At 73.7% G+C, this 56,796-nt stretch carries 52 protein-coding genes and 5 tRNA genes (1 of these 57 cut by a window edge); 22 read left to right on the plus strand and 35 right to left on the minus strand.

Annotated features, from left to right (window positions below; translation table 11 throughout):
* The 3 genes in view from BMY88_RS12535 to BMY88_RS12545 are tightly spaced (at most 5 nt apart) and all read right to left on the minus strand, a layout consistent with a single transcriptional unit that may run on beyond the window.
* A protein-coding gene (locus tag BMY88_RS12535; protein ID WP_170861097.1) for an aldo/keto reductase crosses the window boundary here: on the minus strand, positions 1-961 show its 5' portion. Its footprint begins 20 nt before the window's first position; only the first 961 of its 981 coding nucleotides appear in the window; it begins with the start codon at positions 959-961; its stop codon lies off the left edge, out of view.
* Positions 962-966: 5 nt separating this feature from the next.
* Entirely contained in the window at positions 967-2,235 is a 1,269-nt protein-coding gene (hisS, locus tag BMY88_RS12540) for a histidine--tRNA ligase (RefSeq protein WP_091943640.1), read from the minus strand.
* Positions 2,232-2,930, minus strand: coding sequence for an MBL fold metallo-hydrolase (locus BMY88_RS12545; protein WP_091943642.1), 699 nt, complete (start codon positions 2,928-2,930; stop codon positions 2,232-2,234). The genes hisS and BMY88_RS12545 overlap by 4 nt, the downstream gene beginning before the upstream one ends.
* Positions 2,931-3,067: 137 nt before the next feature.
* Here BMY88_RS12545 and BMY88_RS12550 point away from each other — a divergent pair, with 137 nt between their 5' ends.
* The 5 genes from BMY88_RS12550 (at position 3,068) to BMY88_RS12570 (ending at position 7,640) form a co-directional block, all read left to right on the plus strand.
* On the plus strand, positions 3,068-3,886 hold the full coding sequence (locus tag BMY88_RS12550; protein ID WP_091943644.1) for an LLM class flavin-dependent oxidoreductase: 819 nt from the start codon (positions 3,068-3,070) through the stop codon (positions 3,884-3,886).
* A 141-nt stretch (positions 3,887-4,027) separates the two neighbouring features.
* A complete protein-coding gene (locus BMY88_RS12555; RefSeq protein WP_091943645.1) occupies positions 4,028-4,849 on the plus strand; it encodes a peptidylprolyl isomerase in 822 nt (273 codons plus the stop codon).
* On the plus strand, positions 4,846-5,580 hold the full coding sequence (locus BMY88_RS12560; protein WP_091943647.1) for a peptidylprolyl isomerase: 735 nt from the start codon (positions 4,846-4,848) through the stop codon (positions 5,578-5,580). Before BMY88_RS12555 ends, BMY88_RS12560 begins: the two co-directional genes overlap by 4 nt.
* Entirely contained in the window at positions 5,577-6,155 is a 579-nt protein-coding gene (locus BMY88_RS12565) for a thioredoxin-like domain-containing protein (RefSeq protein WP_244524644.1), read from the plus strand. Before BMY88_RS12560 ends, BMY88_RS12565 begins: the two co-directional genes overlap by 4 nt.
* Before the next feature lie 246 nt (positions 6,156-6,401).
* A complete protein-coding gene (locus BMY88_RS12570) occupies positions 6,402-7,640 on the plus strand; it encodes an IS110 family RNA-guided transposase (RefSeq protein WP_091943649.1) in 1,239 nt (412 codons plus the stop codon).
* Positions 7,641-7,788: 148 nt separating this feature from the next.
* Here the strand turns inward: BMY88_RS12570 and BMY88_RS12575 are convergent, their stop codons facing one another.
* From BMY88_RS12575 to BMY88_RS12665, 19 genes are all read right to left on the minus strand, one after another.
* Positions 7,789-10,254: a RelA/SpoT family protein gene (locus BMY88_RS12575; protein WP_170861087.1), complete on the minus strand. Its 2,466-nt coding sequence runs from the start codon at positions 10,252-10,254 to the stop codon at positions 7,789-7,791.
* 112 nt (positions 10,255-10,366) lie between these two features.
* On the minus strand, positions 10,367-10,966 hold the full coding sequence (locus BMY88_RS12580) for an adenine phosphoribosyltransferase (protein WP_091943651.1): 600 nt from the start codon (positions 10,964-10,966) through the stop codon (positions 10,367-10,369).
* Complete coding sequence (gene secF / locus BMY88_RS12585; protein WP_091943653.1) at positions 10,963-12,336, minus strand: protein translocase subunit SecF; 1,374 nt, start codon at positions 12,334-12,336, stop codon at positions 10,963-10,965. Before secF ends, BMY88_RS12580 begins: the two co-directional genes overlap by 4 nt.
* The gene (gene secD, locus BMY88_RS12590) at positions 12,333-14,018 is read right to left on the minus strand and encodes a protein translocase subunit SecD (RefSeq protein ID WP_091943655.1); all 1,686 of its coding nucleotides are present in this window, start codon (positions 14,016-14,018) and stop codon (positions 12,333-12,335) included. The genes secF and secD overlap by 4 nt, the downstream gene beginning before the upstream one ends.
* A gap of 13 nt (positions 14,019-14,031) precedes the next feature.
* Complete coding sequence (gene yajC / locus BMY88_RS12595) at positions 14,032-14,382, minus strand: preprotein translocase subunit YajC (RefSeq protein WP_091943656.1); 351 nt, start codon at positions 14,380-14,382, stop codon at positions 14,032-14,034.
* A gap of 153 nt (positions 14,383-14,535) precedes the next feature.
* Positions 14,536-15,660, minus strand: a complete 1,125-nt coding sequence (gene ruvB, locus BMY88_RS12600) for a Holliday junction branch migration DNA helicase RuvB (protein WP_091943658.1) — start codon at positions 15,658-15,660, stop codon at positions 14,536-14,538.
* A 19-nt stretch (positions 15,661-15,679) separates the two neighbouring features.
* Positions 15,680-16,321 (minus strand): Holliday junction branch migration protein RuvA, encoded by a 642-nt coding sequence (ruvA, locus tag BMY88_RS12605; RefSeq protein WP_091943661.1) that lies wholly within the window; start codon positions 16,319-16,321, stop codon positions 15,680-15,682.
* 31 nt (positions 16,322-16,352) lie between these two features.
* Positions 16,353-16,922 carry a crossover junction endodeoxyribonuclease RuvC gene (ruvC, locus tag BMY88_RS12610; protein WP_091943663.1) on the minus strand — a complete coding sequence of 190 codons (570 nt, stop codon included), beginning with the start codon at positions 16,920-16,922 and terminating at the stop codon, positions 16,353-16,355.
* Positions 16,923-17,008: 86 nt separating this feature from the next.
* Complete coding sequence (locus tag BMY88_RS12615; protein ID WP_091943665.1) at positions 17,009-17,761, minus strand: YebC/PmpR family DNA-binding transcriptional regulator; 753 nt, start codon at positions 17,759-17,761, stop codon at positions 17,009-17,011.
* Entirely contained in the window at positions 17,758-18,414 is a 657-nt protein-coding gene (gene pdxT / locus BMY88_RS12620) for a pyridoxal 5'-phosphate synthase glutaminase subunit PdxT (RefSeq protein WP_091943667.1), read from the minus strand. The genes BMY88_RS12615 and pdxT overlap by 4 nt, the downstream gene beginning before the upstream one ends.
* A gap of 8 nt (positions 18,415-18,422) precedes the next feature.
* Positions 18,423-19,331, minus strand: a complete 909-nt coding sequence (pdxS, locus tag BMY88_RS12625; RefSeq protein WP_211435622.1) for a pyridoxal 5'-phosphate synthase lyase subunit PdxS — start codon at positions 19,329-19,331, stop codon at positions 18,423-18,425.
* Positions 19,332-19,393: 62 nt separating this feature from the next.
* Complete coding sequence (locus BMY88_RS12630) at positions 19,394-19,930, minus strand: LemA family protein (RefSeq protein ID WP_091943671.1); 537 nt, start codon at positions 19,928-19,930, stop codon at positions 19,394-19,396.
* Between the two features lie 11 nt (positions 19,931-19,941).
* The gene (locus BMY88_RS12635; protein ID WP_091943673.1) at positions 19,942-21,156 is read right to left on the minus strand and encodes a glycosyltransferase family 4 protein; all 1,215 of its coding nucleotides are present in this window, start codon (positions 21,154-21,156) and stop codon (positions 19,942-19,944) included.
* A 13-nt stretch (positions 21,157-21,169) separates the two neighbouring features.
* Positions 21,170-22,159, minus strand: a complete 990-nt coding sequence (locus BMY88_RS12640; protein ID WP_091943674.1) for a phosphatidylinositol mannoside acyltransferase — start codon at positions 22,157-22,159, stop codon at positions 21,170-21,172.
* Complete coding sequence (gene pgsA / locus BMY88_RS12645) at positions 22,156-22,788, minus strand: phosphatidylinositol phosphate synthase (RefSeq protein ID WP_091943676.1); 633 nt, start codon at positions 22,786-22,788, stop codon at positions 22,156-22,158. Before pgsA ends, BMY88_RS12640 begins: the two co-directional genes overlap by 4 nt.
* Positions 22,789-23,370: an HIT family protein gene (locus BMY88_RS12650; RefSeq protein WP_280138718.1), complete on the minus strand. Its 582-nt coding sequence runs from the start codon at positions 23,368-23,370 to the stop codon at positions 22,789-22,791.
* Positions 23,367-25,406, minus strand: coding sequence for a threonine--tRNA ligase (thrS, locus tag BMY88_RS12655; RefSeq protein WP_091943680.1), 2,040 nt, complete (start codon positions 25,404-25,406; stop codon positions 23,367-23,369). Before thrS ends, BMY88_RS12650 begins: the two co-directional genes overlap by 4 nt.
* Before the next feature lie 129 nt (positions 25,407-25,535).
* Positions 25,536-26,117, minus strand: a complete 582-nt coding sequence (locus BMY88_RS12660) for an MOSC N-terminal beta barrel domain-containing protein (protein WP_244524645.1) — start codon at positions 26,115-26,117, stop codon at positions 25,536-25,538.
* A gap of 32 nt (positions 26,118-26,149) precedes the next feature.
* Positions 26,150-26,569: an acyl-CoA thioesterase gene (locus BMY88_RS12665; RefSeq protein WP_091943682.1), complete on the minus strand. Its 420-nt coding sequence runs from the start codon at positions 26,567-26,569 to the stop codon at positions 26,150-26,152.
* Between the two features lie 145 nt (positions 26,570-26,714).
* Between BMY88_RS12665 and BMY88_RS12670 the strand changes: the two genes are divergently transcribed.
* Entirely contained in the window at positions 26,715-27,266 is a 552-nt protein-coding gene (locus BMY88_RS12670; RefSeq protein ID WP_091943684.1) for a dihydrofolate reductase family protein, read from the plus strand.
* Between the two features lie 25 nt (positions 27,267-27,291).
* A complete protein-coding gene (locus tag BMY88_RS12675; RefSeq protein WP_091943687.1) occupies positions 27,292-27,849 on the plus strand; it encodes a dihydrofolate reductase family protein in 558 nt (185 codons plus the stop codon).
* Positions 27,850-27,922: 73 nt separating this feature from the next.
* Here BMY88_RS12675 and BMY88_RS12680 read toward each other — a convergent pair.
* The 4 genes from BMY88_RS12680 to BMY88_RS12695 all read right to left on the minus strand — a co-directional run bounded on the left by BMY88_RS12680 (position 27,923) and on the right by BMY88_RS12695 (position 30,133).
* Positions 27,923-27,994 (minus strand) — tRNA-Val (locus BMY88_RS12680).
* Positions 27,995-28,020: 26 nt separating this feature from the next.
* Entirely contained in the window at positions 28,021-28,530 is a 510-nt protein-coding gene (locus tag BMY88_RS12685) for a PGPGW domain-containing protein (RefSeq protein WP_244524646.1), read from the minus strand.
* Between the two features lie 26 nt (positions 28,531-28,556).
* Positions 28,557-29,489 (minus strand): anti-sigma factor, encoded by a 933-nt coding sequence (locus tag BMY88_RS12690; protein ID WP_091943689.1) that lies wholly within the window; start codon positions 29,487-29,489, stop codon positions 28,557-28,559.
* Entirely contained in the window at positions 29,486-30,133 is a 648-nt protein-coding gene (locus BMY88_RS12695; protein ID WP_244524647.1) for a sigma-70 family RNA polymerase sigma factor, read from the minus strand. Before BMY88_RS12695 ends, BMY88_RS12690 begins: the two co-directional genes overlap by 4 nt.
* A 170-nt stretch (positions 30,134-30,303) precedes the next feature.
* Here BMY88_RS12695 and BMY88_RS12700 point away from each other — a divergent pair, with 170 nt between their 5' ends.
* The 4 genes from BMY88_RS12700 (at position 30,304) to BMY88_RS12715 (ending at position 31,083) form a co-directional block, all read left to right on the plus strand.
* On the plus strand, positions 30,304-30,711 hold the full coding sequence (locus BMY88_RS12700; protein WP_244524648.1) for an SsgA family sporulation/cell division regulator: 408 nt from the start codon (positions 30,304-30,306) through the stop codon (positions 30,709-30,711).
* Between the two features lie 60 nt (positions 30,712-30,771).
* Positions 30,772-30,844, plus strand: a tRNA-Gly gene (locus BMY88_RS12705).
* Between the two features lie 43 nt (positions 30,845-30,887).
* A tRNA-Cys gene (locus BMY88_RS12710) sits at positions 30,888-30,958 on the plus strand.
* Between the two features lie 50 nt (positions 30,959-31,008).
* Positions 31,009-31,083: transfer RNA gene (locus BMY88_RS12715), tRNA-Val, on the plus strand.
* A 52-nt stretch (positions 31,084-31,135) separates the two neighbouring features.
* Here the strand turns inward: BMY88_RS12715 and coaE are convergent.
* Positions 31,136-31,765 carry a dephospho-CoA kinase gene (gene coaE, locus BMY88_RS12720; RefSeq protein WP_091943695.1) on the minus strand — a complete coding sequence of 210 codons (630 nt, stop codon included), beginning with the start codon at positions 31,763-31,765 and terminating at the stop codon, positions 31,136-31,138.
* A gap of 147 nt (positions 31,766-31,912) precedes the next feature.
* Between coaE and BMY88_RS12725 the strand changes: the two genes are divergently transcribed.
* Positions 31,913-32,176, plus strand: a complete 264-nt coding sequence (locus BMY88_RS12725) for a hypothetical protein (protein WP_091943697.1) — start codon at positions 31,913-31,915, stop codon at positions 32,174-32,176.
* A 187-nt stretch (positions 32,177-32,363) separates the two neighbouring features.
* Here the strand turns inward: BMY88_RS12725 and rpsA are convergent, their stop codons facing one another.
* Entirely contained in the window at positions 32,364-33,842 is a 1,479-nt protein-coding gene (rpsA, locus tag BMY88_RS12730) for a 30S ribosomal protein S1 (protein ID WP_091943699.1), read from the minus strand.
* 229 nt (positions 33,843-34,071) lie between these two features.
* Between rpsA and BMY88_RS12735 the strand changes: the two genes are divergently transcribed.
* From BMY88_RS12735 to BMY88_RS12745, 3 genes are all read left to right on the plus strand, one after another.
* Complete coding sequence (locus BMY88_RS12735; RefSeq protein ID WP_244524649.1) at positions 34,072-34,908, plus strand: class I SAM-dependent methyltransferase; 837 nt, start codon at positions 34,072-34,074, stop codon at positions 34,906-34,908.
* Between the two features lie 95 nt (positions 34,909-35,003).
* Complete coding sequence (locus tag BMY88_RS12740) at positions 35,004-35,462, plus strand: DUF6325 family protein (RefSeq protein WP_091943704.1); 459 nt, start codon at positions 35,004-35,006, stop codon at positions 35,460-35,462.
* Positions 35,463-35,472: 10 nt separating this feature from the next.
* The gene (locus BMY88_RS12745; RefSeq protein WP_091943706.1) at positions 35,473-35,775 is read left to right on the plus strand and encodes an SHOCT domain-containing protein; all 303 of its coding nucleotides are present in this window, start codon (positions 35,473-35,475) and stop codon (positions 35,773-35,775) included.
* Positions 35,776-35,955: 180 nt separating this feature from the next.
* Here the strand turns inward: BMY88_RS12745 and polA are convergent, their stop codons facing one another.
* Positions 35,956-38,694: a DNA polymerase I gene (gene polA, locus BMY88_RS12750; RefSeq protein WP_091943708.1), complete on the minus strand. Its 2,739-nt coding sequence runs from the start codon at positions 38,692-38,694 to the stop codon at positions 35,956-35,958.
* A 132-nt stretch (positions 38,695-38,826) separates the two neighbouring features.
* Here polA and BMY88_RS12755 point away from each other — a divergent pair, with 132 nt between their 5' ends.
* The 5 genes from BMY88_RS12755 to BMY88_RS12775 all read left to right on the plus strand — a co-directional run bounded on the left by BMY88_RS12755 (position 38,827) and on the right by BMY88_RS12775 (position 43,629).
* Positions 38,827-39,234 carry a PaaI family thioesterase gene (locus BMY88_RS12755; RefSeq protein WP_244524650.1) on the plus strand — a complete coding sequence of 136 codons (408 nt, stop codon included), beginning with the start codon at positions 38,827-38,829 and terminating at the stop codon, positions 39,232-39,234.
* A 270-nt stretch (positions 39,235-39,504) separates the two neighbouring features.
* Complete coding sequence (locus BMY88_RS12760; RefSeq protein ID WP_244524651.1) at positions 39,505-40,740, plus strand: branched-chain amino acid ABC transporter permease; 1,236 nt, start codon at positions 39,505-39,507, stop codon at positions 40,738-40,740.
* Positions 40,741-40,743: 3 nt separating this feature from the next.
* Positions 40,744-41,742, plus strand: a complete 999-nt coding sequence (locus BMY88_RS12765; RefSeq protein ID WP_091943712.1) for a branched-chain amino acid ABC transporter permease — start codon at positions 40,744-40,746, stop codon at positions 41,740-41,742.
* Complete coding sequence (locus tag BMY88_RS12770) at positions 41,732-42,760, plus strand: ABC transporter ATP-binding protein (protein ID WP_170861088.1); 1,029 nt, start codon at positions 41,732-41,734, stop codon at positions 42,758-42,760. Before BMY88_RS12765 ends, BMY88_RS12770 begins: the two co-directional genes overlap by 11 nt.
* Entirely contained in the window at positions 42,757-43,629 is an 873-nt protein-coding gene (locus BMY88_RS12775) for an ABC transporter ATP-binding protein (protein ID WP_211435623.1), read from the plus strand. The genes BMY88_RS12770 and BMY88_RS12775 overlap by 4 nt, the downstream gene beginning before the upstream one ends.
* A gap of 240 nt (positions 43,630-43,869) precedes the next feature.
* Here BMY88_RS12775 and BMY88_RS12780 read toward each other — a convergent pair whose 3' ends face one another.
* Together BMY88_RS12780 and BMY88_RS12785 are read right to left on the minus strand one after the other, a co-directional pair.
* Complete coding sequence (locus tag BMY88_RS12780; protein WP_428978318.1) at positions 43,870-45,174, minus strand: ABC transporter substrate-binding protein; 1,305 nt, start codon at positions 45,172-45,174, stop codon at positions 43,870-43,872.
* A gap of 233 nt (positions 45,175-45,407) precedes the next feature.
* On the minus strand, positions 45,408-46,007 hold the full coding sequence (locus BMY88_RS12785; protein ID WP_170861089.1) for an ANTAR domain-containing response regulator: 600 nt from the start codon (positions 46,005-46,007) through the stop codon (positions 45,408-45,410).
* Between the two features lie 84 nt (positions 46,008-46,091).
* Here BMY88_RS12785 and BMY88_RS12790 point away from each other — a divergent pair.
* Positions 46,092-46,165: transfer RNA gene (locus BMY88_RS12790), tRNA-Leu, on the plus strand.
* 110 nt (positions 46,166-46,275) lie between these two features.
* Positions 46,276-48,081: a pyridoxal-dependent decarboxylase gene (locus tag BMY88_RS12795; RefSeq protein WP_244524652.1), complete on the plus strand. Its 1,806-nt coding sequence runs from the start codon at positions 46,276-46,278 to the stop codon at positions 48,079-48,081.
* Between the two features lie 74 nt (positions 48,082-48,155).
* Here BMY88_RS12795 and BMY88_RS12800 read toward each other — a convergent pair whose 3' ends face one another.
* The 4 genes from BMY88_RS12800 to gltB all read right to left on the minus strand — a co-directional run bounded on the left by BMY88_RS12800 (position 48,156) and on the right by gltB (position 56,792).
* Positions 48,156-49,037 carry an acyl-CoA thioesterase gene (locus BMY88_RS12800; RefSeq protein ID WP_091943720.1) on the minus strand — a complete coding sequence of 294 codons (882 nt, stop codon included), beginning with the start codon at positions 49,035-49,037 and terminating at the stop codon, positions 48,156-48,158.
* Positions 49,034-50,449: a pyruvate kinase gene (gene pyk / locus BMY88_RS12805; protein ID WP_091943722.1), complete on the minus strand. Its 1,416-nt coding sequence runs from the start codon at positions 50,447-50,449 to the stop codon at positions 49,034-49,036. Before pyk ends, BMY88_RS12800 begins: the two co-directional genes overlap by 4 nt.
* Before the next feature lie 128 nt (positions 50,450-50,577).
* Positions 50,578-52,068, minus strand: a complete 1,491-nt coding sequence (locus BMY88_RS12810; RefSeq protein ID WP_091943724.1) for a glutamate synthase subunit beta — start codon at positions 52,066-52,068, stop codon at positions 50,578-50,580.
* Positions 52,069-52,112: 44 nt separating this feature from the next.
* Positions 52,113-56,792, minus strand: coding sequence for a glutamate synthase large subunit (gene gltB / locus BMY88_RS12815; RefSeq protein ID WP_211435624.1), 4,680 nt, complete (start codon positions 56,790-56,792; stop codon positions 52,113-52,115).
* Positions 56,793-56,796 lie beyond the last annotated feature (4 nt).

The following is a 56,796-nucleotide window of genomic DNA, read 5'->3' on the forward strand; positions in this document are numbered from 1 at the left end:
GGGCGCGGATGCGCTCGTCGTACAGCCGCTCGAGGTCGGACAGCTCGGCGTCGGTCAGCGGCGGGAGCGCCGCGGCGTCCACGTTGCCCTGGACCTGCCCGATGCTGCTGGCGCCCGGGATGACCGACGTGACGCCGGGCTGCTGGATCGCCCAGCGCAGGGCGACCTGGCCGGGCACCCGGTCGCCGGCGATGTCGACGAACTCGCGGGCCGCGGCCACGCCGACGTCGAAGGGCACGCCGGCGAACGTCTCGCCCACGTCGAAGGCCGCGCCGTCGCGGTTGAAGTTCCGGTGGTCGTCGGGCGCGAACGTGGTGTGCTCGGTGAACCGGCCGGTCAGCAGGCCACTGGCCAGCGGCACCCGGGCCAGGACGCCGACGTCGGCAGCCTGCGCGGCGGGCAGCAGCTCCTCCAGCGGCTTGCGCCGGAAGACGTTGAGGATCACCTGGATCGTGGCGACGCCGGGGTGCTGCAGCGCGGTCAGCCCCTCGGCGACGGTCTCGACCGAGACCCCGTAGGCCGCGATCGAGCCGTCGGCCACGAACCCGTCGAGGGCGTCGTAGACCCGGTGGTCGGAGTAGACGGCGCTCGGCGGGCAGTGCAGCTGCACCAGGTCGAGGGTTTCGACGCCGAGGGTGCGCCGCGACCGGTCGATCCAGGCGCGCAGGTTCGCCGGGGTGTACTGCTCGGGCGTGAACGGATCGGCGCGGCGGCCGATCTTGGTGGCCACGAAGGGCCGCTCCGGGCGCAGCACCAGCGACCGGCGGATGCGCTCCTCGGAGCGGCCGTCGCCGTAGACGTCGGCGGTGTCGACCAGGGTCACCCCGGCGTCGAGGGCCGTCTGCAGGATGTCCTCGGCGGTCTCGTCGTCGACGTCGCCCCAGTCGCCGCCCAGCTGCCAGGTGCCCAGCCCCACGACGCCGACCTCGGCGCCGGTGCGACCCAGGGGCCGCCGCTCCATCGAGCTCACGCGCCCACCGTCGCACGGCGCAGCGCGTCGAACAGGTCGGCCACCGCGACCGCGGTCTTCTCGCGGGAGCGCAGGTCCTGCAGCTGCCCGACGCCCTCGGCGAGGTCCCGGTCGCCGATCACGACCGCGTGCGAAGCGCCGGAGCGCTCGGCGGCCTTCATCGCGCCCTTGAGCCCACGGTCGCCGTAGACGGTGTCGGCCGAGATGCCGGCCGCCCGCAACTGCCCGACCAGCCGGACGGCGAGCCGCTTGGCCTCGGCGCCCAGCGGGACCACGAACGCCTGCACGCCCGCGGCCGTGTCGACGTCGAGCCCCTCCGCCTGGACGGCGAGCAGCGTCCGGTCCACCCCGACGGCGTAGCCGATGCCCGAGACGTCCGGGCCGCCGAGCGCCGCCGACAGCCCGTCGTAGCGCCCGCCGCCGCCGATCGCCGACTGCGCGCCGAGGCCGGAGTGCACGAACTCGAAGGTGGTCTTCGTGTAGTAGTCCAGGCCGCGGACCAGCCGCGGCGCCTCGGTCCACGTCACGCCGAGGTCGGTGAGGTGCTGGCGGACGGCGTCGTAGTGCGCCCGCGTCGAGTCCGACAGGTGGTCGACCATCAGCGGCGCGTCGGCCAGCTGGGCCTGCACCTCGGGCCGCTTGTCGTCCAGCACCCGCAGCGGATTGATCACCGCCCGCCGGCGCGTCTCGTCGTCGAGATCCACCTTCTCCAGGAACGCGACGAGCAGCTCGCGGTACTGCGGCCGGCAGGTCGCGTCGCCGAGCGAGGTCAGCAGCAGCTCGAAGTCGGTGAGCCCGAGGTCGCGGAAGCCCTGCACGCCCAGCGCCACCACCTCGGCGTCCAGCGCCGGGTCGTCGACGCCGAGGGCCTCCATGTCGACCTGGGTGAAGTGCCGGTAGCGGCCGGCCTGCGGCCGCTCGTAGCGGAACGCCGAGCCGACGGTCCACAGCTTCACCGGCAGCGCCGCGTCGTACAGGCGGTGCTCGATGAACGCCCGCATCAGGCCGGCGGTGAGCTCCGGACGCAGCGTGAGCGAGCGGCCGCCGCGGTCGTCGAAGGTGTACATCTCCTTCGTCACGACGTCGGTGGACTCCCCCACCCCGCGGGAGAAGACCGCCGTCTCCTCGAACACCGGCGTCTCGACGTAGCCGTACCCCGCGCGCCGCAGCGGCGTCGTGAGGGTGTCGCGGACGGCGAGGAAGCGCGCGGAGTCCGGCGGCAGCGTGTCGAAGGTGCCCTTGGGTGCGGTCAGGCCGCCGCTCACAGCCCGCGCCCCTTGGGCGCCGGGCCCGTGCCCGACGACGCGGCCTCCGCCAGGTAGGGGTTGGTGGCGCGCTCGCGGCCGACGGTGGTGACCGGGCCGTGGCCGGGCAGCACGACGGTCGCGTCGTCCAGCGGCAGGACGACGTCGCGCAGCGAGGTCAGCATCGACTGCCAGGAGCCGCCGGGGAGGTCGACCCGGCCGACCGAGCCCGCGAAGAGCACGTCGCCGGCGAGCAGGCCGGGGGCCTCGCCGAGGTCGAGGGTGAAGACCACCGATCCCTCGGTGTGGCCGGGGGCGTGCCGGACGGTCAGCGTCACACCGGCCAGGTCCAGGACGGCGCCGTCGTCCAGCGGACGCACCTCCGACGGGTCGGGGAACCGGGCGCCGGCGACCAGCCGCGCCAGCTGCGGGCCGAACCAGCGGGCCGGGTCGGTGAGCATGCCGTTGTCGGCCGGGTGCAGGTAGGCGGGGATGTCGTACCCCTCGCAGACCGGGACGACGGAGAACGTGTGGTCGAGGTGGCCGTGGGTGAGCACGACCGCGACCGGCTTGAGGCCGTCCTCGGCCATGATCTGCGACAGCGGTTCGACGGCTTCCATGCCGGGATCGACGATCACGCACTCCTGCCCGCGCCCGGTGGCGACGGCGTAGCAGTTGGTGCCGAAGGCCCCGGCCGGGAACGAGCGGATGAGCACCCGTGCAGGTTACGCGGCGCGTGATCACCCGCCTCCCGGCCGCGGGACGGAACCAGGTCGTCCGCTCCGAACCTTTCGAGATCCATCGAAACGTCGCTAGCGTGCGCGCACCGAGTCCCGACTCCCGGAGGTCCGCGATGCGCCACGGCTTCTACGTCCCCAACTTCGGCTCCTTCGGCGACGTGCGGGTGCTCGCCGACCTGGCCGCGGACGCCGAGGACGCCGGCTGGGACGGCCTCTTCCTCTGGGACCACCTGCAGGTGGTGGAGCCCGCGGTGGACGTGTGGATGGCGATGACGGCGATGGCCCTGCGCACGGAGCGGCTCCGCATGGGCCCGCTGGTCACCCCCCTGCCACGCCGGCACATCGCGGAGCTCGCCCGGCAGGCGCTCACGCTGGACGAGCTGTCGGGCGGCCGGCTGGTCCTCGGCCTGGGCGCCGGCTACCCGCACCTCCCCGACTTCTCCGCCTTCGGCGACGACCGCGACCTGCGCACCCGTGCGGCCGTGCTGGACGAGGGGCTCGAGGTCCTGGACCGGCTGCTGCGCGGGGAGGCCGTCACGCACCACGGACCGCACTTCTCCGTCGACTGCCCCGCGTTCGCGACCTCGCCCGACCGGCCGCGCGTGCCCCTCTGGGTGGCGGCGTCCTGGCCGGCGCAGCGCCCGGTCCGGCGCGCCGCGCGCTGGGACGGCGTCGTCCCCGTCCAGCTGTTCGACCTGGAGATCGGCCAGGCGGACCTCGAGGGCCTCGTGTCGACGGTCCGGCAGATCCGCGGCGAGGACCGGCCCTTCGACGTGACCCGCTTCGGCCGGACCGCGGGACCGTCCGACACCGCGGCCGTCGAGGCGGCGGCCAAGGCGGGCGCGACCTGGTGGATCGAGTTCACCGCGATGGGCGAGGGCACGGTCGACGACGCCCGCGAGCGGCTCCGGCTCGGGCCGCCTCGCTGCTGACACAGAGCGCACGGCACGCCCGTGGGCGCTCGGCGCGGGGATCCCCAGGCGCGGCACCTAGACTCGCGCACCGACCAGCGGGGCGCCTCATCTGCAGACGCCGGCCCCGCAGCGCCCGCACGCCCCGAGGAGTGCCACCCCGTGCCGAGCAACAAGCAGCGCCGGCAGGCCGCCCAGCGCCACCTGCAGCGGCAGCTCGAGCGCCGCGCCGAGCTCGCCCGCAGGCGCCGCCGCAACCTGCTCACGATCGTGACCGTCGTCGCCGTCCTCCTGGTGGTCGGCGCGGTCTGGCTGGTCACCGGTCTCGGCGGGGACGACGACGACCCGACCGCCGCGGACCCAACCCCGTCCGCGGCCGACGACGGCCGCGTGGTCAACCCCGACGGCTCGGTGAGCTGCGACTTCGTCCCCGACGGCTCCGGCGTGGACGTGGGGCTCCCCGCCGACGCGCAGGCCGCGCCCGCGGAGGGCACGGCCACCCTCGCCGTCGCCACGACCGCCGGCGACATGACGTTCACCCTGGACCGGGCGAAGGCGCCGTGCGCGACGTCGAGCTTCGTCCACCTGGCCTCGGTCGGGTTCTTCGACGGCAGCCCGTGCCACCGCGAGGTCAACCAGCCCAGCTTCGGCGTCCTGCAGTGCGGCGACCCGACGGGCACCGGCCAGGGCGGACCGGGCTACCGCTTCGGCGAGGAGGTCACGCCCGAGACCACCTACCCGCGGGGCACGATCGCGATGGCCAACAGCGGAACCCCCGGCTCGACGGGCAGCCAGTTCTTCCTCTGCTTCGTCGACACCCAGCTGTCGCCGGACTACACGGCCGTCGGCACGGTCGACGAGGCCGGGCTGGCCGTCCTCGACCAGATCGCCGCGGCCGGCAACGACGGCTCGTTCGAGCCCAGCCCGGGCGGCGGCGCGCCCAACACCCCCGTGACCCTCACCTCGGTATCGGTGGTGCCGTGACCTGGCGGGCTCCGGGCGCGCTGGTCGTCGGGCTCCTGCTCCTCGCCGGCTGCAGCTCCGAGGTCTCCGGCGCGGCGTCGCCCGCACCCGTCGTCGGCGGCGCCACGCCGACGACGAGCTCCGGCGCACCCACCGAGGACAACGGTGGGGCCGAGGCCGGCACGGTCGCCTGCGAGTGGGTGCCCGACGGCTCCGGCGACGGCGTCGGCACCCCGCCCGACGAGGTGCCGGCCGAGGGCACCACGACGCTCGTCCTCACCCTCGGCCAGGGCGACCTGACCCTCACCCTGGACGCCGCCTCCGCCCCCTGCGCCGCGGCCAGCACGGCCTTCCTGGCGCAGGAGGGCTTCTTCGACGGCAGCCCCTGCCACCGGCTGGTCGACTCGTCGTCGTTCGGGGTCCTGCAGTGCGGCGACCCGACCGGCACGGGCACGGGCGGGCCGGGCTACCGGTTCGCGCAGGAGGTCACCGAGGACACCAGCTACCCGGCGGGCACGGTGGCGATGGCCAACAGCGGGCGGCCGGAGTCGACCGGCAGCCAGTTCTTCCTGTGCTTCGTGGACACCCAGCTCTCCCCCGACTACACCGTCGTCGGCACGCTGGACGCCGCGGGGCTGGACGTCGTCCGGGAGATCGCCGCGGCCGGGCACGACGGCTCGCTCGACCCCAGCCCCGGCGGGGGCGCACCGAACGAGCCCGTGGTCGTCGAATCGGCCCGGGTGACGGCGTGACCGCCCGCCCCCGGGCCGCCGCGCTGGCCGGTGCCGCGCTGCTGGCGGGCGCCGGGCTCGCCGGCTGCACCAGCACCGTGGCGGGCGCCGCCTCCCCGGCGGAGGGCGCGCCGGCGTCGTCGTCGGTCGCGGTCTTCGACTACGCGGCCGGCCAGCAGCACGTCCGCACCGACGTCGACTACGCCGAGTCCCCACCGGTCGGCGGTCCGCACGACGCCGCCTGGGCCGACTGCACGGGCACCGTCTACGACGTCGACATCCGCCACGAGAACGCCGTGCACAGCCTCGAGCACGGCGCCGTCTGGATCGCCTACGACCCCGACGCGCTCTCCGCCGACGACGTCGCCACCCTGGCGGACCTGGTCGAGGGCGTCCCGCACCGGATGCTGTCGCCCTACGCGGGGCTGGAGGCGCCGATCAGCATCCAGGCCTGGAACCACCAGCTGACGGTGGACTCGGCCGGCGACCCGCGGCTGGCCGAGTTCGCCGACGAGCTGACCCAGGGCCCCGGGACGCCGGAGCTCGGCGCCACGTGCCAGAACCCGGACTTCCTGGACGACCCCGAGCTCGTCTAATGGGGCTTACCGAGCCCGCTGGTCTCTGGCAGGTTCGGCGCCGGTAGCGGCCGGTGGGTCAGCACTCTCCTCGCCTGGAACGGTTGATTCCTAGGCTCAGATCGTGCGGCCCGCCGGTCGTGAGGGGGCGTGACTGCTGATGGGATGACGTGCCCCGGGCTGCGCTCCGGTGAGCACTGGACCATTAGGGCGCAGGCTGTCCCTTCCTCCGCTGCCGACCGACCGGTTCGAGCTGGGGAGCTGCGGATGCTGTTCGTGGGTGATGACTGGGCTGAGGACCACCACGACATCGAGGTCCAGGACGAGGGCGGGCGCCGACTGGCCCGGGCTCGGCTGGCGGAGGGGATCGGCGGGCTGGCCCGGTTGCACGAGCTCATCGCCGAGCACCTGACCGATGACGACGTCGACGCCGAGACCGGGTTCGTCGCGCAGAGCGTGGTGATCGGGATCGAGACCGACCGGGGCACCTGGGTGTCGGCGTTGGTCGCGGCCGGCTACCAGGTGTTCGCGCTCAATCCGGTGCAGGTGGCCCGCTACCGAGAACGGCACGGCGCCTCCGGGGCCAAGTCCGACCGCGGTGACGCGCACGTGCTGGCCGAGATCGTGCGGCTGGACCGGGCCCATCACCGCCCGATGGCCGGTGACAGCCCCGAGGTGGAGGGGCTGAAGCTGGTGGCGCGGTCTCATCAGGCGTTCATCTGGGACCGCACCCGGCACTTCCAGCGGCTGCGGTCGGCGCTGCGGGAGTATTTTCCCGCCGCGTTGGAGGCCTTTCCCGACCTGATGGTGCCTGAGGCGCTCGAGCTGTTGGAGCGGGCCCCGGATCCGGCGCGGGCGGCTCGACTGTCGAGGTCGAAGATCACTGCCGCCCTGATCCGCGCCCACCGGCGCGACCCCGAGCCCAGGGCCGAGGCCATCCAGGCGGTGCTGCGGGCGCCGGCGTTGCGCCAGGACCCGGCCATCGAGGCCGCCTACGCGGTCATCGTGGCCAGCGCCGTCCGGCTGATCGCCTCGCTGAACAACCAGATCGCCGAGTTGCAGGCGGTGGTCGCCGAGGGTTTTGGCCGACACCCGGACGCTGAGATCGTTACCAGCCAGCCCGGGCTGGGACCGGTCCTGGGCGCCCGGGTGCTCGCCGAGTTCGGCGACGACCACGGCCGCTACGCCGGCGCCAAGGCGCGGAAGAACTACGCCGGCACCTCACCGATCACCCGCGCGTCAGGCACCCGGCGGGTCGTGCTGGCCCGCTACGCGCGCAACCGACACCTCGCCGACGCCGCCCACCAGTGGGCCTTCTGCGCGCTGACCGCCTCGCCCGGCGCCCGCGCCTACTACGACACCCTCCGCGCCCGCGGCACCGAACATCACGCCGCCCTACGGCAACTCGGTAACCGCCTCGTCGGCATCCTCCACGGCTGCCTGAAGACCCGCACCACCTACCGCGAGGACACCGCCTGGCCCCACCTCAACGCCGACGCAGCTTGACGCCTCCGAACCATGGGATGTCTGAGCCGGCCTGCGCGACCGCTCTCCCGGCGTCCTCCCTCTCCTCGAGGCGTCCTCCCGCACCGTCTGCGGTCGGGGAGGACACCCGGGGATCAGGTCACTTGATCATGGCGCGGACGGAACCGCCTCAGGCGGTCACGCGCTCCACGTCGAAGACCCCGTCGACGTTGCGCACCGTCTGCAGCACCGCGCCCAGGTGCGCCGGGTCGGCGAGCTCGAAGGTGAACCGGCTGATCGCCACCCGGTCGCGGCTGGTCTGCACCGAGGCGGAGAGGATGTTCACCCGCTCGTCGGCCAGCGCCTTGGTCACGTCCGACAGCAGCCGGTGCCGGTCCAGCGCCTCGACCTGGATGGCCACGAGGAACAGCGACCCCGGCGCGCTGGCCCACTCGACCTCCACCAGCCGCTCCGGCTTGCGCTGCAGGTCGGCGGCGTTGGTGCAGTCGGTGCGGTGCACGCTGACCCCGCCGCCGCGGGTGACGAAGCCGAGCACGTCGTCCCCCGGCACCGGGGTGCAGCACTTGGCGAGCTTGGCCCAGACGTCGGACATGCCGTGGACGACGATCCCCGGGTCACCGGTGCCGGCCCGCCGCGGCCCCGTGCGGGCGGTCGGGATCGCGGTCTCGGCGATGTCCTCGACCGCGCCCTCGGTGCCGCCGAGCGCCGCCATGAGCTTCTCCACGACGGACGCCGCGGAGACCTGGTTCTCCCCCACCGCCGCGTACAGCGCGGTCACGTCCGCGTGCCGCAGGTCCTTGGCCAGGGTCGACAGCGCCTCGCCGCCGAGCAGCCGCTGCAGCGGGAGGCCGGCCTTGCGCATCGCCCGGGTCAGGGCCTCCTTGCCGGCCTCGACGGCGTCCTCGCGGCGCTCCTTGGTGAACCACTGGCGGATCTTGGTCCGCGCCCGGGAGGAGCCGACGAACGTCAGCCAGTCCTGGGACGGCCCGGCCGTCGGCGACTTGGACGTGAAGATCTCGACGACGTCGCCGTTGGTCAGCGTGCTGTCCAACGAGACCAGCGCGCCGTTGACCCGGGCGCCGATGCAGCGGTGGCCGACCTCGGTGTGCACGGCGTACGCGAAGTCCACCGGCGTGGAATCGCCGGGCAGGCTGACGACGTCGCCCTTGGGCGTGAAGACGAAGACCTCCTGCGGACCGAGGTCGTAGCGCAGGGTTTCCAGGAACTCGCCCGGCTCCTGGGCCTCGCGCTGCCAGTCCAGCAGCTGGCGCAGCCACAGCATGTCGTCGGGCGACCCGGCCTTGGGGCTGGCACCGAACTCGCCGGGGCTCGGCCGGCCGCCGGCCCGGGCCTTCTCCTTGTACTTCCAGTGCGCGGCGATGCCGTACTCGGCGGTGCGGTGCATGTCGTGGGTGCGGATCTGCAGCTCCACGGGCTTGCCCTGCGGGCCGATGACGGTCGTGTGCAGCGACTGGTACATGTTGAACTTCGGCATCGCCACGAAGTCCTTGAAGCGGCCCGGTACCGGCTGCCAGTGCGCGTGCATGATCCCCAGCGCCGCGTAGCAGTCGCGCACCGAGTCGACCAGGATCCGGATGCCCACCAGGTCCCAGATGTCGGTGAAGTCGCGGCCGCGCACGATCATCTTCTGGTAGATCGAGTAGTAGTGCTTGGGCCGGCCGGTGGTCACGGCCTCGATCCCGGCCGCCTTGAGCTGGTCGGTCACCGCGGCGGTGACCTCGGCCAGGTACGTGTCGCGCGAGGGCGCCCGCTCGGCGACCAGCCGGACGATCTCGTCGTAGCGCTTGGGGTACAGCGTCGCGAACGCGAGGTCCTCGAGCTCCCACTTGATGGTGTTCATGCCCAGCCGGTGGGCCAGCGGGGCGAGGATCTCCAGCGTCTCCCGGGCCTTCTTCTCCTGCTTCTCCGGCGGGAGGAAGCGCAGCGTGCGCATGTTGTGCAGCCGGTCGGCCAGCTTGATGACCAGCACCCGGGGGTCCCGGGACATTGCGACGATCATCTTGCGGATCGTCTCGGCCTGCGCCGCGTCGCCCAGCTTGACCTTGTCGATCTTCGTGACGCCGTCGACGAGGTGGGCGACCTCGGGCCCGAAGTCGCGGGAGATGGCCTCGAGCGTGACCCCCGTGTCCTCCACCGTGTCGTGCAGCAGCGCGGCGATCAGCGTGGTCGTGTCCATGCCGAGGCCGGCGAGGATGGTGGAGACGGCGAGCGGGTGGGTGATGTAGGGGTCGCCGCTCTTGCGCTTCTGGGCGGCGTGCGCGGCCTCCGCGACGTCGTAGGCGCGCTGGAGCACGGCCAGCTCGGCCTTCGGGTGGCTCTGCCGGTGCAGCGCGGCCAGCGGCTCCAGCACGGGCCGGACGACGGTGCTGCGCTGCCCGGCCACGATCCGGCGGGCCAGCCGGTCGCGCACGCGGCGGCGCGGGGCTACGGGGTCGTTGTCGGCCGGCGGCTCGGAGCCGACGTCGTCGGGCCGGCGCACGACCGGCCGGGCGGGAAGCGGAGCGCGCTCACCGGACGGCGCGCCCGCGGGCAGCGCGGCGGGCTCCGGCGTGTCGGGCGCCGCGGTGCCGGGACGCCCGGCAGCCAGGTTCGTCGCGGCTGCGTCGGGGGTCACGGGGACTCCTGCGGGCTCGAGGAGGAAAGACCTCTCGCCATGCTAACCGTGCGGGGGCGCACCCGAGCACGCCCGGCCGGTGGCCCGTCCCTCGGGAGGGGCAGCGGACCGCTCAGGTCGTCCAGAGCGCGTGCACCGTGTGCGGCGCGATCACCTGGCGGCCGCCGAGGTCGACCAGCTCGGCGATCACCGACACCGCCGTGACCACGCCGCCGAGCTCCTCGACCAGGCCGATCGCCGCCGCGAGCGTGCCGCCGGTGGCGAGGACGTCGTCCACCACGAGGACCCGCTGGCCCGGCGTGATCGAGTCGGTGTGCAGCTCCAGGGTGGCCGACCCGTACTCCAGGTCGTAGGACGCCGAGACGCGCTCGCGCGGCAGCTTGCCCGCCTTGCGCACCGGGACCACGCCGACGCCCGCGTCGAGGGCCACGGCCGCGGCGAGCAGGAACCCGCGCGCCTCCACCCCCACGACCACGTCGAAGCCCGCGTGCGCGCCGTCGCCGGACGACGCCAGCGCGGCCGCCCGCGGATCCGCCGCCGCGGCCGACGCCAGGCCCTCGACGACCCGGCGGAAGGCCGGGCCGTCGGCGAACACGGGCGTCAGGTCGCGGAAGACGATCCCGGGCGCCGGGAAGTCCAGGACGTCGACGGAGAGGGCGGCGATCAGCTCGTCCAGGGGCAGGTGCGCGCCAGGTCCGGTCGGGGCGCTCACCGGCGCTTCTTGCTCGCCGTGCTGCCGCGCCGGCCGGTGGGACGCTGCGGCCGGGCCCCCGGCCGTGGCGCCGCGGTGCCGCCGGTGCGCGGCGCGGAGGGCCGCACCGAGTCCGGCGATTCCACGACGACGTCGGCCTGCACGGGGCCGAGGTCCGCGTCGCGCTCGGCGATGCCGACGGAGCTCTGGCGCCGCGCCGTGGCCGAGCGCCGGGCGCTGGCCACCGGTCCGCGCCCGGGGCCGGTGCCGCTCTCGCGGGCCGCGGCCGAGCGGCGGGCCAGGACCCGCTTGCGCAGGGCGATCTGCTCCGGCTCGCGCTCCTTGAGGTCGGCGACCACCGGCGTGGCCAGCACGATCGAGGAGTACGTCCCCGCCGCGAGCCCGACGAACAGCACCAGCGCCAGGTCCTTGAGCGTGCCCACGCCGAGCAGGCCGGCGCCGACGAACAGCAGCCCGCCGACCGGGAGCAGCGCGATGACCGAGGTGTTGATCGACCGCATCAGCGTCTGGTTGACGGCGAGGTTGGCCGCCTCGCTCCAGGTCATCCGGGCCGTCTTGTCCAGGTCCTTGACGTTCTCGTCGACCTTGTCGAAGACGACGACGGTGTCGTAGAGCGAGAACCCGAGGATGGTGAGGAACCCGATGACGGTGGACGGGGTGACCTCGAACCCGACCAGGGCGTAGACACCGGCGGTCACGATGATGTCGTGCACGAGCGCGGCCATCGCCCCGATCGCCATCTTGGGCTGGAAGCGGACCGCCAGGAACAGGCTGACCGCCACCAGGAAGACGACGAGAGCGAACAGCGCCTGGTCGGTGATGTCGTCGCCCCAGTCGGCGCTGACCGACTCCGGGCTGACCTCCGCCGGGTCGACGTCGGCCGCCGCGGCGATCGACTCGACCACGGCGCGCTCGTCGTCGGTGTCGAGCTCGGAGGTGCGCAGCAGGATCGTGTTGCCGCCGACGATCTGGGCGGTCGAGACCTCGGCCCCGGCGTCCTCGGCCGCCTCCCGCACCTCGGTGAGCTGCTCGCTGGACCCGGGCAGCCGGAAGCTGTTGCCGCCGGCGAAGTCGATCCCGAAGTTGAACCCGCGGAGGACGATCGCGGCCAGGCACAGCAGCACGACCACGGCGGTGATCTTGTAGATCAGCCGGCTGCGCCCGACGACGTTCAGGCCGGCCTCGCCGTTGTACAGCCGGTGCCCGAGGCCGGACAGGCGGCGCGGCGCGGGGGCCGGGGTCGCGTCGCCCTCGCTGGGCAGCCCGGCGTCGGCCAGGGCGTCGTCGCCACCGGCCGGGGCGCCCGCGGGGACGTCGTCCCGGACGTCGGCGTCCAGGGTGTCGGCGTCCAGGTCCTGGTCGCGGGTCATGAGGAGCTCCTGTCCGTGCTGCTGCCGGCGCCGACCAGGGCCCGCGCGGACGACGACGCGGCAGGTGCCGCCCGCCGCGTGTGCTCGACCCGGCCGAGCCCGGAGAAGCGGCTGCTGCCGAAGGAGGGGGAGCGCGACAGCACGGCCATCAGCGGGTGGGTGAAGAGGAAGACGACGACCAGGTCCAGGACCGTGGACATGCCGAGGGTGAACGCGAAGCCCTTCACGTCGCCGATGGCCAGCCAGTACAGGATGGCCGCGGCGAGGAAGCTGACCGCGTCGGCCGACAGGATCGTGCGCCGGGCCCGGACCCACGCCCGCGGTACGGCCGACCGCAGGGTGCGGCCCTCGCGGATCTCGTCCTTGATGCGCTCGAAGTAGACGACGAACGAGTCGGCGGTGATGCCGATGGAGACGATGAAGCCCGCGATCCCGGCCAGCGACAGGGTGAACCCGATCTGGCGGCCCAGCAGCACGAGGCAGGCGTAGACCACGACGGCCGACAGGATCAGGCTGGCGATCATCACCAGCCCGAGCGCCCGGTAGTAGAGCAGCGCGTAGACGAACACCAGCGCGATGCCGATCGCGCCGGCGATCAGGCCCGCGCGCAGCTGCTCCGACCCCAGCTCGGTGGAGATCGACTGGGCGGCGGCCTGCTCGAAGGTCAGGGGCAGGGCGCCGTAGCGCAGCTGGTTCGCCAGCTCCTCGGCGCTCTCCTGGTCGAACTGGCCGGTGATCGTCGTCGGGTTGCTGGTGATCGCCGACCGGATGACCGGGGCGGAGACGACCCGCTCGTCGAGGGTGAACGCGACCTGCTCCTGCTGGTGGGCGATCGTGTAGTCGGCCCAGGTCCGCTCGCCGGCGTCGTTGAACTCCAGCAGGACGATCCACTCGCCGGTGCCCTGCTGGGTGCCGGCGCTGGCGTCGTCGATCTCGGTGCCCTCGATGATGGCCGGGCCCAGCAGGAACTTCGACGTGCCGTCCTCGCTGCAGGCGGCGATGTAGGAGTCCGGGGCCGCCGGGAGCACGGGCTCGTCCTGCGTGTCGCAGCGCAGCGCGTCGAACAGCGGCGCGGCCTCCTCCGTGGAGGCGGCGGTGGTCGGCGGAGCCGGCTCGTCCGAGTCCGTGGGCACGGCCGGGTCGGTCGGCTCGGTCGTCGGGTCGGTCGGCTCGGCCGCCGGGTCGGTCGGCACGGCCGCCGGATCGGTCGGCACGGCGGGGTCGGCCGCCGGGTCAGTGGGCTCGGCCGCGGGGTCGGTCGGTGCGGTGCCGTCGGAGACCGTCTGGTCCAGCGTCGCGCACACCGGGTCGGCGCCGGGGCAGATCACCGGGCGGAACCGCAGCTGCGCCGTCTGCCCGAGCTCGCGCGCCTGGTCCCCGTCGTCCCCGGGGACCGAGATCACGATGTTGTTGTCGCCCTCGGTGACCACCTCGGCCTCGGCGACGCCGAGGCCGTTGACCCGCTGCTCGATGATCCGCCGGGCCAGCTCGAGGTCCTCGGAGTCCGGCGCGTTCCCGTCGGGGGTCTGCGCCGTCAGCGTGACCGTCGTGCCACCGCGCAGGTCGAGGCCCAGCTGCGGGGTGCGCGAGTCCCCGGTGAGGAAGACCAGGGCGTAGAGCCCGGCGACGATCAGGAGGAACGCGGCGAAGTAGCGCCGCGCGGGTGCTTGACGGGTGGCCATCGGAGGACCCGGCTCAGCGGGGGGTGTCGGTGGAGCCGCCGTCGGCGCCGGGGCTGTTCTCGCCCGGCGTCGCGTCGGCGGCGTCGTCGGCCGTCAGGGCCCCACCGGCCGGCGTGCGCACCTCGAGGATGGCCTGCCGCACGAAGGTCACGACCACGCCAGGCGCGATCTCGACGTCCACGGTGGTGTCGGTCTTGCCGACCACCGTGCCGTGGATGCCGCTGGTGGTCATGATTGGCGTACCGGGCGTCAGCGCCTCCTGCATCTGCTGCTGCTGCGCGGCGACCCGCTTGCGCTGGCGCGCCGGCATGACGATCAGCAGCACGAAGGCCAGCGCCAGCAGGATGAGCGGAAAGAACTCCACGGGAGGGGTGCCTCTCTTCCGCGCCGGACAGCGCGCGGTGGGTGCGGTCCGGGACGGGACCGCTCGGGTACGTCGGCTGCGGCGCGCGCGGCGACCGGCCGGATGGCCGGCCGGACCGCTCCGCAGTCCGGTTGCGCGCCAGCGACAGGCAGTCTAGGCGTCGAACAGCGGTTCGGTGTCCGCGCGCGGGGCCAGCGTGGCGGGTGTGCCGCTCCCGAGGGGCAGCCCGCCGCGCGGAAGCGGCTGGCCCAGGTGCCGCCAGGCCGCCTCGGTCGCGACCCGACCCCGCGGCGTGCGGGCCAGCAGACCGGCGCGGACGAGGAACGGCTCGCACACCTCCTCGACGGTGTGCGACTCCTCCCCCACGGCGACGGCCAGGGTGGAGACGCCGACCGGGCCGCCGCCGAAGCGCAGCACCAGCGCCTCCAGCACCGCGCGGTCCAGCCGGTCCAGCCCGAGGTCGTCGACGTCGTACAGGGCCAGCGCCGCCTTGGCGACCGCGCGCGTCACCCGGCCGTCGGCCTCCACCTCCGCGTAGTCGCGCACCCGGCGCAGCAGCCGGTTGGCGATCCGCGGGGTGCCCCGGGACCGCCACGCGATCTCCTCCGAGCCGTCGGCGGTCAGCTCCACGCCGAGCAGTTCCGCGCTGCGGGCGAGCACCAGTTGCAGCTCGGCGGGCTCGTAGAACTCCATCTGGCCGACGAAGCCGAACCGGTCGCGCAGCGGGCCGGTGAGCAGGCCCGCCCGGGTGGTCGCGCCGACGAGCGTGAACGGGTTGATGTCGAGCGGGATCGCGGTGGCCCCGGGCCCCTTGCCGACGACGACGTCGACCCGGAAGTCCTCCATCGCCATGTACAGCAGTTCCTCGGCGGGCCGGGCGATGCGGTGGATCTCGTCGATGAACAGCACGTCGCCCGAGCTCAGGTTCGACAGCATCGCCGCGAGGTCACCCGACCGCTCGATCGCCGGCCCGCTGGTGATCTTCACCGACGTGCCCAGCTCCGAGCCGATGATCAGCGCGAGGCTGGTCTTGCCCAGGCCGGGCGGGCCGGAGAGCAGCACGTGGTCCGGCGGCCGGCCCCGCCGCTTGGCGCCCTCGAGCACCAGCGCGAGCTGGCGGGCCACCTTGGGCTGGCCGATGAAGTCGTGCAGCGAGTGCGGCCGCAGCGCCGACTCGACGACGCGCTCCTCGTCACCGGCCTGCGGGGACACCGCGAACTGCCGGCCGAGGTCGTCGTCCACCTCGCCGGGCAGCCCGCGGTCGAACGGGGAGCTCACGCGACCACCCTCCCCCGGCTCACGCGCGGCCCAGCAGCTGGATGGCCTGCCGCAGCAGCACCGCCATCTCCACCGCGCCCGCGCCGGCCAGCTGCTCCTCGGCGACCGGCTCGAGGGCGGCCAGCGCCGTCTCTGCCTCCTTGCCGCTCCAGCCCAGGCCCACCAGGGCGGCGGTCAGCTGGTTGCGCCAGGGCGCGGTCGGCGTCAGCGGGCCGGCGCCCGACGGCAGGGCGGGACCGTCGAGGGACGTGTCCACCGACGTGGTGCCGAGCCGGTCGCGCAGGTCGAGGATCAGCCGCTCGGCGCCCTTCTTGCCGATGCCGGGCACCTGCATCAGCGCCTTGACGTCGGCCATGGAGACGGCGCGGCGCACCTCCCGCGGCGGGTGGATGGCCAGCACCGCCTGGGCCAGCCGGGGGCCGACCCCCTGGGCCGTCTGCAGCAGCTCGAACAGCTGGCGCTCGTCGTCGTCGGCGAAGCCGTAGAGCGTCAGCGAGTCCTCGCGCACGATCAGGCTGGTCGACAGCCGGGCGCTCTCGCCCACCTGCAGCCGGGCGATGGTGCCCGGCGTGCACTGGACGGCGAGCCCGATGCCCCCGACCTCGACGACGGCGCCGTCCGGCGACACCGCGGCCACCCGGCCGCTCACACTCGCGATCACGACCGCTCTCCCGTCCTCGTCCGGGCCCCGCTCACCGGGAGACCCCCTGCCAGCGGGGCAACGTGCGCGCCGCCGGCACCGGGGCGCCGATGCCGCCGGCCAGGGCCGCCACCCGGAGCCGCTGCTGGGCCGGGCCGCGCCACACGTGGCAGACCGCCAGCGCCAGGGCGTCGGCCGCGTCGGCCGGCTTGGGCGCCGTCGCCAGGCCCAGCACCCGGGTGACCATCATGGTCACCTGGTCCTTGTCCGCGCGGCCGTTGCCGGAGATGGCGGCCTTGACCTCGCTGGGCGTGTGCCAGGCGACCGGACGGTCGGCCTGGGCCGCGGCCAGCGCGGCGACCCCGGCCGCCTGGGCGGTGCCGGTGGCGGTGCCCTTGTTGTTCTGGGTGAACACCCGCTCGATCGCCATGACGTCGGGCCGGTGCTCGCGCAGCAGCGCCGTCACCGCCGTGTGCAGCTCCAGCAGCCGCAGCTCCAGGTCCAGGTCGGCGGAGCTGCGGATCACGCCCACCCCCACGGCGACCGGCCGGGCGCCGGGCCGGCCGTCGACGACGCCCCACCCGCACCGGGTGAGGCCGGGGTCGATGCCCAGCACCCGCATGGGACGCCTCCTGACGCTGCCGAACTGGTGTTCGACCGAGGCTAACCGGCCGGACCGACGGTCCGGCGCGACACGCCCACGCCGGACTAGCCGACCCGCTCGAGCACCTCGTCGGAGACGTCGTAGTTGGCGTAGACGTTCTGCACGTCGTCGCAGTCCTCGAGGGCGTCGATGAGCCGGAACACCTTGCCGGCGGACTCCTCGTCCAGCTCGACGCTCACGCTGGGGACGAACGCGGCGTCGGCCGAGTCGTAGTCGATGCCGGCGTCCTGCAGCGCGGTGCGGACGGCGACCAGGTCCGTCGGCTCGCAGACGACCTCGAACGAGTCACCGGAGTCGCGGACCTCCTCGGCGCCGGCGTCGAGCACGGCCATGAGCACCGAGTCCTCGTCCACGCCCTCGGCGGCGGGCACGACGATGACGCCCTTGCGGGTGAACAGGTAGGACACCGATCCGGGGTCGGCCATGTTCCCGCCGTTGCGGGTCATCGCCGTGCGGACCTCCATGGCCGACCGGTTCTTGTTGTCGGTCAGGCACTCGATGAGCACGGCGACCCCGCCGGGCGCGTAGCCCTCGTAGGTGATGCCCTGGTAGTCGACGCCGCCGGCCTCGGCGCCCGAACCGCGCTTGACCGCGCGGTCGATGTTGTCATTGGGCACCGAGCTCTTCTTCGCCTTCTGGATGGCGTCGAACAGCGTGGGGTTGCCCGCCGGGTCGCCGCCGCCGGTGCGGGCCGCGACCTCGATGTTCTTGATCAGCTTCGCGAAGAGCTTGCCCCGCTTGGCGTCGATCCCGGCCTTCTTGTGCTTCGTGGTCGCCCACTTGGAATGCCCGCTCATGAGGGTCTCCTCTCCTCCCCGGCGACGGCGCCGGACCTGCGTGCCGGGGCGCTGCGGACGGCCTGCTCGACCATGTCCACGAACAGCGTGTGCACCCGGCGGTCCCCGGTCAGCTCGGGGTGGAAGCTGGTGGCCAGGAGATGCCCCTGGCGAACCGCCACGATCCTACCGTCGCCCACGCCGCCGACGACCCGGCCCAGCACCTCCACCGCGGGCCCGGCGGACTCGACCCAGGGCGCCCGGATGAACACGGCGGGCACGGTGTCCGCGCCGAGCCGCACGGTCGACTCGAAGGAGTCCACCTGCCGGCCGAAGGCGTTGCGGCGCACGGTGACGTCGAGCCCGCCGATCGTCTCCTGCCCCTCCGGGGCGCCGACCAGGCGGTCGGCCAGCAGCACCATGCCGGCGCACGAGCCGTACACCGGCAGCCCCGCGCGGACGGCGGCGCGCAGCGGCTCCATCAGGCCGAACCGGACGGCGAGCTTGGCGATCGTCGTCGACTCCCCGCCGGGCAGGACCAGCCCGTCGACCGCCGCGAGCTCCTCGGGCCGGCGCACCGGCACGGCGGTCGCGCCCTGCGCGGCGAGGGCGGCCAGGTGCTCCCGGACGTCGCCCTGCAGGGCCAGCACCCCGACGGTGACGGCTCCCGCCACCCCGGCCCTCACCAGCCGCGGGTGGCGAACCGCTCGGAGTCCGGCAGCGTCGCGACGTTGATGCCGACCATCGCCTCGCCCAGCCCGCGCGACACCTTGGCGATCACCTCGGGGTCGTCGGCGAACGTCGTCGCCTGCACGATCGCCGCCGCACGCTGCGCCGGGTCGCCGGACTTGAAGATGCCCGAGCCGACGAAGACGCCCTCGGCGCCCAGCTGCATCATCATCGCGGCGTCGGCCGGGGTGGCGATGCCGCCCGCGGTGAACAGGACGACGGGCAGCTTCCCGGTGCGGGCGATCTCGGCGACCAGGTCGTGCGGCGCGCGCAGCTCCTTGGCGGCCACGAACAGCTCGGTCTCGTCGAGCGTGGTGAGCCGCCGGATGCCGGATCGGATGGCGCGCATGTGCCGCACGGCCTCGACCACGTTGCCGGTGCCGGCCTCGCCCTTGGACCGGATCATGGCCGCGCCCTCGGCGATCCGCCGCAGCGCCTCGCCCAGGTCGGTGGCGCCGCAGACGAACGGCACGGTGAACGCGTGCTTGTCGATGTGGTGGGCCTCGTCGGCCGGGGTGAGCACCTCGGACTCGTCGATGTAGTCCACCCCGAGGGCCTGCAGCACCTGCGCCTCGACGAAGTGCCCGATCCGCGCCTTGGCCATCACCGGGATGGAGACCGCCGCGATGATCGACTCGATCATGTCGGGGTCGCTCATCCGGGAGATGCCGCCCTCGGCCCGGATGTCGGCGGGCACCCGCTCCAGCGCCATGACGGCCACCGCGCCGGCGTCCTCGGCGATGCGGGCCTGCTCGGGGGTGACGACGTCCATGATGACGCCGCCCTTGAGCTGCTCGGCCATGCCGCGCTTGACCGCGGTCGTACCGGTGGTGTGCGGCGTGGGCTGGGCAGGGACGGACACGGTGGGCCTCGCAGAAGTGGACACGTCGGACCCGGTCGGGCCCCCAGAAGCGTACGGCGCGCTCAGGAGCCGCCGGTCCCCGCGGTGCCCGCCAGCTCGCCGTAGCTGTCGTCGATGTCGAAGTAGCGCGGCAGCGGCCGGCGGGCGTGCAGCCGCAGCACCCGGGCGAAGCGGCGGCCGCGCAGCTCCCGGGTGTCGCGCACGGCGTCGTTGTAGAACCGGCGGGCCAGGGCCACCCGCTGGGCCGTCCCGGCCAGGTCGGCGGCCAGGGCCGGCTCCAGCCCGGGCACGTCGCGGGGCAGCCCGCGCAGCTCCCTGCCCAGCACGTTCTCGGCCAGCTCGCGGTCGGGCGTCCACGGCAGCCGCGCCCCGGCCGCGGCGCGCGTCAGGCGGGCCGCCCGCTCCGGCTCCAGGGCGGTCGCGTACCGGCCGGCCACCTCCGCGGCCAGCGCAGCCCGTCGCCGCAGCTGCGTCTCCAGCGCCGTCCGGGCCCGGTCCACGCGGCCCTCGAGGCGGCGCAGCCGGCTCAGCGTCCACGCGGTCCAGGCGACGAGCAGCCCGAGGACGACGAGGGCGACGATCGTCCAGACGGGTGCCACGGCTGGTCAGGCTATCGCCGCACCCGCCGCCGCCGGGGTGGGTGGCCCGGCCCGTCGTCGGCGGACACGGCGAGGACGTCGGCGTCGTCGTCGGTCGCCGTCACCGCGCCGCTGCCGGGCACCACGACCGTCTCGTAGACCGCGAGCACCTGGCGGGCGACGACCGACCAGTCGTAGCCCCAGGCCACCTCGCGGCCGCGCGCGGAGAGGTCGGCCCGCCGGTCGGGGTCGGCCAGCAGCTCCCCCAGCGCGGCGGCCAGCGCCCGCGCGTCGCCCCGGCGGACCAGCACCCCGACCTCGCCGTCCTCCAGGACGGCGGCGAAGGCGTCCAGGTCACTGGCGACGATCGGCGCCCCCGCGGCGAGCGCCTCGATGAGGATGATGCCGAAGGACTCGCCCAGCAGGTTCGGCGCGCAGTACACGTCCACCGAGCGCAGGAACGCCGCCTTGTCGGCCTCGGTCAGCTCGCCCAGCAGCTCCACGTGCGGCTGCAGCTCCGGGCCGATGGCCGTGCGCAGCCCGTCCGGGTCGCCGCGGCCGGCGATCAGCAGCCGCGCCGTGGGATGCCGGCGGACGACGTCGCGCATCGCCTCCAGCAGCACCGGCAGGCCCTTGCGCGGCTCGTCGTAGCGGCCGAGGAAGCCCACCGTCGGGCCGCCGGCGCCGCGCGCGCGACCGGGCAGCTCCGGGCCTTCGGCGAACACCCGCACGTGCACGCCGTTGGGGATGATCACCGCGTCCCCGCCCAGGTGCTCGACCTGCAGCCGGCGCGCGAAGTCGGAGACGGCGATGCGCCCGCTGATCCGCTCGAGCCACGGCCGGACGACCGGGCCCCAGACGGCGAGCCACTTGGACCGGACGGTCGCCGCGTGGAAGGTCGCCACGATCGGGCCCTTGGCGATGATGAGCACCAGCAGGCCGATGGACGGCGGCGCGGGGTCGTGCACGTGCACGACGTCGAAGTGCCCCTCGCGCAGCCAGCGGCGGACCCGGGCCGCGGAGATCGGGCCGAACTGCACGCTGGCCATCGAGCCGTTGTAGGGGATCGGCACGGTGCGCCCGGCGAAGGTCACGTGCTCGGCGGGCAGCGACTCCTCGTGCTCGGCGGGGGTCAGCACCTCCACGTGGTGACCGAGGCCGCGCAGGGTCTCGGCGAGGTCGCGCACGTGGTACTGGACACCGCCGGGGCGGTCCCAGCGGTACGGGCAGACCAGTCCTATCCGCATGGGCCGATCCGCATCACACGCGCTCCAGGCCGGTCCGGTTCGGCGGGGCGCCGCGGACCGGGTCCGGCGGCACGTCGGGCCAGATCCGGCCCAGCACGTGCCAGTCCTCGGGCCGCCTCGCGATCGTCGTCGCGAACGCGTCGGCGATGCCCTGGGTCGCGGCGGTCACCCGGTCGCGCAGGCGTCCGGGGCCGTCGACGGGGATCTCGGGGAGCCACGTGAGACCCCAGCCGCGCTCGGTGAAGGAGCAGACCATCGGCAGCAGCGCCGCCCCCGTCTGCGCGGCGACCAGCGCCGGGCCGCCCGGCATGGTCGTGGGCCGGCCGGCGAAGGACACCGGGATGCCGTTGCCGGCGAGGTCCCGGTCGCACAGCAGCGCGACCGACCCACCGCCGTCCAGCCATTCCCGGAGCACCGTCGCGCTGGGTCGCGGGCCACCGGTCAGCGGCACCACCCGCATGCCGAGCGACTCGCGGAACTCCAGGAACCGGCGGTACAGCGACTCCGGCCGCAGCCGCTCCGCCACCGTCAGGAACGGGCCGCCGAGCCGGTCGACGTACCAGACGGCCGAGGCGTCCCAGTTGCCGCTGTGCGGCAGCGCCGCGACCACCGGCCGGCCCGAGGCGAGCGCCCGGTCCAGGTGCTCCCCGCCGGTGACCTCGGTGTCGCGCAGGATCCGCTGCGGGGAGATCCGGGACAGCCGGAACGCCTCCTGCCAGTAGCGGCCGTAGGAGCGCATCGCGCGCACCGTGAGCGCGTCCAGCTCTCCCTCGTCCACCGTTCCTCCGGTGACCGCCCGCAGGTTCGCCCGCAGCTGGCGGACGCCGCCGCCGTCGCGCCGGGCGACCCAGCGGAAGGCGGTGTCGAAACCGCTCCGCGCCAGCGGCTCGGGCAGCGCGGTGACCGCGCCCCAGCCCGCGGCGTAGCCCAGGTCGGTGGCCCGGGCGAGGGCCCGGGTGCGGAGTCCGGCCGACGCGGGCCGGTCGGCCACCGGGGTGCTCACGGCGCCGCCGGCTCGGTCGGCAGCGGCCGGCCGCGGGCCTGCCGGTGGACCTCGACGCCGCGCTGGACCACGGTGACCGCGCTGCCGGCCAGCAGCAGCCACAGCCCGACGTGCACCGCGTAGGGCAGGCCCAGTCCGTACAGCCCGGTGCCGGCGAGCACGAGGATGAGCCGCTCGGTGCGCTCCACGACCCCGACGTCGCAGGTCAGCCCGACGCCCTCGGCGCGTGCCTTCACGTAGGAGGTCAGCACCCCGAGCACGAGGCAGAGCAGGGCGACCAGCGCGAGCAGGCGGTTGTCGCCCTCGCCGGTGAACCACCAGACGAGCGCGCCGAACACCGCGGCGTCGACGACCCGGTCGAGGCTGGAGTCCAGCACCGCGCCGAACAGCGAGCCCCCGCCGCGGGCCCGGGCCAGGGCGCCGTCCAGCATGTCCAGCAGGACGAACACGGTGACGACCAGCGAGCCCCAGAACAGGACGCCGTTCGCGATCAGCGCGACCGCCCCGGCGACCGCGCCCAGCGTGCCGGTGACGGTCACGGCGTCGGCCGTGACCCCCGCCCGCAGCAGCGTGCCGACCACCGGCGCCCAGAAGCGGCCGACCGCGGCCCGGGCCCCCTTCCCCAGCACTCAGTCCTCCCCGGCGTCGCCCGCGGGCCAGTTCGCGGCCAGCAGGGCGCGGGTCTCGCGCAGCACCTGGGGCAGGACCCGGGTGAGCCCGATGACCGGCATGAAGTTGGTGTCCCCGCCCCAGCGCGGCACGGCGTGCTGGTGCAGGTGGTCGGCGATGCCGGCCCCGGCGACCGAGCCCTGGTTCATCCCGATGTTGAACCCGTGGGCGCCGCTGACCGAGCGCACGACCCGCATGGCCGTCTGCGTGAAGGAGCCCATCTCGGCGACCTCGTCCGCGGTCAGGTCGGTGTAGTCCGGGACGTGCCGGTACGGGACGACCATCAGGTGACCGGCGTTGTACGGGTAGAGGTTGAGGACGGCGAAGACGGTGCGGCCGCGGGCGACGACCAGGCCCTCCTCGTCGTCCTGCTGCGGGATCAGGCAGAACGGGCAGTCGTGCGCCCCGGTCGCCCTGCCCACCCCGCGGATGTAGGCCATCCGGTAGGGGGTCCACAGGTGCTCGAACGCCTCGCCCGGCGACCGCCCCGGGTCCCCGTCGCCGGGCATTGCGAGGGGTGCGCCGTCGTCCGGTGCCGTCATCCGGCGACCTGCAGCGCGTCGGCGGTCGGGTCGGTGTTGGCGCGCGAGGCCACCCAGCCGGCGATGGCGGCGACGGCCTGCTCGATCGGCACGCCGTTGTGCTGGCTGCCGTCGCGGAAGCGGAAGGAGACCGCGCCCGCCTCGGCGTCGGTGGCGCCGGCGAGCAGCACGAACGGCACCTTCTGCTTGCTGGCGGTGCGGATCTTCTTCTGCATCCGGTCGTCGGAGTCGTCGATGTCGACCCGGATGCCCCGGGCCTTGAGCCGCAGGGCGACGTCTGCCAGGTAGGGCACCTGCTCGTCGGTGATCGGGATGCCGGTGACCTGCACGGGGGCGAGCCAGGCGGGGAACGCCCCGGCGTAGTGCTCGGTGAGCACGCCGAAGAACCGCTCGATCGAGCCGAACTTGGCCGAGTGGATCATCACCGGCTGCGCGCGGCCGCCGTCGGGGGCGGTGTACTCCAGGCCGAACCCGGCCGGCTGGTTGAAGTCGTACTGGATGGTCGACATCTGCCAGGTGCGGCCGATCGCGTCCCGGGCCTGCACCGAGATCTTCGGGCCGTAGAAGGCGGCGCCACCCGGGTCCGGGACGAGCTCCAGCCCGGTGTCGCGCGCCGCCTCCTCGAGCACCGCGGTGGCCAGCGCCCACTCCCCTTCCGAGCCGACGAACTTGTCCTGCTTGTCCGGGTCGTCCCCGCGGGTGGACAGCTCCAGGTAGTAGTCGTCCAGGCCGAAGTCGCGCAGCAGGCCCAGCACGAAGGCCAGCAGGTGGCGGACCTCCCCGGGCGCCTGCTCGGGGGTGACGTAGCTGTGCGAGTCGTCCTGGGTGAGGCCGCGGACCCGGGTCAGGCCGTGCACCACGCCGGACTTCTCGTACCGGTAGACCGAGCCGAACTCGAAGAACCGCAGCGGCAGCTCGCGGTAGGACCGCCCGCGCGACCGGAAGATCAGGTTGTGCATCGGGCAGTTCATGGCCTTGAGGTAGTACTCGCTGTTCTCCAGTTCCATCGGCGGGAACATGGTCTCGGCGTAGTACGGCAGGTGGCCCGAGGTCTCGAACAGGCCGGCCTTGGAGATGTGCGGGGTGCCGACGTACTCGAAACCCTCCTCGATGTGCCGGCGGCGGACGTAGTCCTCCATCTCCCGCTTGACCACCCCGCCCTTGGGGTGGAACACGGCCAGGCCCGAGCCGATCTCGTCGGGGAAGCTGAACAGGTCCAGCTCCACGCCCAGGCGGCGGTGGTCGCGCCGCTCGGCCTCGGCGAGCTGCTCCAGGTACGCCTTGTGGGCGTCCTTGCTCTCCCACGCGGTGCCGTAGACGCGCTGCAGCTGCGGGTTCTTCTCGCTCCCCCGCCAGTAGGCGGCGGCGCTGCGGGTCAGCGAGAACGCCGGGATGGTGCTGGTGCGCGGCACGTGCGGGCCGCGGCACAGGTCGGTCCACAGCCGGTCGCCGGTCCGGGCGTCGAGGTTGTCGTACATGGTCAGCTGCGCGCCGCCGACCTCGACGGAGGCCCCCTCGGCGGCCTCACCGGCGCCGCCCTTCAGCCCGATCAGCTCGAGCTTGTACGGCTCGTGCGCCAGCTCGCTCTCCGCGTCGGCGTCGCTGATCTCCCGGCGGGCGAAGTGCTGGCCCGCGCGGACGATCTCCTGCATCCGCTTCTCCAGCGCCTGCAGGTCCTCGGGGGTGAACGGCCGCTCGGGGTCGAAGTCGTAGTAGAAGCCGTTCTCCACCGGCGGGCCGATGCCCAGCCGGGTGCCCGGGAAGAGGTCCTGCACCGCCTGGGCGAGCACGTGCGCGGTCGAGTGCCGGATGACCGCCCGCCCGTCGGGGCTGCCCGCCGCCACCGGCTCGACCTCCGCCTCGGCCTCGGGCGCCCAGGCGAGGTCGCGCAGGTCGCCCGTGGCCAGGTCGCGGACGACGACGGCGCCGTCGGGACCCTTGAGGGGCACCCCGGCGTCCTTGAGCGCCTGCTGCGCCGTCGTCCCGGCCGGCACCCGGATCGGGGCGACGGCGGCGGGGGTGGGCGCGGCAGACACGGGAACTCCTACGGGACGGGAAACACCTCGCCCCGGCCGGGCGACCGGGACACCAGCAGGGTATCCACCGGCGCAGCCCGTTTCGGCCGCGTGTCGCCGGCCGCCGGGGACCGGTCGCGCCGGCCGGCCCTAGCGGCCGGCGGCCGGAGGCGCGTCGTCGAGGCCGACCGGGTCGCCCACCGCGACCTCCCCCGGCTCCAGCACCTCCGCGTAGACGCCGAGGCAGTGCCGGGGCAGCCGGGTCACGCGCAGCAGCGCCTCCCCCACCCGCAGCCGCCGCCCGACCCAGGTGCGCTCGTCGCCGTCGTCCGCCGCGAGCTCGAGGAGCAGGTTGGCGCGGGGGTCCTCGGCCGAGCACCCCACCGGCACCTCCCCCGCGGCCGCGCGGTCGACCGCCTGGCGGCTCACCAGGTGGACGGCGGCGGCGTCGACCTGCGGTCCCCCGGCGGAGGGAGCCAGCCGCACCGGCCGCCCCAGCACCGCGGTGAGGGTCGCCGAGTCGGCGTCGGCGTCCCCGGTGGCGACCACCTCGCGCAGCCGCGGCGACGTCCTCGCCGCGACCCGCTCCCCGGTGGCGGCGTCGACGACCGCGTACGCCCGGTCACCGCGCAGACCCTCGACCTCGACGCGAGCCGCAGGGACCGTCCGGCCGGCGAGCGACTTCACCGGATACACCGCGATCTGCTCGACCCGCCCCACGACGCCGCTCACCGGGCCGACGCTACGCACCGCGAGCGCGCGGGTCAGCCCGCGACGGCGGGCCGCGGAACGGCGATGGCCTGGAGAGCGGCGCGCTGCCGGCCCGACAGCGGGGACGACGTGCTGCGGTCGGCGGTCACGTGCGCCACCACGACCGTGGCCTCCACGGCCAGCCGGCCGTCCTGCACCAGCCGGACGGCGAACTCCACGGAGCTGCGGCCGACGCGGACGACGTCGACCTCGAAGTCCGCCGGGGTCACGAACACCTCGCGCCGGTAGTCGAAGGCGATGTGGACGACGCCGAGCTCCCGCAGCGGCAGCACGCCCTCGCCGAGGTCTTCCAGCACCTGCTCCCACGCGGCGGACACCGACTCGACGACGAGGAAGTACGGGGCGTGGCCGCCCTCGCGTTCGGAGCCGTCGGTTCCGGGACGACGGGCGACGCGGCGGGTGAAGACGGGCACGACCGCGCAGGCTAGCCGCACGCGCGGCGGCGCCCACCTGTCGGGGCGACCACCGATGAGGTCCGGCTCCCCGGGCCGTCTTCCCCTTCGACAGACTCCCGGCGACGGCCGCAGGCCTCGCCGACCGACTCCGAGGAGAGCAGACATGGGCGCGATCAGGGTGCACGAGTTCACGACCGTCGACGGCGTGGTCGACGCGCCGATGTGGACGATGGACTACGGCTTCCCCGACGACCTGGCGGCCTCGATCGGCGCGATCACCGCACCGGCCACCGGCATCCTGCTGGGCCGCACCACGTTCGAGATGTTCGCCCCGGCGTGGTCGACGCGCACGGTCGAGGAGGACCCGGGGGCACCCTTCTTCAACGACACCCGCAAGCACGTCGTCTCGAGCACGTTGACCGACGCCGAGTCCGTGTGGCGCAACTCCGCCGTCCTGGGGCCCTACGACGCCGACCGCATCCGGGGGCTCAAGGCCGAGGGCGACCTCTACGTCAGCGGGAGCGCCACGCTGGTGCGCGCGCTGGTCGCCGACGGCCTGGTCGACGAGCTGCACCTGTACGTCTACCCGGTGGCGGTGGGCGAGGGCATCCGGCTGTTCCCCGAGGGCACCGCGAAGACCCCGCTGGCGCTGCTGGGGGTCGAGTCGCTGTCCAACGGCGTGGCGCACCTGACCTACGGCCCGGCCGCCGGCTGACCCCGGTCCGGAGGGGAGGACCGCCATGGGCAGGCTCGTGTACTCGATGATCACCTCGCTCGACGGCTACGCCGTCGCGGCCGAGGGCGACCTCGGCCGCGGCGCCGAGGACGAGGAGGTGCACACCTTCATCGACGACCGGTTCCGCTCGGTCGGCACCTACCTCTACGGCCGGCGGATGTACGAGACGATGGTGTTCTGGGAGACCGCGCACGCCGAGCCCGACGCCCCGCCGCACATCGTCGAGTACGCGCGCGGCTGGCAGGCGGCCGACAAGGTCGTCTACTCCACGACGCTGGAGTCGGTGTCCAGCGAGCGGACCAGGATCGAGCGGGCTTTCGACCCGCAGTCGGTCCGAAGGCTCAAGGAGGAGTCCGAGGCCGATCTCAGCGTCGACGGGCCCACCCTCGCCGCCCAGGCGATCAGGGCCGGACTGGTGGACGACTACCACCTGTTCCTCACCACGAGCGTGGTGGGCGGCGGCACGCGGTTCTTCCCGGACGGCGTGCGCCTCGATCTCGACCTGGTCGAGCAGCGCTCCTTCGACAGCGGGCTGCTCTACGCGCACTACCGGACCCGCTGAGCCCCAGCCCGGCCTCGGACACGACGAAGGGCCAGGCTCCCCCTCGTCGAGGAGACCTGGCCCTTCGGCTCGGTGGGCGATACTGGGTTCGAACCAGTGACCTCTTCGGTGTGAACGAAGCGCGCTACCACTGCGCCAATCGCCCGGTGCGCCGTCGATTGTGCCAGACGGCTAGTGCCAGAGCGGAACCCACCCCGGCACCCAGCCGGGAACGCCCACGAGGTGCAGCGTCACCACCAGGACGCCGTAGACGAACGCGGCGGTGGCCAGCGCGATGAGCCCGCGGACCCAGATCGGCTGCCGGCCGATCCAGCTCGTCCACGCCGCGACGTGCCCCTTCGTGAACTCCAGCAGGCGCTCGGCCCAGAAGAACTCGCTGGCGAGCACGAAGAGGCCGGCGATGACGGTGAGCCAGCCCGGCCCGGGCAGCGGGATGGTGACGAGGCCGACGGCGACGATGAGGCCGCCGACGATGCCGACGCCGATGCGGTAGGCGTGGTCGATGCTGCGCCGGGCGGCCAGGCGCCGACGCCAGGCCGACTCCGCGACGCGTTCGCGCAGCGAGTGCATGCCGTCCTCGGCGAAGTGCGCCCGACGCTCCTCCGTGGGCGAGAGGGCCGGGCGCGCGCCGTCGGGCTGCCCGCCGCGTGGCGCGTGCGCCGCGGTCCCGGGAGCCGCCACGGTCTCCTGCTCGCTCAGTTGGTCACCTACCCGCTCGCCGCCACGACCGCCGTGGGAGCCGGCGGCGCCTGCCGACCGCGCTCGAGGCTGATGGCGTAGCCGTCGAAGTCGCCGAGCCCGGTCGTCGTGGAGCCTACGGTCCGGACGTCCATTTGTGACCGGACCACGTCGAAGGTCCCCAGCGCGACCGGGCCGTCGTCGATGCCCCACACGACGTAGGTCTCGCGCTCGGTGTCGTTGACGGGCAATCCGTGGGCGACGACCTGGACCTCCGCGTCCCGGGCCACCACCGTCGCCACCCGCCCGCCGTCCCCGGTGAGCGGCGCGATGGTCGCCGTCCCGGGCTCGAGGAGGGAGGCGACGACGCCCGCCTGCTCCTCGGCGCCGGCCACCGCCTCGTCACGGGCGTCGTCGAGCACCACGATCCAGCTGCCGAGGCCCAGGATCGCGGCGATCCCCGCGGCCGCCAGGGCGTTGGGTACCACCCGTCGCCACGGCGAGCGGGGCACGGGATCCTCGCCCGCCCGCCCGGCCTCGCGGTAGGCGGGGAACCCGGTGGCGGCGGTCGCGCCGCCCCGGGCCGCGCCGGGGACGGGAACCGGGGTGGGGCCGGGCAGCGGCCCGCCGGACGGCCCGCGGTCGCCGGACGGCGCGGGTGCGGACGGCGCGGGTGCGGACGGCGCGGGCGCGGGCGGCGACACCTGGGTGGACCGCTCGACGGCGGCCCGCAGCCGGTCCCGCAGCGCCTCGTCCGGCGCGGACGCCGGCAGGTCGACCGCGAGCGCGCCCATCACCTCGGCGGTCTCGGCCACGGTGCGGGCGCACCGGGAGCAACCGGGCAGGTGCCCGTCGAAGACGACCTCGTCCTCCGGCTCCAGCGCGTGCAGCGCCCAGCCCACGGCGAGCTCGTCGAACGTCTCGTGGCCGTCGGGCTCCGGCCAGGTCCGCTGCCGGCTCATCGGGTCGTCCCGTCCACCGCGGCCGACCCGAGGGCGCCCCCGAGCGCGGCGCCGGCCACGCCGCCCAGGTCCTGCCGGAGCCGCCGCATGCCGGCGAGCATCCGGGTCTTGACCGTCCCCAGCGGAGCGCGGGTCAGGGCGGCGACCTCCCGCTGGGTGTAGCCGCCGTAGTAGGCGAGGGTCAGGGCCTCTCGCTGGGCGTCGGGGAGCGCCTGCATCGCGTCCCGCACCTGCCCCGCGAGGATCCGCGCCCAGGCGTCGTCCTCGACGTCCGCGGTCGCCGTCGGGACGGCGAGCAGCACCTCGTCCTCGGCGCGCGCCCGGCGCCGGCGCTGGGACTCCTCGCGGCGGACGGCGTCCACGGCCTTGTGGTGGACCATGGCGAGGAACCACGAGGCGAAACCGCCCCGCGTGCCGTCGTAAGCGCCGGGATCGCGCCACACGGCCAGGAACGCGTCCTGCAGCACGTCCTCGGCGAGCCCGTCGTCGGCCAGCACCCGCCGCGCGAGGGCGAACGCGGGGCGGGAGAAGCGCTCGTACAGGTCGTCGACGGCGGACCGGTCGCCCGCGCGCAGGCGCTCGACGAGGCGGGCGTCCCCCGCGTCGTCGCCTCCTCGGCGCGCGGGACGGGTCACGGCTCCCATGGTCACACGGGACGTTCGGAACGAGGGGCGGATCGGTTCGCCGGTCCCTCCCCCGGGCCCGCGCGTACGCCCGGTGCGACACGCCCGGGAGTCGTGTCAACGCAACCAGTCACCGCCTCGCTCGTTGCCCGGTCATGGCGAGCCGCTCCACCCCTGGACCCACCACTCCCGTGACGCTGCACCTCGTCGGTCCGCACGCCTGGACCGAGGTGCCGGCGACGCTCGGCTACGACGCGGCCGACCCGTACGCCGTCCGCATCTCGTTCGGGGAACCCGACGCGGTCGACGGCATCTCCTGGCTGCTCGGCCGGGACCTGCTGCGGGCCGGGCTGGAGCGTCCGACCGGGGACGGCGACGTCCGCCTCTGGCCGGCCCGCACCACGGGCGACGTCCTGTTCCTGCACCTGCGCGCACCGTCGGGCGAGGCGCTGTTCGAGCTGTCGCGCACCGCCGTGGCCGCCTTCCTGCGGCAGACCGAACAGGTGGTCCCCATCGGCGCCGAGGCGACCGCCCTGCAGGTGGACGACGAACTGGCGGCGCTGCTGTCCGGTGGCGGCGCGGACCCGGCGGGCCGCTGACCCCCCGGGGGGACCCCCCGTCGAGGGCCCTCCGAGGCCGTGTAATGTTCTCCCTGCAACGCGGACGTGGCTCAGTTGGTAGAGCATCACCTTGCCAAGGTGAGGGTCGCGGGTTCGAATCCCGTCGTCCGCTCGGAACCTCGGGCGCTGGTCGCGAGACCGGCGCCCGTGTGTGCGGTGGAGTGGCCGAGAGGCGAGGCAACGGCCTGCAAAGCCGTCTACACGGGTTCAAATCCCGTCTCCACCTCGTCTCGCTCGCGAGAGCGGTGGAGCGGGCCGGTCGCAAGACCGGACCCCGGGCGATTGGCGCAGTGGTAGCGCGCTTCCCTGACACGGAAGAGGTCACTGGTTCGAACCCAGTATCGCCCACCACCCCGAGAGGCCCCGACCGGCAGGTCGGGGCCTCTCGGCGTTCCGGGGGTGCTCAGCCCAACCGGGGCAGGACGTGGTCGCACCAGAACCGGTCGACCTGGACGGCGAGCTGCTCGGGCGTCCCGCTGTTGTCCAGCACGACGTCGGCCACCGCTCGGCGCTCCTCGTCGGTGGCCTGGACCGCGATCCGCGCGCGGGCGTCGTCCTCGGTCATCCCCCGCTGAACCAGCCGCGCCAGGCGGGTGTCGAGGTCGGTCTCGACGACCAGGACCAGGTCGTGCGCTCGCCGGGCCTCACCCTCGCCGCCCCGGTCCGCGCCGGCCCGCCCGGCCTCGACGAGCAGCGGGATGTCGTGCACCACCACGCCGTCCTCGGGCACCGCCGCCGCCAGCTCGGCCGCCCGTTCCCGGACGAGGGGGTGGACGATCGCGTTCAGCCGTTCCCGGGCCTCGGCGTCGGAGAAGACGACGGCACCCAGCGCCGGCCGGTCCAGGGCGCCGTCGGCGGTCAGCACCTCGTCCCCGAAGACGGCGGCGACCGCGGCCAGCCCCGACGTGCCCGGCTCGACCACCTCGCGGGCGATCGCGTCCGCGTCGACGACGACGGCTCCCCGCTCGGCCAGCAGCCGCGAGACGGTGCTCTTGCCCGATCCGATTCCACCCGTCAACCCGATGCGCAGCACGCACGGACAGTAGCCAGCACGCCGCCCACCATCACGGACGGGTAACACGCGCCCGTCCTGCCCGGCGCGTCGCACCAGTCACACCCGTCACGGCTCATAACGTCCGACTCGGCGATCTTCCCCCCGCCGAGAGAGGCAGAACCCGCGATGTCGCGTCCCATGCAGGCCACCGTTCCCACCACCGCGGGCTCCCGCGGTCGGCACCGGCTCGACCGGCCCTCCGGCGTCCGCGCCGCTGACCTGCCCGGCGTCGGCGAGCGGCTCGCGCAGCGCGAGGCGGTCGTCCGGCCGCGCAACGCCTTCCTCCGCTGGCTGACCACGAGCGCCCCGGCCGGCCGGCACACCTGGTCGTTCCTGGCCGGCTCCGGCGGACGCCCGCGCACCGCCTTCGCGATCATCCTCAGCCTCTAGCCAGGCGTCTCCACGGGCACTGTGCGCCCGGTGACCGCTCCAGCCCCAGAACGGTCATCCGGCGCGCAGTGCCCGTGTCGGGTCACACGCCCCGGCCGGCACCCGCCCCGGACAGCACGGAGGCCCAGGACCTCGCGGTCCTGGGCCTCCGTGGCCGATCTGTCAGCTCACCCTCGCGGGTGCGCGGTCACTCCCCGCCGGCGAGCTTGGCCCGCAGCGCAGCGAGCGCCTCGTCGCTGGCCAGGGTGCCCCCACCACCGCCACCGCCGGTGGCCGGGTCGGCCGGGGCGACGTCGCCGGAGGAGTAGTTCCCACCCGCGGCGGCCTCGGCGTCCGCCTCCTTGGCAGCGGCGATCTGCTTGCGGTGCGCCTCGTAGCGCGTCTGCGCCTCGGCGTACTGCTTCTCCCAGGTCTCGCGGGCCTCGTCGTAGCCCTCGAGCCACTCGCCGGTCTCCGGGTCGAAGCCCTCGGGGTAGATGTAGTTGCCCTGGTCGTCGTAGGACGCGGCCATGCCGTACAGAGCCGGGTCGAACACGTCCTCCTCGCCGACGACGCCCTCGTTGGCCTGCTTGAGCGACAGCGAGATCCGGCGGCGGTCCAGGTCGATGTCGATGACCTTGACCAGGATCTCGTCGCCGACCTGCACGACCTGCTCGGGGATCTCCACGTGGCGCTCGGCCAGCTCGGAGATGTGCACCAGACCCTCGATGCCCTCGTCCACGCGGACGAACGCACCGAACGGCACCAGCTTCGTGACCTTGCCGGGCACGACCTGGCCGATCTGGTGGGTCCGGGCGAACTGGCGCCACGGGTCCTCCTGCGTCGCCTTCAGCGACAGGGAGACCCGCTCACGGTCCAGGTCGACGTCGAGGACCTCGACGGTGACCTCCTGGCCGACCTCGACGACCTCGGAGGGGTGGTCGATGTGCTTCCACGACAGCTCGGAGACGTGCACCAGTCCGTCGACGCCACCCAGGTCCACGAAGGCACCGAAGTTGACGATCGAGGAGACGACGCCGGTCCGGACCTGACCCTTGGCGAGCTTGTTGAGGAACTCGCTGCGGACCTCGGACTGCGTCTGCTCCAGCCACTGGCGACGGGACAGGACGACGTTGTTGCGGTTCTTGTCGAGCTCGATGATCTTCGCCTCGAGCTCGCGGCCCACGTAGGGCTGCAGGTCGCGGACGCGGCGCATCTCGACCAGCGAGGCGGGGAGGAATCCGCGCAGGCCGATGTCGAGGATGAGACCACCCTTGACGACCTCGATGACGGTGCCGGTGACGACCTCGTCGGCTTCCTTCTTCGCCTCGATCGTGCCCCAGGCGCGCTCGTACTGCGCGCGCTTCTTGGACAGGATCAGACGCCCTTCCTTGTCCTCCTTCTGGAGGACCAGGGCTTCCACCTCGTCGCCGACCTTGACGACCTCGTTGGGGTCGACGTCGTGCTTGATGGAGAGCTCGCGCGAGGGGATGACGCCCTCGGTCTTGTAGCCGATGTCCAGCAGCACCTCGTCCCGGTCGACCTTGACGATGACGCCCTCGACGATGTCGCCATCGTTGAAGTACTTGATCGTCAGGTCGATGGCGGCGAGGAAGTCCTCGGCGCTACCGATGTCGTTGATGGCGACCTGGGGGGTGCTGGAAGGACGGACCTGGGTGGAGGTCATGTGGTTGGTTGCTCCGGACGGGGGATGCGTAGGGACAGGACGTCCCGCGGCCGGGTGACCGCGGGGAGCGGGGAGAGCCGGCGCGCGCGAATCCCCGGGCAGGGACAGCGTTGACAGACCTCTGGCGCAGTTCCCCATGGTACGGAGCCCGGGGCGGTCGGGTCCACCTGGGTCCCGGAGGGGTCCGGCGGCTCGGCGTGTCACGCTTGCCGGTGATGAGGCACCTGCCGTGAGCGGCACCCCGCTCCCCCTCGGTCCGGACGGGTATCCGGCGCCCGGTGGCGTCGCCCGCCGCAGCGCCGGGGCCGCCGAGTCCGTGCGCGCGAGCCGGCGCTGGTGGGACGCGGCCGCCCCCGCGTACCTGGCCGAGCACGGCGCCGACCTGGGCGACGTCGACTTCCTGTGGTGTCCCGAGGGCCTGCGCGAGGCCGACGCGCACCTGCTCGGCGACGTCGCCGGCCGCCGGGTCCTGGAGATCGGCTGCGGCTCGGCGCCGTGCTCCCGCTGGCTGCGCCGCGCCGGGGCCGACGTCCTGGCCCTGGACCTCTCCGCCGGCATGCTCGCCCGCGCCGCGCAGCTCAACCGGGCGACCGGCGTGCCCGCGCCGCTGCTGCAGGCCGACGTCGGGGCACTCCCGGTGCGCGACCGCTCGGTGGACGTCGTCTGCTCGGCGTTCGGCGGGCTGCCCTTCGTCGCCGACGTCGGCGCTGCGCTGCGCGAGGTCGCCCGGGTGCTGAGGCCCGGCGGTCGCTTCGTGGCCTCGGTGAACCACCCGATGCGCTGGCCGCTGCCGGACTCCCCGGACCCGGCCGACCTCACTGTGACCTCGTCCTACTTCGACCGCACGCCCTACGTCGAGACCGACGACGACGGACGGGCGACCTACGTCGAGCACCACCGCACGATCGGCGACTGGGTCCGCGCGGTCGTGGGCGCGGGACTGGTCCTGGACGACCTGGTCGAGCCGGAGTGGACGCCGGGCCGCACGCAGGAGTGGGGCCAGTGGTCGCCGGCCCGCGGCGCGCTCGTCCCCGGCACCCTCGTCCTGGTCGCGCACCGCGCCTGACCCCGGGCTCATCCGGGTCGGGTGATGCGGCGCCGCCGCGCCCGCCGCACCGTGGCCGTCGACGGAGCCGACGAGACGGACGGAGCGGATCAGCCATGCCAGAGTCAGAGGTGCTCGGCCCTGTGGACTACGTCCTCCTCGAGTTCCACGAGGACCGCCTGACCGGCCGGGCCGCGGCGGCGGTCGCGGACCTCGTCGAGCGCGGGATCATCGCGATCTACGACCTGGTCGTGGTGGGCCGGACCACGCAGGGCGACGTGTACTCGCTGGACCTCGCGGACACGGCCGGCGAGGCCGTGGGTGTCTTCCGCGACCTCGCCGGGGCGCAGACGGGGCTGCTCGACGAGGAGGACCTCGCGGCCGCCACCGCCGCGCTCGAGCCGGGGACCCTGGCCGTACTCATCGTCTACGAGAACCTGTGGGCCGTCCCGTTCGTCGCGGCGGCACTCGAGTCGGGGGGCGAGGTCATCGCCAGCGCGCGCATCCCGGCGACGGACCTGATGGCGGCCCTGGAGACCTGGGACGCGCGCCGTCCCGCCGAGATGACGAGCTGAGGAGATTCCCATGCCCGGACTGCTACGCGGCCTCGCCCGCACGGCCGTGGTCGCGGGGACGGCGTCCGGCGTCGCCGGTCGCGTCCGCCGCCACCAGGACGCGAAGTTCGCCGAGCGCGACGGCCAGACCGCCGCCGACCGGCAGGCCGCGTACCAGGACGACGTCGCGTCGCGCCAACCTGCCGCCCCGCCGCCCGCTCGTGACTCCGCCGGCATCCTCGACCAGCTCAAGCAGCTGGGTGAGCTCAAAGCCGGCGGCGTGCTCACCGAGCAGGAGTTCGCCGAGCAGAAGGCCCGCATCCTCGCGGAATGACCCCGTCTGCTCCCGCGCCCGCGCGCCGGGCGCGGGAGCCCGCCCCTGACCCTCTACGTCAGGTCGAGGGCGGCGACGGCGATCGACCCCCGGCGCCGTCGGCGGGGCCCGGAGGGCCCGCCGGTGGCGGGCCCGGTACCAGCCCAGGGCTCCGAGGACGGCGGGTAGCCGGCCGGGAGCTCAGTGCGCGGCGTCGTTCCAGGTGCGGCCGAAGCCGACGGAGACCTCCAGGGGCACCGACAGCTCCGCGGCGCCGGCCATCTCCCGACGGACGAGCGCCTCCAGCGCCTCCCGCTCCCCCGGCGCCACCTCCAGCACGAGCTCGTCGTGCACCTGCAGCAGCATCCGCGAGCGCAGCCCCTCGGTGGCGATCGCGGACTCGACCCGCAGCATCGCGACCTTGATGACGTCGGCGGCCGAGCCCTGGATGGGGGCGTTGAGCGCCATCCGCTCGGCCATCTCCCGCCGCTGCCGATTGTCGCTGGTCAGGTCGGGCAGGTAGCGACGGCGCCCGAGCGTGGTCACGGTGTAGCCGGTCTGCCGGGCCTCGTCGACGACGGTGTCCAGGTAGTCGCGGATGCCACCGAAGCGCTCGAAGTAGGCGTGCATCTGGCCGCGCGCCTCCTCGGGGGTGATGCGCAGCTGCTGGGCCAGCCCGTAGGCCGACAGCCCGTAGGCCAGGCCGTAGCTCATGGCCTTGATCCGGCGGCGCATCTCCGGGTCGACCTGGTCGATCGGGATGTCGAAGGCGCGGGACGCCACGAAGGAGTGCAGGTCCTCCCCCGACATGAACGCCTCGATGAGGCCCTCGTCGCCGGACAGGTGCGCCATGATCCGCATCTCGATCTGGCTGTAGTCGGCGGTCATGAGCGACTCGTAGCCGCTGCCCACCACGAAGGCCTGCCGGATGCGGCGCCCCTCCGCCGTCCGGATCGGGATGTTCTGCAGGTTCGGGTCGGTCGAGGACAGCCGGCCGGTGGCGGCGATGGTCTGCTGGAAGGTGGTGTGGATGCGCCCGCCGTCGTCGACCATCGGGATCAGCCCGTCGATGACCGTCCGGAGCCGGGTGACGTCGCGGTGGCGCAGCAGGTGCTCGAGGAACGGGTGCCCGGTCGACGCCAGCAGCGAGGTGAGCGCCTCGGCGTCGGTCGTGTACCCGGACTTGATCTTCTTGGTCTTGGGCAGCCCCAGCTCGTCGAACAGCACCGCCTGCAGCTGCTTGGGCGACCCGAGGTTCACCTCGTGCCCGATGACGGCGAAGCACTCGGCGGCGGCGTCGGCCACCCCGTCGGCGAACTCCCGCTGCAGGTCGCGCAGGAAGTCCAGGTCGGCGGCGATGCCCCGGAACTCCATGGCCGCGAGCACGCGGGTCAGCGGCAGCTCGATCTCCCCGAGCAGCGAGTCCGCGCTGCGCTGGCCCAGCAGCTGCTCGAGCGCGTCGGACAGGTCGTTGACCGCCACGGCCTTGAGGACGTCGGCGTGCGCGGCCTCCGCGGCCAGGTCGGCCTCGCTGGGGCCGAGACCGTCGAGCGTGAGCTGGCCCTCGGGGGCGGCCGTGTCCTTGAGCTCGCGGCGCAGGTAGCGGACGGCGAGGTCGCCCAGGTCGAAGGAGCGCTGCCCCGGCGCGGCGAGGTAGGCCGCCAGCGCGGTGTCGCTGACCAGGCCCTCCAGTTCCCAGCCGCGGGACCACACCGCCAGCAGGGGGCCCTTCACGTCGTGCGCGACCTTGGGCCGCTCGGGGTCGGCCAGCCACGCGGCCAGCGCCTGCTCGTCCGCGGCGTCCAGGTCGGGGCCGAGGTCGACGAAGGTGGCGTGGTCGTCACCCGCGGCCAGGGCCATCCCGGTGAGCTCGCCCGTGCCGCGACCCCAGCTGCCGCGGAAGACCAGGCCCGTCCGGCCGCCGGCATGGGCGGCGAGCCAGGCGCCCAGCCCGCCGGGCTCGACCTCGTCGGCCGTGACCTCGAAGCCGCCGTCGACCTCGGGCTCGGCGCTGGTCAGCGTGGCGAACAGCCGGTCGCGCAGCACCCGGAACTGCAGGTTGTCGAAGAGGGTGTGCACCTCGTTGCGGTCCCACGGCGCGACGGCGAGGTCCACCGGCCCCACTTCCAGCGGCACCGCCCGGTCGAGCTCGGTCAGCCGGCGGTTCTGCAGCACCGAGGACAGGTGCTCGCGCAGCTTCTCGCCGACCTTGCCCTTGACGGTGTCGACCTGGTCCACCAGCGCGTCGAGCGTGCCGTACTCGCGCACCCACTTGGCCGCGGTCTTCTCCCCCACGCTCGGGATGCTGGGCAGGTTGTCGCTGGGGTCGCCCCGCAGCGCGGCGAAGTCGGGGTACTGGGTCGGGGTCAGGCCGTACTTGGTCTCGACCTCCTCCGGCGTGAACCGGGTCAGGTCCGAGACCCCCTTGCGGGGGTAGAGCACGGTCACGTGCTCGTTGACCAGCTGCAGCGCGTCCCGGTCACCGGTGCAGATCAGCACGTCCATGCCGGCGTCGACCGCCTGCACCGTCAGCGTGGCGATGACGTCGTCCGCCTCGTAGTTCTCGGCGGTGATCACCGGCACGTGCAGCGCCGCCAGCACCTCCTGGATGAGGCTGACCTGGCCGCGGAAGTCGGTGGGGCTCTCGGACCGGTTGGCCTTGTACTCGGCGAAGATCTCGCTGCGGAAGGTCTTGCGGCCGACGTCGAAGGCCACGCCCAGGTGCGTGGGGGCCTCGTCGCGCAGGACGTTGATCAGCATCGACGTGAACCCGTAGACCGCGTTCGTGGGCTGACCGGTCGTGGTGGAGAAGTTCTCGACCGGCAGGGCGAAGAAGGCCCGGTAGGCCAGCGAGTGCCCGTCGAGCAGCAGCAGGCGGGGGCGCGGCCCGCTCGACGGAGAGGGGGCGGCGGGCGCGGAGGTGGTCACCGGTGCGGACATCGCCCGCGATCCTAGGTGCGGCCTCCGACAGTCCGGGCGCCCCTCGCAGGCTCGGGTCGGGCCCCTGCAGTCGGGCCGGACGGTCCTCCCGCCCCGCGCGGGCCGGCGGGACCCCGGTTAGCGTCGGCGTCCGTGACGACGACCGAACCGCCGGAGTGGATGGGGGGCGTCCCCACCAGTCCCCTCGACGACAAGCTCGGGATCCGCATCACCGACTACACCCCCGACCACCTCGTGGCGACCATGCCGGTCGCGGGCAACGAGCAGCCGTTCGGGCTCCTGCACGGCGGCGCCACGTGCGCGCTGGTCGAGACGGTGGGCTCGGTGGCCGCGGTCCTCAACGCGGGGCCGGGCCGCAAGGCCGTGGGCGTCGAGCTCAACGCGAGCTACCTGCGGCCGGCGACGTCGGGCACCGTCACCGCCGTCGCCCGCCCGGTGCGCGTCGGCCGGACCCTGTCGACCTTCCTGGTCGAGGTCACCGACGACGCCGGGCGGACCACCGCCACCGCCCGGCTGACCTGCATGACCCTGACCGACTGAGGCCCCCCGCCGGGGCCCGGACCCGCCCGCCCGGGAAGGGTCCGCCGACCGGCGGGTCGCGGAACGGTCACAGCTGATCGGGTGCGGAATGGTTGTGCAACATCCCTGGGTTACCTTCCGTGCTCCACTCACACGCAGGGAGCACGCGTGACGCACGCGCCATCGCGCGTCTGCCGGGAAGACCCCCGTCGGACGCCGTCCCCCTCCGCGGGGCGGGCCGGTACCCCCGGCCACCGCGGGTCCGCCGGTAGGCGCACCCTCCTGAGGCTGTTGCTGGTCGCGTTCTTCGGCCTGGCCATCGCCGCGCTGACGCCGGGGGTCGCCTCGGCGGAGGGCGAACAGGTCACCGGCACCCTGCGCACCAGCGGCAGCGGTCCGGTCGAGGGGGTCGACATCACCGTCGCCACCGCGGACGGCACCGAGATCGACACCGTCACGACCGACGACGAGGGCAAGTGGGCGGTGCCCCTGCCCGGGCCCGGGCCCTACGTGGTCTCCATCGACGGCGACGCCCTCCCCGACGGGGTGAGCCTCGACGGCGAGCCCACCCGCAACGTCACGGTCCAGCCGGGCTTCTCCCAGGCCGTGAGCTTCGGCCTCGAGGACGGCAGCCGGAACTCCGGCGGGCCGATCCGCGCCGTCCAGCTCCTGGTCGACGGCCTGCGCTTCGGCCTGTTGATCGCGATGTGCTCCGTCGGGCTCTCGCTGATCTTCGGGACGACGGGGCTGACCAACTTCGCGCACGGCGAGCTCGTGACGATCGGCGCGGTCGTGGCCTGGTTCGTCAACGTGGAGGGCGGCCTGTCGATCGTGCCCGCGGCGATCATCGCGGTCATCGTCGGCGCCGCGGTCGGCGCGCTCAACGAGCTGGCCATCTGGCGGCCGCTGCGCAAGCGCGGCACCGGGCTGGTCGCGGCACTCGTGGTCTCGATCGGCTTGTCCCTCGCCCTGCGGTACCTGATCCAGATCGTCTTCGAGGGCCGCTCCCGGTCCTACCAGGGCGTGACCTCGGGCCGGGCGAACGACTTCGGCGCCTTCCGGCTGACCGACGCGGACCTGACCTCGATCATCGTGTCGGTCGTCGTCCTCGTCGGGATCGCGCTGATGCTGCAGCGGACGAAGATCGGCAAGGCGATGCGCGCCGTCTCGGACAACCGGGACCTGGCCGCCTCGTCGGGGATCAACGTCAACCGCGTGATCCTCATCGTGTGGGTCATGGGCGCGGCGCTGGCCGCTCTCGGCGGCGTGCTGCTCGGCATCTCCGACGACGTCCAGTGGGACATGGGCTTCCGCCTGCTGCTGCTGATGTTCGCCGGCGTGACCCTGGGTGGCCTCGGCACCGCCTACGGGGCCCTGGTTGGCGGCCTGACCGTCGGCGTCTTCGTGCAGATGTCGACGCTCGTCGTCCCGACCGACCTGAAGTACGTGGTCGGCCTGCTCCTCCTGATCGTCGTCCTCGTCGTCCGACCCCAGGGGATCCTGGGCAGTCGCGTACGGATCGGCTGACCCATGACCGAGTTCCTCGACGCCCTCGCCAGCGGCGGCAAGGCAGCCCTGGGCTTCCAGGCCATCTTCATCTGCCTGCTGGCCGTCGGCCTCAACATGCACTTCGGCTACACCGGCCTGCTCAACTTCGGCCAGGTCGCCTTCGCCATGCTCGGCGGCTTCGGCATCGGTGTCGCGGTGACCAAGTGGGACCTGCCCTTCGGGGTGGGCATCCTGGTCGGCCTCGGCGCGGCCGTCGTCCTCGCGCTGCTGCTGGGCCTGCCCACGCTGAGGCTGCGCGCCGACTACCTCGCGATCGCGACGATCGCGGCCGCCGAGGGCCTGCGGCTGCTCTTCAAATCGGGCACCGCGACGCCCGTGACGAACGGGACCCAGTCGCTGTCGGGCTTCTCGGGCGGGTTCACCGACCTCTGCCCGTGGGACCCCACCCGGACCTTCCGGATCCTCGGTGCCCGGTGGGACGGCCGCGACCTCTGGGTGGCGACCGTCGGATGGACGATCGTCGCGCTCTGCTGCCTGCTCACGTGGTTGCTGGTGCGCAGCCCCTGGGGCCGCGTGGTCCGGTCGATCCGCGAGGACGAGGACGCCGTCCGCGCGCTGGGGAAGAACGTCTACGCGCACAAGATGCAGGTTCTCGTGCTGGGCGGCGTGATCGGCGCCCTGGGCGGGATGATCAACGCTCTGGGCACCGGCTCGCTGAATCCCGACAACTACCAGAACGCCTACACTTTCCTGGCGTACGCCGTGCTGATCCTCGGCGGTGCGGCGCGGGTGCTCGGGCCGGTCGTCGGGGCAGTGATCCTGCTGTTCATCGTGTCGTTCACCGACGCCGCGCTGCGACCGCTGATCGAGAACGGGGTGATCCCGGAGGGGCTCCTGACGGTCCCCGACGTGGCCCGCCTCCGCTTCGTCCTGGTGGGCATCCTGCTGATGGCGCTCCTGGTCTTCCGGCCTCAGGGGATCTTCGGCGATCGACGAGAGGTGATGCTCGATGCGCGCTGACTCCGAGCCCGCCGGCGCGCACGCGGCCTCTGCGGCCGGCGTGAGCGTCGACAAGCCGTCCGCCCCCGCGCCCCGGCGCCTGGCCCAGGCGGCCCTGCGCGACCTGCCGTGGGAGGTGGGCGTCGCGAAGCCGGACCCGGCGATCGTGGTCGACGGAGTGACCCGCACGTTCGGCGGCCTGACCGCCGTCTCGGTCGACCACCTGGAGGTCCAGCGCGGCGGGATCACCGGCCTGATCGGACCGAACGGGGCCGGCAAGACCACCCTGTTCAACCTGCTCACCGGCTTCGACCGGCCCGACACGGGGACGTGGAGCTTCGACGGCCGGTCGCTGGGCAAGCTCGCTCCGCACCAGGTGGCCCGCCTCGGCGTCGTGCGCACCTTCCAGCTGACCAAGGCCCTGTCGCGGCTGACCGTCCTGCAGAACATGCTGCTCGGCGCGCAGGGGCAGCGGGGCGAGGGCTTCTTCGCCTCGCTGGTGCCGAGCCTGTGGCGGGCGCAGGAGACGGCCAACACCGCGAAGGCCATGGACCTGCTGCAGCGGTTCAAGCTGGACGCCAAGAAGGACGACTTCGCCGGCACGCTGTCCGGCGGTCAGCGCAAGCTCCTGGAGATGGCCCGGGCGCTCATGAGCGACCCGAAGGTCGTCATGCTCGACGAGCCGATGGCCGGGGTGAACCCCGCGCTCACGCAGAGCCTGCTCGGACACGTGAAGGACCTCCGCGAGGAGGGGATGACGGTCATCTTCGTCGAGCACGACATGGACGTCGTCCGTGACATCAGCGACTGGGTGGTCGTCATGGCCGCCGGCAAGGTGATCGCCGAGGGCCCTCCGGAGTCCATCAGCCAGAACCAGGCCGTCGTCGACGCCTACCTCGGCGCCCACCACGACGCCCCGCTGACGGTCGAGGAGGAGGATCGGGTGCTCGCCGAGGCCGAGGCCGCCATCGCCCGGGAGCAGGGCACCGACGGCGACGTCCTGGAGTCCGGCACCGCCCGGGAGGGAGACCCCCGATGAGCACCATGGACGACCCCGCGAGCGAGGACCCGATGTTCCAGGTCGGGCACGGCGAGGGAGGCACGCCCGACCAGCGCGCCCTTGCCGAGAGCGTGTCCCCCGCCGAGCGCGCCGCCACGCAGGAGGAGCACCTCCGGCTGGCGGAGGGGGCACTCGTGCGCGCCGACGATCTCGTCGCCGGCTACGTGCCCGGCGTCAACATCCTCCGCGGCTGCGACTTCTACCTGCACGAGGGCGAGCTCGTCGGCATCATCGGACCCAACGGCGCCGGCAAGTCGACGCTGCTCAAGGCCCTGTTCGGCCTGATCCCGGTGCGATCGGGCGCGGTGACCCTGCGCGGTGAGGACATCACCTCCGCGCAGGCGCACCGGCTGGTCTCGCTGGGCGTCGGCTACGTGCCCCAGAACAACAACGTGTTCCCCTCGCTGACCATCGAGGAGAACATGCAGATGGGCGTGTACCTGCGGTCGAAGACCTTCAAGGACAGGTTCGACTACGTCGTCGACCTCTTCCCGCTGCTCGGGGAGCGCCGCAAGGCGCGCGCCGGCACGCTCTCCGGAGGCGAGCGCCAGATGGTCGCCATGGGACGGGCCCTCATGATGGACCCGTCGGTACTGCTGCTCGACGAGCCCTCGGCCGGCCTCTCCCCCGCCTACCAGGACGAGGTCTTCATCCGCTGCCGCCGGATCAATGCCACCGGCGTCTCGATCATCATGGTCGAGCAGAACGCCCGCCGGTGCCTGCAGATCTGCGACCGGGGGTACGTGCTCGACCAGGGCCGCAACGCCTACACCGACACCGGCCAGTCGCTGATGAACGACCCCAAGGTCGTCGAGCTCTACCTCGGGACGCTCGCCAAGGTGAAGTAGCGGCTCCACCCGTCGCGACGGCGCGGGTCCACTCGACCGGAGTGGGCCCGCGCCGTCCGCGTCTGAGCCTCAGGCACCGCGCCCGCGCTGGCACGACAGACCCCGCCGCGCACAGCCGGCCGGGCGCGGGCCCATGGCAGGCCGGGTCCGGGCCGGGAACGGACCAGTGGCCCGGCACCCTCGCGGGTGCCGGGCCACTGCCCTCACGGTCGGCGCCCCGCGAGCGGAGCGCCGGCTACATCAGCGCTGCGGGCCGATGCCGTTCTCGTTGAGACCGTCGATGATCCGAGCGGACTCGTCGAACCCGATGATGATGACGGCGTCGGGCTCCAGCTCCACCATCTGTCCCACCTCCGCGTCGAAGTTCGCGGCGGTCGGGTCGTAGATGACCACCTCGACGTTGTCCTCGCTGAGGCCGCCCGCGATCAGGTTCGCGGCCGTGTTCTCGGCCAGGCCGTTGCCGTAGGCGTCGTTGCGGGCGAGGATCCCGACGACGTTCGGGCCCTCACCGGCGACCAGGGAGGCCAGCGCCTGCGCCTGCAGGACGTCCGGCGGGGCGGTCCGGAAGTACAGACCGTTGTCCGGGTACGTCGTGAACTGGTCCGACGTGTTGGCCGGCGAGATCATCATGACGCCCGCGCTGACGATCCGGTCCAGCACGTTCAGGCTCACGGTCGACGAGGCGGCACCGACGATCGCGTTGACACCCTGACCGATCAGGCGGTCCACGGTCTGGGTCGCCGTGTCGGTGCTCGCGTCACCGGAGTCGCCGCCCTGGCGGTCGATGGGGACGCCGAGCACGCCGCCCGCCTCGTTGATGTCCTGGATGGCCAGGTCGAACGCCGCGATCTCCGGCGGGCCGAGGAACGCGAGGTCACCGGTCTCGGGCAGCAGGTAGCCCATGACCAGCGGCCCACCCGTGGTGCCCGGCGGGGCCGGCGGCGGGCCCTCGTCGGAGGCGGCGTTGGACTCGTCGCCGGCGAAGACGTACTCGTTGTTCTCGGGGTCGATCGTGTTGTCGGACTCGAAGCCGACCAGACCGAAGCTCGCGTACGACGGCTCACCGGCGTCGGTGAAGGCGAGCGGGCCGCTGAAGCCGTCGTAGTCGGGGTTGCCCCCGGCGTTGACGATCTCGATGCAGGACGCCCAGTCCGTGCACTTCTCCCCGCCGAAGGTCACGCCGTTGACGTAGGCCTTGAAGACGTTCGCGTCGTTGGTGCCGGCCAGCTGGGCGGCCAGCGCCGTGATCACGACGGCGTCGTAGGTCTCGGCGGCGTAGTTGAAGTCGATGAGGTCCGGGTCGACCTCGAGCAGCCGGTCCTGGAAGTCCGACGAGAGCTCGGTCAGGGGCAGCGTGCCGTCCATGCCGTCGAGCGAGCCGTCCTCCCCCTCGAACTGGTCGCCGAGGGCGGAACCCATGTTGCCGTCGGTGCCGTAGATCGCGACGCCCGAGGCGTTGTCGCCGCCGCCGCTGCCGCCGTCGTCACCGCTGTCGTCGTCGTCGCTGCTGCACGCAGCGAGCGCGATCAGGGCAACGCTCGCCACGGCGATGCCGCGGGCGTTCCTGCCAGTGCGCATCAATGAACTCCAGAGTGTTGCGTCGTTCCGAGACCCGGGAGGACGGCGGATGCCGCCCAGAGGGCCGCTGAGTGGAGCGAACGTAACTGCTCGGTCCGGGCATCCGGAGCGCTGTCGGGTGACCGTGATGAGGTCGTGATCTATCGTGTTGCGCCCGAGTTACGGGCCCTCCGCGGCTGTCTGCGCACGTCCGGGGCGGGTCAGGCCGGGGGGCGCTCGGCCGCGACCCCCTCGTCGAGGATCCGCTGCGCCAGCCCCTTCATGGACGTCCGCTCGTTCATCGCCGTCCGCTGGATCCAGCGGAACGCCTCGGCCTCGGTGAGCCCCTGGTGGGTCATGAGCACGCCCTTGGCCTTCTCCACCACCTTGCGGGTCTCCAGCCGCTCGGCCAGCGTGCGGACCTCGCCGTCGAGCGCGGCCATCTCGGCGAAGCGGGCGCGGGCCACCTCGATGGCGGGCACGAGGTCGTTCTTGGAGAAGGGCTTCACCAGGTACGCCATGGCCCCCGCGTCCCGCGCCCGCTCGACCAGTTCGCGCTGGCTGAACGCGGTCAGGACGATCACCGGCGCCACCCGGTCCGCGGCGATCTGCTCGGCCGCCGACAACCCGTCGAGCACCGGCATCTGGATGTCGAGGATGACGAGATCGGGCGTCAGCTCCCGGGCCCGGTCGACGGCCTGCTGGCCGTCGCCGACCTCGGCCACGACGACGTACCCCTCCTCCTCGAGCATCTCCTTGAGGTCGAGGCGGATGAGGGCCTCGTCCTCGGCGATGAGGACTCTGGTCGGCTCGCTGCTCACGGCCGCAGAGCCTAGCCATGCCGGGCGCTCGGACACGCCCCGATAGGCTGCCGATACGCCCGCCGGACGTGTGTTGTCCGGCACGCCCCCGTACCCCAATCGGCAGAGGGAGCGGATTCAAAACCCGCGCAGTGTGCGTTCGAGTCGCACCGGGGGCACCGCGGTCGTCCCGTCGTCGATCATCGTCGGACGGCTGCCGGCGGCGGCGTGTCGGCCGACCACCTGCCGATGATCGCCGGGGTCCGGGGTGCGCCCTACGGTGGGGGGTGTGAGCGAACCTTCCCCGGAGCCGTCGTCCCCGCACATGACACCCGAGGAGTTCCGGCGGCACGGCCACGAGGTCGTCGACTGGATCGCCGACTACTGGACCCGGCTGCCCGGCCTGCCCGTCCGCTCCCCCGTGGCGCCCGGCGACGTCCGCGCCCTGCTGCCCGACGCCGCACCCGAGCGGGGCGAGCCGCTGTCCGCGGTGCTGGCCGACCTCGACCGCGTCGTCGTCCCGGGGCTGACCCACTGGCAGCACCCCGGCTTCTTCGGCTACTTCCCGGCCAACACCTCCGGCCCCTCGGTGCTCGGCGACCTCGTGTCGGCCGGGCTGGGCGTCCAGGGCATGTCGTGGGTGACCAGCCCCGCCGCGACCGAGCTCGAGCAGCACGTCCTCGACTGGTTCGCCGACCTCCTCGGCCTGCCCGCGTCCTTCCGCTCCAGCGGGGCCGGGGGCGGCGTGCTCCAGGACTCCAGCTCCGGGGCGAACCTCGTGGCGCTGCTGGCGGCGCTGCACCGGGCGAGCGGCGGGACGACCGTCCGGCACGGCGTCGTCCCGGAGGAGTACACGGTCTACGTCTCCGCCGAGACGCACTCCTCGATGGAGAAGGCGGTGCGTGTCGCGGGGCTGGGCAGCGACGCCGTCCGCATCGTGGAGGTCGACTACGACCTCGCCATGCGCCCGGCCGCCCTGGCGGCCCGCCTCGAGCGCGACGTCGCGCGGGGGCTGAAGCCCGTGCTGGTCTGCGCGACGGTGGGGACGACGTCGACGACCGCGGTCGACCCGCTCGCCGAGCTGGGCCCGATCTGCCAGCGATTCGGGGTCTGGCTGCACGTGGACGCCGCCTACGCCGGCGTGAGCGGCCTGGTCCCCGAGCTGCGCCCGCTGCAGGACGGCGTCGAGTGGGCCGACAGCTACACCACCGACGCGCACAAGTGGCTGCTCACCGGCTTCGACGCCACGCTCTTCTGGGTCGCCGACCGGGCCGCCCTGACGGGTGCGCTCGCGATCCTCCCCGAGTACCTGCGCAACGCCGCCACCGACGCCGGCGCCGTCGTCGACTACCGCGACTGGCAGATCGAGCTGGGCCGCCGCTTCCGCGCGCTGAAGCTCTGGTTCGTGGTCCGCTGGTACGGCGCCGAGGGGCTGCGCGCGCACATCCGCTCCGGCGTCGCCCTGGCCGACGAGCTGGCGCGGTGGGCCGAGGCCGACGAGCGCTTCGACGTCGCCACCGCCCATCCGCTGTCGCTGGTCTGCCTGCGGCCCCGGTGGGCGGACGACGTCGACGCCGACGTCGCCACCATGACCCTGCTGGAGCGGCTCAACGACGGCGGCGAGGTCTTCCTGACCCACACCACGGTGCGTGGGGCGGTCGTGCTGCGGGTGGCCGTCGGCGCCCCGACCACGACCCGCACGCACGTGGAGCGGGCCTGGCAACTGCTGGCCGAGAACCACGACTGGCTCTCGCGGGACTTCGCCGAGGCCGCTGCCGAGCGGGCCCGGGTCGCCGCCGCCGAGCGCGCCGAGGCGGAGCGGCGGGCCGCCGAGCGCGCCCAAGCGGCCGAGCGCGCCCAGGCGGAGCGGGCCGAGGCGGAGCGGGCCGAGGCGGAGCGGCAGGCGACCGACCGGGACGCCGCGGCCGCAACAGCCGCAGCAGCCGCAACCGAGGTCGAGGTCGAGCCTGAGGTGACGGGGCCTGTCGATGCCGAGGCGACCGGGACCGTCGAGGTCGACGCACCCGCGGCACGGGACGAGACGGCCGACCGGGCCGACGACCAGATCGCCCAGATCGCCCAGCCCGCCGAGTGAGGCGAGGTGGTCCGGCTCCGTCGGCCCGCTAGCGAGGGCGGGCGCGCGGGGGTCCCCTCCGGGACCTCCCGCGGTCACTCCCCCGTGTCGCGGATGAGGCCCTCCTGGGCGACGGACGCCACGTGCGTGCCGTCGACCGACCAGATCTGGCCGAAGCACAGCGCGCGGGAACCGGCGGCGACCGGGCTGTCGGTCTCGTAGAGGAACCACTCGTCGGCCCGCATCGGTGCGTGGAACCAGACGGCGTGGTCGAGGCTGGCGCCCTGGTACCGGTCGTCCCAGCCGCCGATCCGGGCCAGGCCGGCGCTCAGCAGGGTCAGGTCGGTGACGAACGTCAGCGCGGCGGCGTGGATCGTCGGGTCGTCGGGCAGCCGCCCGGCCACCCGGAACCACGCGTGTGCGCGGGCGTCCGGCCCGGCCTTGGGCGTCCGGTCGAACGGGTCGTCGAGCGGGCGCTGCTCGACCACGCGCCCGAGCAGTTCCAGGTGCTCGGGGTCGACCCGGTCGTGCCGGCGCGCGTACTCCGCGGCCGAGGGGACGGCGTCCGGCGGGGGGACGGCGGGCATCGGCTGGGAGTGCGTCGTGACCGGCGGCTCGGGGCGGTGGAAATCGGCCGTGAGCGCGAAGATCGCGACGTCCTCGCCGCGGCGGTGCTGGTGGGCCAGCACCCGGCGGGTGGAGAACGTCCGACCGTCGCGGATCCGCTCGACGACGTAGCGGATCTCCTCGTTGGGGTCGCCGGGCCGCAGGAAGTACGAGTGCAGCGAGTGGACCGGCCGCTCGCCGGTGGTCGTGAGCTCCGCGGCCATGAGGGCCTGCCCGGCCACCTGACCCCCGAAGACGCGCTGCCGCGTCGTCTTCGGCGTCTGCCCGACGTAGACGCCGGGCTCGCGCTCCTCCAGGTCCAGGACCTGGAGGAGCTCGGCGAGGTCGTCGTCGCCGGCCGGCGCGGTCACGAGTCGGTGCCCACCTCGTGCACGCGGATCAGGTTGGTCGACCCCACGGTGTTCGGCGGGCTGCCGGCGACGACGACCACGCGGTCGCCCTCGCGCAGCCGGCCGATCGACAGTAGCGAGAAGTCGACCTGGCGGACCATGTCGTCGGTGTGCTGCACGGTCGGCACGAGGAACGTCTCGACGCCCCAGGACAGCGCCAGCTGGCTGCGCACCCGGGCGTCGACGGTGAAGGCCAGCAGCGGCTGGCGGGGGTGCGCGGAGGCCAGCCGGCGGGCCGTGTCGCCGGTCTGCGTGAACGTCGCGAGCGCCTTCACGTCGAGGGTCTCGCTGATGTCCTTGGCCGCGCGCACGATCGCCCCGGCGCGGGACCGCGAGACGCGGGTCAGCTCGGGCGCCCGCACGTCCTCGCTCTCGACCGCGTCGATGATCCGCTCCATCGTGCGGACCGCGGCGATCGGGTGCTTGCCGACCGAGGTCTCCCCCGACAGCATCACCGCGTCGGCCCCGTCCAGCACCGCGTTCGCGACGTCGGAGGCCTCGGCGCGCGTGGGCCGGGAGTTCTCGATCATCGACTCGAGCATCTGGGTGGCCACGATGACCGGCTTGTTGCGCTCGCGGGCGGCCTGCACGGCCCGCTTCTGCACCAGCGGCACCTGCTCCAGCGGCAGCTCCACGCCGAGGTCACCGCGGGCGACCATGATGCCGTCGAACGCCTCCACGATCGCCTCGAGGTTGGCGACCGCCTCCGGCTTCTCCAGCTTGGCGATCACGGGGACGTAGACGTCCTCCTGGCGCATGACGTCGCGGACCAGCTCGACGTCCGTGGGGTGCCGGACGAAGGACAGGGCGATGAAGTCGACCCCCAGGTGCAGCGCGAACCGGAGGTCCTCGGTGTCCTTCTCCGACAGCGCCGGGACGCTCACGGCGACGCCGGGCAGCGACAGGCCCTTGTTGTTGGAGACCGGCCCGCCCTCGACGACCAGGCACCAGACGTCGGGGCCCTCGACCTCGACCACCGAGAGGGCGAGCTTGCCGTCGTCGATCAGCAGGCGGTCCCCCACCCGGGCGTCGGCGGCCAGCCCCTTGTAGGTGGTCGAGACGCGGTCGACGGTGCCCTCGACGTCCTCGACGGTGATGCACACCCGGGCGCCGGTCGGCCAGGTCACCTTGCCCTCGGCGAAGGTGCCCAGCCGGATCTTGGGGCCCTGCAGGTCGGCGAGGACGGCGACGGCGTGGCCGGTGCGGTCCGAGGCCTCGCGGACCACGTGGTAGGCCGCCTCGTGGTCGGCGTGCGCGCCGTGGCTGAAGTTGAGCCGAGCGACGTCCATCCCCGCCTCGACGAGGGCGGTGACCTGCTCGATGCTGCTCGAGACGGGACCCAGGGTGCAGACGATCTTGGCGCGGCGGGGCATGGGGAGAACGCTAGTGCGCGCCCCCGCGCTCGGTGGGACGGGCCCCCGTGTCCCTGGCCACCCCGGACACACCGCGGGCCGGGCCCCTCCACGAGGAGCCCGGCCCGGACGGCGTGCGGTCGGCGGACCTACCGCAGGGCGACCTCGGTGGGGGTCACCGGGCGCGGCAGCTCCGACGCGCTGCCGGTGAGCCAGGCGTCGACCGCGCCGGCGGCCGAGCGGCCCTCGGCGATGGCCCACACGATGAGCGACTGGCCGCGGCCGATGTCGCCGGCCACGAAGACGCCGGGCACGGTCGACATGAAGTCGGCGTCGCGGGTGACGTTGCCCCGCCCGTCGACCTCGACGCCCAGACCGTCGACCAGGCCCTCGCGCTGCGCACCGGTGAAGCCCATGGCCAGGAACACCAGGTCGGCGGGGACCTCGCGCTCGGTGCCCTCGATCTTGGTGAACCGGCCGTCGACCCGCTCGACCTCGTGCAGGAGCAGCGCGCGGACGTTGCCGGCGTCGTCGCCCTGGAAGCGCTCGGTGTTCACGCTGTAGAGCCGCTCGCCGCCCTCCTCGTGGGCGCTGGAGACCCGCATGACCATCGGGTAGGTCGGCCAGGGGTTGTCCTCGGCGCGGCTGCCGGGGGGCGCCGGCATGATCTCCAGCTGCGTGACCGAGGCGGCGCCCTGGCGGTGGGCGGTGCCGAGGCAGTCCGCGCCGGTGTCGCCGCCGCCGATGATCACCACGTGCTTGCCGTGGGCGTCGATCGGCGGTCGGTCGAGCTCGCCGAGGGCCTGCAGGTTGCCGTAGGGCAGGTACTCCATGGCGAGGTGGATCCCGGACAGCTCGCGGCCGGCCGCGGGCAGGTCACGACCGACGGTCGCGCCCCCGGCCAGGACGACGGCGTCGAAGTCCCCGCGCAGCTGGTCGACGCTCAGGTCGGCCTCGCCGCTGCCACCGACCTCGACGCCGGTGACGAAGCGGGTGCCCTCGGCGCGCATCTGGTCCAGCCGCCGGTCCAGCACGGCCTTCTCCATCTTGAACTCGGGGATGCCGTACCGGAGCAGGCCGCCGATCCGGTCGGCCCGCTCGAACACGGTCACCTCGTGGCCGGCCCGGGTCAGCTGCTGGGCGGCGGCGAGCCCGGCCGGCCCGGAGCCGACGACGGCGACCTTCTTGCCGGTGCGCTCCTGCGCCGGCTGCGGGGTGACCAGGTCCCGCTGGAAGGCCTGGTCGATGATCTCCCACTCGATCTGCTTGATCGTGACCGGCGACTCCTGCAGGTTCAGCACGCAGGACCCCTCGCACGGCGCCGGACAGAGCTTCCCGGTGAACTCCGGGAAGTTGTTCGTGGCGTGCAGCCTCTCGATCGCGTCGGTCCAGTCGTCGCGGCGGGCGAGGTCGTTCCACTCCGGGATGAGGTTGCCCAGCGGGCAGCCGTGGTGGCAGAACGGGATGCCGCAGTCCATGCAGCGGGCCGCCTGCTGGCGGACCGCGCCGACGGGGAAGACCTCGTCCTCGCCGTTCTCCCGGGAGAGGTAGACGTCCTTCCAGTCCATGATGCGGACGTCGACCGGCCGGCGCGGAGGCAGGGCGCGGTCGTACTTGAGGAACCCCGTGGAGTCAGCCACGAGCGGCCTCCCTTGCGACGGCGGTGAGCGGGGAGCGGGACAGGTCAGCCACGAGCGGCCTCCATGACGGCGCGGTCGACGTCCGTGCCGGCGGCCTCGGCGGCCCGGCGGGCGTCGAGGGCGCGGCGGTAGTCCCGCGGCATGATCACGCTGAACTGCCCGGACCAGCGGCCCCAGTCGGCCAGCAGCGCGGCGGCCACCGGCGACTCGGTGTCGGCCGCGTACCGCACGAGCACCTCGCGCAGCCAGGCCGCCGACTCGCCGTCCAGCGGGTCGATGTCGACCATGTCGGGGTTGACCCGGTGCCGGGCCAGGTCCAGGACGTAGGCGACGCCGCCGGACATGCCCGCGGCGATGTTGCGCCCGGTCGACCCGAGGATGACCACGCTGCCACCGGTCATGTACTCCAGCGCGTGGTCGCCGACGCCCTCGACGACGGCCAGCGCGCCGGAGTTGCGCACGCAGAACCGCTCGCCGACCCGGCCGCGCAGGAAGATCTCCCCCGCGGTCGCGCCGTAGCCGATCACGTTGCCGGCGATGACGTTGTCCTCGGCGGCGAAGGTGGCCTCACGCGCCGGGCGGACGACGATCCGGCCGCCGGACAGGCCCTTGCCGACGTAGTCGTTGGCGTCGCCCAACAGCCGCATCGTGATGCCGCGCGGCACGAACGCCCCGAAGGACTGGCCGGCCGACCCGGTGAAGGTCAGGTCGATCGTGCCCTCGGGCAGGCCCTCGCCGCCGAAGCGCCGGGTGACCATCGAGCCCAGCATCGTGCCGACGGTGCGGTTGACGTTGCGCACCGGCAGCTCCAGGCGCACCGGGCGCGCGTCCAGCAGCGCCCCCTCGCACAGCTGGATCAGCGTCTGGTCCAGGGCGACGTCCAGGCCGTGGTCCTGGTCGCGCACCTTCCGCCGGGCCGCCCCCTCGGGCAGCTCCGGCACGGCGAGCATCCTGGACAGGTCCAGGCCCTCGGCCTTCCAGTGCCCGACCGCCTTGCGGGTGTCCAGCATCTCGGCGTGGCCGATGGCCTCGTCGAGGGTGCGGAAGCCCAGGTCGGCGAGGTACTGGCGGACCTCCTCGGCGATGTACTCGAAGAAGGTGACGACGAACTCCGGCCGCCCGGTGAACCGCTTGCGCAGCTCGGGGTTCTGCGTGGCCACGCCGACCGGACAGGTGTCCAGGTGGCAGACCCGCATCATGATGCAGCCGGAGACCACCAGCGGCGCCGTCGCGAAGCCGAACTCCTCGGCGCCCAGCAACGCGCCGATCATCACGTCGCGGCCGGTCTTGAGCTGGCCGTCGACCTGCACGGTGATCCGGTCGCGCAGCCCGTTGGCGAGCAGCGTCTGCTGGGTCTCGGCCAGGCCGAGCTCCCACGGCGAGCCGGCGTGCTTGAGCGAGGTCAGCGGCGCGGCGCCGGTGCCGCCGTCGTGCCCGGAGATCAGGACGACGTCGGAGTGGGCCTTGCTGACCCCGGCCGCGACCGTGCCGACGCCGACCTCGGCGACCAGCTTGACGTGCACCCGCGCCTGGTCGTTGGCGTTCTTCAGGTCGTGGATGAGCTGCTTGAGGTCCTCGATCGAGTAGATGTCGTGGTGCGGCGGCGGGCTGATCAGGCCCACGCCCGGCGTGGAGTGCCGGGTGCGCGCCACCCACGGGTAGACCTTCTGGCCGGGCAGCTGACCGCCCTCGCCGGGCTTGGCGCCCTGGGCCATCTTGATCTGGATGTCGTCGGCGTTGACCAGGTACTCGCTGGTCACGCCGAACCGGCCGCTGGCCACCTGCTTGATCGCGGAGCGGCGCAGGTCGCCGTTGGGGTCGGCGACGAACCGCGCCGGGTCCTCCCCGCCCTCGCCGGTGTTGGACTTGCCGCCCAGGCGGTTCATGGCGATGGCCAGCGTCTCGTGCGCCTCCTGGGAGATGGAGCCGTAGCTCATCGCCCCGGTCTGGAAGCGCTTGACGATCTCGCTGACCGGCTCGACCTCCTCCAGCGGCACGGGCGGGCGGACGCCGGTCCGGAACTCGAACAGGCCGCGCAGGGTCGCCGCGTCGCGGGAGAGCCGGTCCACCTCGCCGGTGTAGCGCTGGAAGACGTCGTACTGGCGCGCGCGGGTGGCGTGCTGGAGCAGGAACACCGTCTCGGGGTTGAACAGGTGCACCTCGCCCTCGCGGCGCCACTGGTACTCGCCGCCGGTCTCCAGCCGGCGGTGGGCGCGCTCGGTGGGGTTGGCCGGGTAGGCGCGCCGGTGCCGCATCGCGACCTCCTCGGCGAGCACGTCGAGGCCCACGCCGCCCAGCGGGCAGGAGGTGCCGGTGAAGTACTCGTCGACGACGTCGTCGGCCAGCCCGACCGCCTCGAAGATCTGCGCCATCGTGTACGAGCCGACGGTGCTGATGCCCATCTTGCTCATCACCTTGAGGACGCCCTTGCCCAGCGCCTTGACCACGTTGCGGACGGCCTGCGCGGACTCCACGCCGGTGAGGGAGCCGTCGCGGATGAGGTCCTCGATCGACTCGAACGCCAGGTAGGGGTTGACCGCGGCGGCGCCGTAGCCGAGCAGCAGGGCGACGTGGTGGACCTCGCGGCAGTCACCGGACTCCACCACCAGGCCGACCTCCATGCGGGTCCGCTCGCGCACCAGGTGGTGGTGGACGGCGGCCGTCATGAGCAGGGACGGGATGGGCGCGCGCTTCTCGTCGCAGTCGCGGTCGGACAGCACGATGATCCGGGCGCCGGCGGCGATGGCCTTGCTGGCCTTCGTGCGCAGCTCCTCGATCGCCGTCGCCAGGGCCTCGCCGCCGCCGTTGACGTCGAAGTGCCCGGTGATCCGGACGGCGGCGAAGCCGGGCAGGTCGCCGTCGTCGTCGATGTGCAGGATCTTGGCGAGCTCGTCGTTGTCGATGACCGGGAACGGCACCGTCACCTGGCGGCACGACGCCGGGGTGGCCTTGAGCAGGTTCTGCTCGGGGCCGAAGGTGCGCCCGAGGCTGGTCACCAGCTCCTCGCGGATGGCGTCCAGCGGCGGGTTGGTGACCTGGGCGAACAGCTGCCCGAAGTAGTCGTAGAGCAGCCGGGAGCGGTCCGACAGCGCCGCCACCGGGGTGTCGGTGCCCATGGAGCCGATCGGCTCGGCGGCCGAGGAGGCCATCGGCGTGAGCAGGACGCGCAGGTCCTCCTCCGTGTAGCCGAACAACTGCTGCCGGCGGACCACCGACGCGTGGCTGGGCCGGGCCCGGCGACGCTCGGGGAGCTGGGGCAGGTGCACGAGGCCGGCGTGCAGCCAGTCGTCGTAGGGGTGCTCGGTGGCGAGCGCGCCCTTGACCTCCTCGTCGGAGACGATCGTCCCGGCGGCGGTGTCGACGAGGAACATGCGGCCGGGCTGCAGCCGGCCCTTGGCGACGACGTCGGCGTCGGGGATCTCCAGGACGCCGACCTCGCTGGCGAGCACGACCCAGTCGTCCTTGGTGTGCCACCAGCGGCCCGGGCGCAGGCCGTTGCGGTCGAGCACCGCACCGATGAGCGTGCCATCGGTGAAGGCGACCGCGGCGGGGCCGTCCCACGGCTCCATGATCGAGGAGTGGAACCGGTAGAAGGCCCGGCGGGCCGGGTCCATCTCCTCGTGGTTCTCCCACGCCTCCGGGATCATCATCAGGACGGCGTGCGGCAGCGACCGGCCCGACAGGTGCAGCAGCTCCAGCACCTCGTCGAAGGTGGCGGAGTCGCTGAAGTCGCTGCCGGTGACGGGGAAGATCCGGTCGAGCCCGAGCTCGGCGGCCGGGCCGGCGGGCCCGTCGAACATCTCGGTCTCGAGCTTGGCCTCGCGGGCCCGCATCCGGTTCCGGTTGCCCTTGATCGTGTTGATCTCGCCGTTGTGGGCGATCAGCCGGAACGGGTGGGCCAGCGGCCAGCTCGGGAACGTGTTGGTGGAGAACCGGCTGTGCACCAGCGCGATCGCCGACTCGTAGCGCTCGTCGCGCAGGTCGGGGAAGAACGCGGGCAGCTGGTCGGTGGTCAGCATGCCCTTGTAGGTGATGGTGCGGGCGGACAGCGAGACGAGGTACAGACTGCTGCCGGCCTCGCGGGCCTCCCGCTCGGACCGCTTGCGCAGCACGAACGCGCGCCGCTCCAGCCGGGTCACGCCGTGGCAGACCGCGTTCCCGCCGAAGGCGGCCCCGTCGGCGCGGGCGCCCATCGTCTCGGCGACGAACAGCTGGGCGAAGTGCGGCATGACGGCGCGGGCGGTCGGGCCGAGGTCGGCACCGTCGGGGTCGACGGGCACGTCGCGCCAGCCGAGCACGGTCAGCCCCTCCTCCGCGGCGATGCGGGCGACGTCGTCGCGGCGGGCGGCGCGCTCGGCCTCGTCGGTCGGGAGGAACGCGATGCCGACGGCGTACTCGCCGACCGGCGGCAGGTCGAAGTCGACGCTGTCGCGCAGCAGCGCGTCGGGCACCTGGGTGAGGATCCCCGCGCCGTCGCCGCTGTTGGGCTCGGCGCCGGCGGCCCCCCGGTGGTCCAGGTTGTGCAGCGCGGTCAGCCCGGCGGCCACGAGGGCGCGGCTCGGCCGGCCCTGGACGTCGGCGACGAAGGCGACGCCGCAGGCGTCGGAGTCGTTGGCCGGGTCGTAGAGCCCGGCGGCCGGCGGGACGGCCGAGAAGGGGACGGCGGAGGGGGTCGGCCTCGTGGGGGAAGGCGCCGAGGAGATGGGCGCAGGGGACCCGGTCATGTCA

Source organism: Trujillonella endophytica, from assembly GCF_900110555.1.
In the GTDB taxonomy this organism is placed as follows: Bacteria; Actinomycetota; Actinomycetes; order Mycobacteriales; family Geodermatophilaceae; genus Trujillonella; species Trujillonella endophytica.

Bases quoted from the DNA above. Each gene is read 5' to 3' on its own strand.
- BMY88_RS12550 (WP_091943644.1), top strand. From the start codon at position 3,068: ATGCGCCACGGCTTCTACGTCCCCAACTTCGGCTCCTTCGGCGACGTG.
- BMY88_RS12570 (WP_091943649.1), top strand. From the start codon at position 6,402: ATGCTGTTCGTGGGTGATGACTGGGCTGAGGACCACCACGACATCGAG.
- secF (WP_091943653.1), bottom strand. From the start codon at position 12,336: ATGACCCGCGACCAGGACCTGGACGCCGACACCCTGGACGCCGACGTC.
- secD (WP_091943655.1), bottom strand. From the start codon at position 14,018: ATGGCCACCCGTCAAGCACCCGCGCGGCGCTACTTCGCCGCGTTCCTC.
- ruvC (WP_091943663.1), bottom strand. From the start codon at position 16,922: ATGCGGGTGCTGGGCATCGACCCCGGCCTCACCCGGTGCGGGTGGGGC.
- BMY88_RS12615 (WP_091943665.1), bottom strand. From the start codon at position 17,761: ATGAGCGGGCATTCCAAGTGGGCGACCACGAAGCACAAGAAGGCCGGG.
- BMY88_RS12635 (WP_091943673.1), bottom strand. From the start codon at position 21,156: ATGCGGATAGGACTGGTCTGCCCGTACCGCTGGGACCGCCCCGGCGGT.
- BMY88_RS12650 (WP_280138718.1), bottom strand. From the start codon at position 23,370: ATGACGGCACCGGACGACGGCGCACCCCTCGCAATGCCCGGCGACGGG.
- BMY88_RS12670 (WP_091943684.1), top strand. From the start codon at position 26,715: ATGGGCGCGATCAGGGTGCACGAGTTCACGACCGTCGACGGCGTGGTC.
- BMY88_RS12675 (WP_091943687.1), top strand. From the start codon at position 27,292: ATGGGCAGGCTCGTGTACTCGATGATCACCTCGCTCGACGGCTACGCC.
- BMY88_RS12690 (WP_091943689.1), bottom strand. From the start codon at position 29,489: ATGAGCCGGCAGCGGACCTGGCCGGAGCCCGACGGCCACGAGACGTTC.
- BMY88_RS12695 (WP_244524647.1), bottom strand. From the start codon at position 30,133: ATGGGAGCCGTGACCCGTCCCGCGCGCCGAGGAGGCGACGACGCGGGG.
- BMY88_RS12725 (WP_091943697.1), top strand. From the start codon at position 31,913: ATGTCGCGTCCCATGCAGGCCACCGTTCCCACCACCGCGGGCTCCCGC.
- rpsA (WP_091943699.1), bottom strand. From the start codon at position 33,842: ATGACCTCCACCCAGGTCCGTCCTTCCAGCACCCCCCAGGTCGCCATC.
- BMY88_RS12740 (WP_091943704.1), top strand. From the start codon at position 35,004: ATGCCAGAGTCAGAGGTGCTCGGCCCTGTGGACTACGTCCTCCTCGAG.
- BMY88_RS12745 (WP_091943706.1), top strand. From the start codon at position 35,473: ATGCCCGGACTGCTACGCGGCCTCGCCCGCACGGCCGTGGTCGCGGGG.
- polA (WP_091943708.1), bottom strand. From the start codon at position 38,694: ATGTCCGCACCGGTGACCACCTCCGCGCCCGCCGCCCCCTCTCCGTCG.
- BMY88_RS12765 (WP_091943712.1), top strand. From the start codon at position 40,744: ATGACCGAGTTCCTCGACGCCCTCGCCAGCGGCGGCAAGGCAGCCCTG.
- BMY88_RS12770 (WP_170861088.1), top strand. From the start codon at position 41,732: ATGCGCGCTGACTCCGAGCCCGCCGGCGCGCACGCGGCCTCTGCGGCC.
- BMY88_RS12775 (WP_211435623.1), top strand. From the start codon at position 42,757: ATGAGCACCATGGACGACCCCGCGAGCGAGGACCCGATGTTCCAGGTC.
- pyk (WP_091943722.1), bottom strand. From the start codon at position 50,449: ATGCCCCGCCGCGCCAAGATCGTCTGCACCCTGGGTCCCGTCTCGAGC.
- gltB (WP_211435624.1), bottom strand. From the start codon at position 56,792: ATGACCGGGTCCCCTGCGCCCATCTCCTCGGCGCCTTCCCCCACGAGG.